Consider the following 55,406-nt stretch of genomic DNA (forward strand, 5'->3'; position numbering starts at 1 on the left):
ATCATTACATGAAATCTTATTCTCCCTACGACAATATAGAAAAGAAGGAGTATCCAAACATGCTGGTAACCACCGGCCTTTACGACTCACAGGTGCAGTATTTCGAACCGGCAAAATGGGTTGCGAGGTTAAGGTCAATGAAAACTGGTAATCAGAAACTGCTGTTCAAAATAAATATGGCTTATGGACATGGAGGCGCTTCAGGCCGTTTCGACTATCTGAAAGAAAGAGCCCTGGAACTGGCTTTTATTTTTGCTTTGGAAGGCATCAGCGAATAAATCTGTTCTTACCACGAATAAATCAATTCCTACCACGAATAAGTCTATTCTTTCCATTGAAAGATGCCATGCAGCATCTTATTTCCGAAGTTGAGAGAGTCCAGTTTGTCAGCCATTCGGGCTGGCAATACCTGGGTCGCGTACTCATTAGAAATAATCTGTAAGTCATATTTTTTCAAAATAGACTTCAGTTCCTTTTCGATGGGCTTTAGATTAGGGTGCCCGACAATACTTACATGTGCCGGATCGGGGAATGCATAAGCAAAAGACTTCTTATCTTTTTTAAATACTGTTTCACAATATGCTACCACCGGCGCGCAGAGACTGATACAAACCAGGATGCCTGACTGATCGGACCCATTATCATTTACAGTTGAAGGATAACATAGAAATTCGAGATAATTTGTAAGATCACCGGCCTGAGTTTGCGTGCATTCGAAGACCTTATTATTGATCATGTCTTTTATCAGTGGTCCAAAGTGGGAAAGAATAGTCTGATCATTTAAGATATTCAGGGGCCAGTCTGTACGATAGGGTCTCCAGGCGAAAACATTTTCTAATTCAGTTTCAGAAAGCATAAATCTATTTACCTCAGTTGCTAATGCGTGATATCCAGTGCTAAAATATACGATCAGTTTCAGAGTTTCAAATTTTCTTATCCCGGCTCCCTGGTTGCAAACTGCTTTCCAGGTAGCATACACTGCCCGGCAAGCCGGATTAACAGAAGCTAAATCAAACTTCAGACCCACATTTTTCAACATCTCCTTGTTGGGATAGGAATAAACTCTGGGAGCAAATCCTCGAAATTCGTACCTTTGCCGGTCAAAATTCAGTAGTAGATGATCGCAGCGAATAATATCACACTTTCTTTTGGAAAAAGAGTGTTGTTTGATGAAGTAAACCTTTCTTTTCACAAAGGCAATTGTTATGGTGTAATCGGCGCAAATGGCGCGGGTAAGTCAACTTTTTTAAAGATCTTATCCGGTGAGATTGAACCGAATAAGGGCACTGTAGATATAACTCCCGGTGAAAGAATGGCGGTTCTTAACCAGAACCAGTTTGCGTTTGATGACTATACAGTTTTGAACACGGTTCTTATGGGTCATAAAAAACTGTGGACTGTGATGCACGAGCGCGATGCCATCTATGCAAAAGCTGATTTTACGGAAGAAGACGGAATGCGTGCCGGAGAACTCGAAGGTGAGTTTGGCGAAATGAATGGATACACCGCGGAAAGCGATGCGGCAAGCCTGTTGAGTGAACTGGGCGTAAAAGAAGAAATCCATTCCCAGCTGATGAAGGATCTGAACGGAGCTATGAAGGTGCGGGTGCTACTGGCGCAGGCGCTTTTTGGTAACCCGGATATCCTGATCCTGGATGAGCCTACCAATAACCTTGATGTAGTTACTATATCCTGGCTGGAAAACTTCCTGGCTGATTATGAGAATATTGTGATCGTGGTTTCTCACGATCGTCACTTTCTTGATTCAGTTTGTACACATGTTGCAGATGTGGATCGTCAAAAAATAAAGATCTATACGGGTAACTATACATTCTGGTACGAAAGCAGCCAGTTGGCCGCAAGACAGGCGACAGATAAGAATAAAAAGACGGAAGAAAAGAAAAAGGATCTTATGGAATTTATCGCCCGTTTCAGTGCGAATGCTTCCAAATCCAAACAGGCAACTTCCCGTAAAAAAGCCCTTGATAAACTCGTTTTTGAAGACATAACTCCTTCCAACAGGAAATACCCGGGAATCATATTTAAGCAATTGAGAGATGTCGGAAATCAGATCCTGAATGTTGAAAAACTTTCCAAGTCTTTTGATGGACGCGTCCTTTTTGACAATATCAGCTTTTCCGTAAACAAGGGCGATAAGATCGCAATTGTTGCCGATGACCAGATGGCTATCACGGCTTTTTTTGAAATAATAAATGGGAATGTTACGCCGGATAAAGGAAAATTTGAATGGGGTACTACCGTTTCAAAAGCCTATTTGCCAAATGACAATACCCAGTATTTCCAGTCGGACCTTAACCTGATGGACTGGCTGCGTCAATACGTGCCACCGCATGTAACAGATGTGGACGAGCCTTTCCTGCGTGGATTTCTGGGAAAGATGTTATTCAGTGGTGACGAGGTTCTGAAAAAAACATCCGTACTGAGCGGGGGTGAAAAAGTGAGATGTATGATCAGCCGCATGATGCTCCAGGATCCTAACCTGGTGATACTTGATGAGCCAACCAATCACCTTGACCTTGAATCTATCCAGGCTTTCAATGAAAGCATGGAAAACTTTAAGGGAATTGTATTGATCAGCTCTCATGACCATACCTTCCTGCAAACCGTCGCAAACCGGATTATCGAACTTACACCTAAGGGGGTTGTTGATAAACTAATGACCTTTGATGAGTTCCTGGAAAACAAAAAGGCCGGAAAGTTACAAATGGCCTAAGCTATAACTTCACATTAATGCCGGTTTGGAAATTCAGTGCATAGGAACCGGCATTAATCTGGACAAAACCAGTTACCCGTTCACGGGTTAAGTGTAGCGTATTAGATATATACATCGGCAGGAGATTAGTTCCATAATAATTGTCAAGCCTCTGTGTTCGGCTTGTGCCAATATAGAAACCGCACTTGTACCCGAAGCTGTTTCCCGATTTCCGAAACTTTTTAATGACATTGGTAGTGAAACCAATGGTATGAAAATACTTATCTCTGGTAATTGCCTGGGCTGATGAATCAGGCAATTTCAGTCTTAATGCTTGATAATCGCCAAATTCCCGCTGAAAATTCGTTTCTATACCTAACACCCTCCATTCACTTCCGGTAGCAAACGGGATCACAATATTAGCTCCGCCAAATGCGCCTAATCCTGCAAAATACCGGTTACCGCGGCTGGTAATCGGGACGTTTGGATTTGTACTGCCCTGGAAGTTATAACTGTAATAGTCCTGTAAAAAGTAATTGCCGATCACGCCGGTTCCCCCATAAAAAACCTGCACATTTTCGAAAGTATGTGCCTGGTGAACTGAGCCCTGAAAAGTAAACACAACATCACTCAGGCTCTGGTTTGCGCTACCGATAGATATCCCGGTCGCTGCGTAAACTGACCTGTGGACCGAGTCGGACACCATCGGTATAGCTTTATAAGGTTGATTATTTGCCTGGAAGGGACTCAAAAAATACCCCTGGTGAACGCAACCTGTGAGTGCTGTTGAGGCAACAATGAAAATAAGTGTCAGGGTCTTCATAAACGGTTGACAGTTTTTATCATGAAACTGCTGCAAACCGTTGAAAATGAATCTTAATACCGCATTCAAAATAATTCTAACTTTAATTACTTACCGATAAGTAAAATAATTACTAAGCGGGTGAAAATCAACAACAATCAAAAAGATTCACCGTTAGTTAGTTTCCAGCTGAATAACCATTGATCGTACATTTAAATAGAACAAAAACTAACCAGTTGATCGGGAAGATCCTGATACTGTGCCTGCTATTTTGCACCGCTCATGCAGCTGTTTTTGCCCAGGAGCCGGCACGCGCTGGTCAAATATCAAATCTCCGGAAGAAATGGGTACCGGTTAAATCTGACACACTGCACCTGGATACGCTCAGTCTCGTTCCCAATACAGTTTCAATTCTGGCCGTCGCTGATTCATTATACAAAACAGATTTCGTAAATAGTTATGTCGTTTTTAAAAATCGTCCCGCCTTTGACTCTGTACTGGTGATTTACCGTGTATTCCCAGGCAAAATGAACGCGATTACCAAAAGCATGACTTATGACAGCGTGATGAATAACTTCATCGGTCAAACCTATGTGCCAAACTATGCAGGTATCGGTCAGGCTGAAAACTTTTTTGATTTTGGCAATATCAATTATAACGGAAGCTTCGGCCGCGGAATCTCTTTTGGCAACAGCCAGGATGCAGTTGTTACTTCTAATCTTAATCTTCAACTCAGCGGATACCTTGCAGACAGTATTGAAATTGTAGCCGCCATCACGGACAACAATATACCCATCCAACCCGATGGTACCACGCAGCAGTTAAATGAATTCGACCGCATCTTCCTTCAGTTTAAAAAAAGAACATGGTCCTTAAGTTTGGGCGATATCGATATAAGACAGAATGAATCTTATTTCCTGACTTTTTATAAGCGACTGCAAGGAATTGCCTTTGAAACCACCACTAAAATCAGCAGCCTGGTTGATAACAAAACGATGGTTAGCGGCTCTATAGCGAAGGGTAAGTTTACCCGGAATATTCTCCCTGCACTCGAAGGCAACCAGGGTCCATATCGTTTACAGGGTGCAAATAATGAGTTCTTCTTTGTGATACTGGCAAATACAGAAAGAGTATTTATTGATGGGGTATTGATGCAGCGTGGGGAAGACCAGGATTATGTTATCAATTATAACACGGCAGAAATTACTTTCACTCCCAGGAACATGATCACAAAGGATAAGCGGATACAAGTGGAGTTTGAATACTCAGACCGCAATTATTTGAATGCGAATCTTTATGCATATAATGAAACCAATTTCAGTAACAAGGTTAAGTTAAAAGTTAGCGCCTTCAGTAACTCCGATGCAAAGAGTTCTCCTATAAATCAAACCATCGATGGTCCCCAGAAAACTTTCCTTAATGTACTTGGTGATAGCATAAACAAGGCCTTTTATCCGAGTGCAGTTTTAGACACTTTCGTTGCAGGAAGCATCATGTATAAAAAAGTCGACACTGTGTTCGCAAACGGCTCTCTTCATGATTCTATCTTCGTATTCTCAGGCAACCCTGACAGTGCCCGCTACCAGCTTTCGTTCATTGATGTAGGGGCAGGCAATGGCGACTATATACCGGATTTTAATGGGGCAAATGGTAAGGTATACCGGTGGATAGAACCAGTCAACGGTGTAAGACAGGGTAATTTTCTTCCGGCTGTTTTTCTTGTAACACCAAAAAAGCAGCAGGTATTTAGTCTTGGCGTTGATTATAATGTTTCGAAAAATACAGTTGTTACCTCTGAGTTTGCAATGAGTATTTATGATGTGAATGGTTTTTCATCAAAAGACAAGGCTAACGACCAGGGGTATGCGACCCGGATAACCTTGCGCAACACCAAACCTTTCAATGGCGCAGCCGGGCTGCGATTACAAACTGATCTCGGATATGAATATGTTGATTCAAGGTTCAAACCGCTGGAACGCCTGAGAAATGTTGAGTTCACCCGGGATTGGGGACTTCCGCTGGTGGTTACTCCTTCTGATGAAACAATTGTAAATGCAGCGACTGCCCTTATGGATGCTAAAGGTAATACAGTAAAATACCAGTTTACAACCTATAACAGGGGAAAGGAATTCACAGGCTTCCGCAACAGTATATATCATACTCAAAATATAAAAGGATGGAAGTTCAACAATGTGTTTAACCTGTCAAACATAAACTCCAGGTTAAACCAGGGGTATTTTCTGCGACCGGTGATTGATGTTTCCAGGCAGTTTCCAAAACTAAGGAATTACGTTGTCGAATTTAATTATGCTATTGAACACAATGAGATCCGGAATAAAAATACCGACACGGTTATTGCACAGAGTTTCTCATTCCAGACTTTTAAGACCGCTATCAAATCATCGCAGGTTAATCCGAACCGATGGGGTATTACTTATTTTACAAGAACTGATGCCTATCCTTACCAGGGAAATCTTTCCCGTTCAGACAAGAGTCACAATGTGAATGTTACCGCGGAGCTGTTAAAAAATGAAAGGCATCAATTCAGATTTACTGGTACTTATCGCAAGCTCACTATCTTAAACAGCAAAATAACTACACAGAAACCCGACAATAGCCTTCTCGGCCGGGCTGAATACCAGGTAAACGAATGGAAGGGATTAGTTACTGGTAACCTGTTATACGAACTTGGGGCAGGGCAGGAGCAGAAAAGGGATTTTGCATATCTCGAAGTACCTGCAGGACAAGGGGAGTTTACCTGGATTGACTATAACCAGGATGGTGTGCAACAACTCAACGAATTTGAGATTGCACTTTTCCAGGACCAGGCAAAATTTATCAGGATATTTACGCCTTCAAACGATTTCATAAAAGCCAGCTATAACACTTTCAATTATAGTGTATCCCTTAATCCCCGTGCGGTAATCAACCAGTCAAAATCAGGTTCATTTGCAAGGTTTATTGCCAGGATCAACTTGCAGTCATCACTTCAGATCAATAAAAAAGAAGTCGCAACTGGTCTCGTTGAATTTAATCCATTTAGAGCTCCGCTCAATGACAGCTCACTGATTACATTGAACTCATCATATATAAACTCATTTTCTTTCAATCGTTTCAGCTCAAAATGGGGGTTTGATATTAACAATGCGGTTACTTCAGCCAAAGCATTGCTTACCTATGGCTATGAGAGCCGTCAACTGAATAACTGGACCATGAAGGGAAGGGTGAATCTTACCCGTAGCTTATTGTTCGATGTAACCGGCCAGCAAGGGCTTAACCAGTTGATAACGACAAACGAGAAGTTTGGCAGCAGGAATTATAAAATTGATCAGTATTCGCTGGAGCCCAGGTTAACTTTTACAAAAGGTGCCAACCTGCGAGTGATTGTCGGTTACAGGTTTAGTGATAAAAGAAACCAGGAGGTAGGTGAAGAGAAGTCTTTTTCAAATGCATTGAACAGCGAGGTAAAATATAATATTCTTCAGAGTACATCTATCCAAACGAAGTTTACATATAACAAGATCCTCTTTAACTCCAAGGACCCGTCCAATGCTACAAACAGCCCGGCAGCATATATTATGCTTGATGGATTGTTACCGGGAAAGAATTTTTTATGGAACCTGGAACTCACTAAAAGGCTCTCAAACAACCTCGAGATAAATATACAATACGAAGGACGGAAGCCGGGCGAATCAAGAACGATACACGTGGGAAGAGCTTCGGTTAGAGCACTGTTATGAGGAGTTATGAGTTATGAGTGATGAGTTATGAGTGAGTTAGGAGTTTAGTAGTTATGAGTGATTATCCATTCACTCATAACTACTCTCATAACTTAATAACTTACTCATAACTCATAACTCATAACTAAGAACTAAGAAAAAGGGCCATCTCTACGAGATGACCCTTTTAAATATAATTTACTAATTAAAGACTATCCAAAAATCCCGCCTTTCTTAAGAGTTCTTATACCTTCGCCGATTTTAAAACCATTGTGGTAGATTTCAATTTTGTAATCACCGGTTTTGAAATCGCTGTTTTGCTTCCAGGCAAATTCAACGTGCTTTTTCTTACCAGCTTCGAAATCTACAGGTACTTTAGTTGTGAAGAGTTTTTCACCTTCTTCACGGGTTGTAAATTTACCTGAACCTAAAGCTTCAACCGCGATTGGCTGACCATCCGGACCAGTGATGCTAACATAAACTTCAGTTGGACCAGTTGCAACGATACGGTTGTCAACATCGAATGCAATTACCAGTTTGTCAACTTTCTTAGCTTTTGCAGTTACTTTTTCTTTACCGCTTTTTCTTTCATCTACCGGAGTAATTGAAATAGCATAAGCGTTCAGTGTAGAAGCAACATCAACTTTACCTTCCAGTTCAGTTTTAACTGCAGTGGTAGTAACTAGCTCCTGGGTTACTGCTTCTTTTTCAGTTGTAAGTGTGGTGTTCTTTTGATTTAACTCACCATTTTCAGCTGTAAGACGTGCAACTTCCTGCTCCATGTTGCTGATCTTTTCGTTCAGCTCATTGATTAAAGACTGGGCTTCTTTCTTTTCTTTTTCAGTAAGCCTTTGCTTTCTCAGGATACCATCAATACGGCCTCTGAGATTTTTAATTTCTGAATTTTTTTCAGTCAGTTTGCCTTCCAGTTCATTGTTGTATCCGGTCAATGAATCAAGACGGCTAACAGCAGCGCCATAACTTTTTTCTATTTCAGTTTTGCTGGAATCAACAGCAACATACTGAGTCTGAAGTTGAGTTATTTGCTGGTCAGACTGATTTTTGTCCCAAAGAAAATAACCCCATGTACCAAGAATACCTACTGCGAGTAAACCTATAATTAAGTTTTTTGAATCACGTTTCGGCGTTTCATTTGGTGGGGTGGCTGATGGATAATTTGTTGTGCTCATAATTGTGTATGTTTATATTTCTAATGTTTAGAATCCGGTTTTGGTTCCCTGAACCGGGTTACGGATATCGATTGGTCCAAAACCATGCCAGTTTTATTTCAGATCTTTGCTGAAATGCTAATTTCGCCTGAAACGCTTTAAGGGCTTGAATTTGCCAAAAACTTTAAAAATTATTTTTTTTGAAATGGTGATTATAATTACCATTTTTTTAATTCAAATTCGCGATGAATACAGACAAAATAATCAATGAATGGAAAAAGAAAAACTTTAAACCGGTCTATTTATTTGAAGGAGAAGAGAGCTATTTTATCGATTTGCTTACAGACTATGCGGAAACAAAAATCCTTACAGAATCTGAAGCTTCCTTTAATCTGACCATATTTTATGGAAAAGATGCAAACTGGGTTGATATCATTAATGCCTCAAGGCGCTATCCTATGTTTGCCGACCGCCAGGTTGTGATATTAAAAGAGGCCCAGCAGATGCGTGATCTTGATAAGTTATCACAATATGTTGATAAACCACTTTCATCCACTGTATTTATCATATCTCACAAAGAAAAAAAACTCGACGGCAGGACTGCGCTTGCAAAGATGATCAAAGACAAGGGTGAGATTGTGAGTACAAAGAAAATGTACGAAAACCAGCTGCCTGAATGGACCAGTGAGCTTGTCCGGACTAAAGGGTATTCGATCGCCCCCAAAGCACTTGCCCTTTTAATTGATCATATTGGCAATGATTTGAGCCGGATTGAAAACGAGATCAATAAAATGCTGGTTAACCTTGGCGATCGGCGGGCCATATCAGAAGATGATATAGAAACCTATGTTGGTATCAGCAAAGAATATAATTCTTTTGAATTGCAGGCCGCTCTTGCCAAAAAGAATCTTTCGAAAGCTATTCAAATCATCAGTTATTTTGAGGCAAATCCCAAAGCTGCACCCATTCAGCTGATCTTACCAACCTTGTATAATTTATTCAGTAAAACATATATGATTTTCGGCCAGCAATCCAATGACGAAAAGCAGGTGGCAGCAAACATCGGAGTCAATGCATTTTTTGTCAAAGACTATATGCTTACTGCAAAAAATTATGGATTCAATGGAACAGAAAATGCTCTCATTTTGTTACATCATTATAATCTCCGCAGTGTTGGCGTAAATGATACAGGAACCAGCGATGCTTCATTGCTCAAAGAAATGGTGGTGAAGATGATGAATTAGTGGTGACGATGATGAGTTAGTTTTGTCCTGGCTAGGCGCGCTGTGTAGCATCCAGGGCATCCTGCTTATCTTTGGCAAGTTGTTGTTTAAGAGCATCAAGTCCGGGGAACTTTAATTCATGCCTTAGAAATTTCTTAACGTAAACTGTAAGGATCCGGCCATATATGTCCTCATTGAAATTGAAAAGATTGATCTCTATGGTTCGCCTGGCCGATTGATCAATAGTAGGTCTCACACCAATATTCATCATGCCGTGATGCATTTTATCGATAAAACCGGCAGGCAGTTCAAATGACTTACCGGCAATAGTACCTACATGATCTTCCAACCGGGCGTTAACAGCATAAACGCCATTCCCCGGGATCAGTTTTTCGGGGTTTTCTACATCCAGGTTTGCTGTGGGATAACCCAGGGTGCGGCCCAGTTTGTTGCCTTCTATCACTTTGCCCTGGAAAAAGTAATCATAGCCGAGCAACTCGGAGGCCGTACCTGCATCGCCGGCAAGAAGAGCATTTCTTATATGTGTAGAACTTACAGTGCTCTCTTTAATAATATGAGCCGGGATCTCTTTTAATCTGAAACCATGCTTGTCGCTGAAATCTTCAAGTAATTTGTAATCACCCTTCCGGCCCTGGCCAAATCGGTGATCATAACCGATAACTATCGTATGCGGCCTGAATTTCCTGAGCAGAAATTCGGTAATATATTCTTCAGCAGTGAGTTGGGAAAATCGTTCTGTAAAAGGGCAGATCACAAGATGATCAATACCTGCTTCGGCCAGCAATGCTGTCTTTTCCTCAATCGTATTGAGTAATTGAACCGATTTTGAAGCATCGCCCACCACCCTGCGGGGATGTGGATGAAAGGTAATAATTACCGTTTCACCCTTAATCTCTTTCGCTTCCTCTTTTAACTGGGCTATTATCTGCCGGTGGCCAGTGTGCACCCCATCAAAGGTGCCTATTGTAACAACTCCATTTCTGAAATCCGGTAATTTCCCGGTATCTCTGTAAACCTGCATATTTTCGAATGGTTCCTTTAAATAATCCGCAAAAGTAAACATGATTTGCGTTATTAATACTACAACACATCATTATTAGCCCTTTCAGAACTCAGAATAAACAAAATCATGGTTACTTTTGCGCGAATTAAAAATCAACAATGAGTCTTTATCACCAGCGCGGCGTCTCTGCGCAGAAGGAGGAAGTTCATAAAGCGACCGAGAAACTCGACAAAGGCTTGTATCCAAACGCGTTTTGCAAAATTTACCCAGACTACCTGGACGGTGAAGACAATTGGGTTAACCTTATGCATGCTGACGGGGCGGGTACAAAAAGCATTCTTGCCTACCTGTATTGGAAAGAAACCGGGGATATATCTGTATGGAAGGGCATAGCACAGGACGCCATTGTCATGAATCTGGATGACCTGCTTTGTGTTGGTATTCATAACAATTTCCTGTTTTCTTCCACGATTGACAGGAATAAAAAGACGATTCCCGGCGAGGTCCTGGAAGCTGTGATAAATGGAACCCAGGAGTTTTTTGATGAATTAAAGAAGTTTGACATCAACATTCGTTTCCTCGGTGGTGAAACTGCGGATGTCGGCGACCTGGTCCGTACAATAGCAGTGAATGGAACCATGATGGCCAGATGGCCAAAAAATAAATTGATTACCAATGATCTGATTGCTGCAGGTGACGTGATAGTTGGTTTTTCCAGTTCGGGTCAAACTGTATATGAAAGCCAATATAACAGCGGTCTGGGCAGCAACGGCCTGACCAGTGCCAGGCACGATGTTCTTTCAAAATTTTATGCAGAAAATTACCCGGAATCTTATGAAAACAGCCTTTCTACAGCTGTAACTTATATAGGACCTCACAAAATGTCGGATCCGGTACCCGGTTCGGCATCACCCGGTTCGGCATCAATTACGGGGGATCTTAATATAGGCCAACTGCTACTTTCGCCCACAAGGACCTATGCACCACTGCTCAAAATTTTGCTGGATCAGCAGTTTAGTGCCATCCATGGCATTATTCATTGCAGTGGAGGGGGACAGACTAAATGCCTTAAATATCTCCCGGGACCAATGAGACTGATAAAGGACAATTTATTTGATCCACCTTTGATATTTGACATTATTCAGAAGGCTTCCGGTTCAGATCAACGTGAGATGTTCCAGGTATTTAATATGGGCCACAGGCTGGAGATTTTTACAAGCGAACCCGATGCGAAAAAAATGATCGAAACTGCCAGGGAATTGGGCATTGAGGCCACAATTGTAGGTCGCGTAGAAAATTCAACTCAAAAGGAACTCCTGATCAGGCATGATGGGGAAGAAATCTTGTTTACATAAATAACTGTATTATTTGTTTACCTAACTAACAATTTTAACGACTGTACATCATTATCCGTAAGATTTCTGTGGTTATGCGCTATAATGCAATACGGGCTTGCATTTCAAAATCGGCACCTTTTTATTGCCCTTTTATTACCCGGTGGGACTCATGCAGTTAACTATAAGTATTTACCCTAAATCCGTTTCTTTTTTTTAGAAACACTATGAATTCTAAAAGTCAGACATTACATTTGTTCCGGTTCAGAGCGGAAAAAAAGTTTTAACTTACCCTTTTTACAACGTCCAACGAACTTATTGTGTCTAATAATTGTTGATCCCGTACCCCCTAAATCCGGATTAGTCAATTTATTTATTTTAAGATATGAGACAGCTCAAAATAGCTACACAGATAACAAATCGCGATTCGCAGGCAGTAGAAAAGTACCTCCAGGAGATATCAAAGATCCCGATGATCACTCCAGAAGAGGAAACTGTACTTGCCCAGCGCATCAAGATGGGAGACCAGAAAGCATTGGATAAATTAGTACAGGCGAACTTACGTTTTGTGGTTTCTGTGGCTAAACAATACCAACACCAGGGGCTTTCCCTTAGTGACCTTATTAACGAAGGTAATCTCGGTCTGATCAAAGCAGCTCAGCGTTTTGATGAAACCAAAGGTTTTAAATTTATCTCTTATGCTGTGTGGTGGATCCGTCAGTCTATACTTCAGGCTTTGGCCGAACAAGGCAGATTGGTTCGTCTTCCCCAGAACAAGATAGGTACATATAATAAGGCCAATAAGGCTTATATGGCTTTCGAACAGGAACATGAAAGAGAGCCAAGCACCGAGGAACTCGCTGAATTGCTTGAAATGAGCGAAACGGAAATCAACAATATTTTCCAAAGCAACACACGTCATACCTCACTTGATGCTCCGGTACACGAAGCAGAAGATGTAGCGATGGGCGATTTGCTGGAAGGTGGAGATGATACTGATGATGATGTTATGAAGGATTCTCTTCGTAACGAAATCCGCCGGGTGCTTAAATCACTTAGTCCAAGAGAAGCCGAGATTGTAAATGCATATTTTGGTCTTGATGGCGAAAATGGTGTAACAATCGAGCAAATTGGTCAAAAATATGATCTCACAAAGGAGCGTATCCGCCAGATCAAGGAAAGAGCGATCAAACGCCTACAAAAGGCCCGTTATAGCAACGCTTTAAAAGCTTATTTAGGTTAGTATAGTATCTGTATAGTATTAGATTCGAATGTTAGCCCCGCACTTGCGGGGTTTTTTTTTGAACTATCTGTTTTGAACTATCTGTGCTATTTTTGGTTTAACGACTTGTTTCCTAAATTTTGCCGATTGACAAACTCCATTCTAAAAAGGCTATTAACTTCCCGCGTTTTTGCCGTCGTGATCGCGCTGTTTTTTATTTCCTGCGAGAAACCAATTGATTTCGTTCCAAATGAATCGACACCGGAACTGGTGGTGGAAGCAACTATTGAAGCTGGTGAATATCCGAGGGTATTGCTTTCAAACAGCTTCAGCTTTTTCAGCGAAATCTCCATTGACATGCTTGTTAATTCTTTTGTAAGGGGTGCCGAAATCACCATTTCAAATGGCGCTAAAACCCATCGGCTAAAGGAATATGAGGTGCCGTTGTCAGGCACCTATAAGCTCTATTACTATTCAGTTGATTCTTCCGATATCGCCACTTTGTTTAAAGGAGAACAGGGTAAAAGCTACACCATGAAAGTAAAAGTCAGCGGCAAGGAGTACAATGCCAGGACAACAATACCTTTTCTTACGAAGAAAATCGAGTCTCTAAGCTGGGAAACAGTAAAGAAGAAGGATGATACATCAAAAGTTATTCTTTATGGGCAAACTACCGACCCACCTGGTTTAGGTAATTATATAAGGTATTTTACTTCGACCAATGGCGGGCCTTTCTTTCCAGGGCTCAACTCTGTTTTCGATGATAAGATAGTTGATGGCGAAAGCTATAAAGTGCAGATTGAAAAAGGAGTCAACCGGAATGAAAAGATAGATTTTGAAGAGTACTCTTTTTTTGAACGAGGCGATGCTATTGTGGTGAAGATGACCAACATAGATCGGGCGACTTATGATTTCTGGCGAACGATTGAATATAGTTATTCGAGCATCGGCAATCCATTTTCCTCTCCTACAAAGGTGTTAACCAATGTGGATGGTGGAGCCCTTGGATATTTTGGTGGGTATTCTGTTCAATATGCCTCAATCAAGATACCGAAGTAAACAACTTATTCCCACTCACTACCATCATGCGCTGAACTAAACTGCAATCATTAAATTGTGTATCATTCATTCACCCTGGTTCACACCGGTGGAAATGCGTAACTTTGCAAACTTTTATTAGCATTCATAAATTTCAGTTAGGATATGAAAACTTCGGATATAGAGAAAGTAGATTGTCTGATCATTGGATCCGGGCCTGCTGGGTATACAGCGGCAATTTATGCAGCAAGGGCTAACATGAAACCGGTTCTGTATCAAGGGATTCAACCGGGTGGCCAGTTAACTATTACTACCGAGGTAGAAAACTATCCCGGGTATAAAGATGGTGTACAGGGACCTGAGATGATGATTGATTTCGAGAAGCAGGCACAGAGAATGGGAGCAGATATACGTTTTGGTTTAGCTACCAGGGTTGATTTCTCAAAATCTCCGTTCAAAGTCTGGATAGATGATGAAAAAGAACTTGAAGCAGAAGCGGTAATCATAGCAACAGGTGCATCTGCCAAATGGCTGGGACTTGAAAGTGAAGAAAGGTTGAATGGTTTCGGAGTAAGTGCCTGCGCAGTCTGTGATGGATTTTTCTTCCGTGGAAAGGAAGTGGCTATTGTTGGTGCGGGTGATACTGCTGCCGAAGAAGCATTATACCTCTCCAAACTTTGCAGTACTGTTCATATGGTAGTTCGCCGTGGTGAAATGCGCGCCTCGAAAGTCATGCAGGAGCGGGTTCTGAAGACGCCAAACATCAAAATATACTGGAACTCAGAAACAGAGGAGGTGATCGGCGAAACCAAAGTAGAGAAGGTTAAACTGAAGAATATAAAAACGGGCGAATCCCAGGTTATCCCGGTGAGTGGCTTTTTTGTCGCAATCGGTCACCAGCCTAATTCGGAAATTTTCAAGGAATGGCTTGATATGGATGAAGCCGGTTATATTAAAACGATACCCGGAACAACAAAAACAAATATCGAAGGGGTGTTCGCATCAGGTGATGTGCAGGACAAGATTTACCGGCAGGCTGTAACAGCCGCTGGTAGCGGTTGTATGGCAGCGTTAGATGCGGAAAGATACCTGTCTGCAAAAGGGCATGATGTCAGTGCCGATTCATATTGATCCTCAAAAACCTTTATTATTAATGGTAATTATAAAACTTGACCAGGTAAAGCTGCACGCATTTCACGGGGTGTATAGTGGCGAGCCGATGGTTGGAGGCGAATTCGAAGTGAACCTGGAGGTTGAATACGATGATGGAGGAACAAACTTCGACACATTGGAAGATACCATTAGTTATGTAGAATTAGTTGATTTGGTAATGGCAAGAATGAGAGTGCCAACACCCTTACTGGAAAAAGTTGGCAAACTGGTTCTGGACGATATCTTTCATAAATTCCCGTTTATAAAAAGTTCCAGCATATCCATATTTAAACTTCAGCCTCCAATACCTCAATTTCAGGGTCGCGTTGGCATAAGTCTGAACCGGGTGTATTAATTCCGGATAATCTTGGTAAAATTGCATCCTGATATGATTAGACCATCGTTTGATATTACTGCCTTAAACATTAATCCGGCTGAATGGGAACAAAGTATTCTGCTGCTTGAAGTGTCTGGAAACTTTCTTGGATGCGTTTGGTATAACCAACCCAAACAGAAATTACTTGGAGTAAGGCATTACAATTTTGAAGATACCGTTGATAAAAGTTCAAGGGATCTCATGGAAGAATTGTTGAAAGAAGATTTGATGCTGAACAGCCATGTTTCAAAAGTGGTAATGGTTTACCATTATCCTGAAAGTACGCTGGTCCCTGAAACCTATTTTCAATCTGAACTTAACCGGCCTGTACTGGACCTCATGTTTGGAGATGCAGAAAAGGGGCTGGTGATGAGCGAAAAAATTGATATACTTCCGGTTTACAACGTTTATCGCATCCCGCCTGATATACATAAATTGTTTCAGCAAAAATTTACTTCATCCAGTTACTGGCATTATTATACTCTCCAGCTTTCATTTTTCCAGATTGAAAAAGATTCCCCGGCTGATCTTGTCAGGATCCGGGTAATGTTTTATGCAGACAAATTTATTGTCGGGGCATTCAGGGACGGCGAATTGCTCATTCTTCAGAGTTTTACTTACCAGACGCCTGAAGATGTAAGCTATTACCTGCTTACCGTGTTAAATGCACATGATGTTAATCAGGAAAATGTAGTGTTGAAGATTTCAGGACTTATTGACGAAGACTCTATCCTATACACCGAACTGAATAAATATTTTCAATATTTAACCTGGGATCCATTGCCGGCAGGCATTGATCCGGCTGGAATATTAAAACAATTTCCATCACATTATTTTTCACCACTTGTACGGATGGCTTTATGCGTATAATAGGAGGAGATATCGGAGGAAGAAGAATCAGTCCACCGGCGAATATGCCGCATACCCGGCCAACCACAGATGTAGCCAAAGAAGGGTTATTTAATGTGATTGAAAACAACCTTGATATTTCTTCGCTCAAAGTTCTTGATATCTTCGGGGGCACAGGAAGCATCAGCTACGAAATGGCATCCAGGGGTTGCATGGACATAACCACCGTCGAAAAAGACCAGGCCATGTTTGAATTTATCAGGAAAACGGCTACACAGCTTTCTCTTTCACAGATAAAGGTCACCAGGATGGATGTCTTTAAATTTTTGGAACTGTGCACAGAAAAGTTCGACTTTATATTCGCCGGTCCTCCATATGCTCTTGCAACTATCGACAATCTGCCGCTAATTGTTTTTGATAAACAATTATTAAAACCTGGCGGTTGGTTTGTTCTCGAACATACACCCAGGAATGAATATGAAAAGTCGCCTCATTTCTCTACGAGCAGAAAATACGGCACAACAATCTTCACTATTTTTGTAAACAGGCAAGGCTGATTTAATCCGCTTCATATAATCTGCAGCGCATTGCATCGTTTAAGCATCAATCATTATGGCAATCTTTTTTATAACCGGCATTGGCACAGGTATAGGAAAAACACTTGTTTCAGCTATCATAGCGGAAGCATTAGCTGCAGATTACTGGAAGCCGGTTCAGGCGGGGCTTGAGGGCGAAACAGATAGTGAATGGGTGAAAAATCACATTCATAACGGTCATGCACGGGTGCACCCGGAACTTTATAGATTGCATAAACCTGCGTCACCTCATATCGCTGCAAGAGAAGAAGGAAAAACGATATCAATTGAAAAAATTTGTAACTCTGTTCCGGAAATAAAACGTAACTTAATAGTTGAAGGCGCGGGAGGTTTAATGGTTCCCTTAAACGACACAGAGTTTATAGCCGACCTGGTTCAACCCCTGGGTGCTAAGGTTATACTGGTGAGCAGAAACTACTTAGGAAGTATTAATCATTCACTACTTACTGCATACTTAGCAAAAGAAAAAAAACTGCCTGTCCTCGGATGGGTTTTTAATGATCAATATCTCAGCTACGAAAACGAAATTGCCAGGTGGACCAACACTCCACGTTTAGGATCTGTGCCGTTTACCGCAAATGTCAACCCTGAGTTCGTGTCAACCCAGGCAAAAGTTCTCAAAGAGCAACTTGAAAATATTTTATGGTAAAATCTGCAGTCCGCCGTGAGTATCTACAAAAGAGACTGGATCTAGAACCTGGTCAGATTGAAACATTTACAAGTCAGATCAAGTCGGGTTTTGAAGTATTCAATCTCTCAAACATCAGATTTTTTTTATCATATTATCCTTTAATCAACCGCAAGGAATTTAATGTTGCTGTCTGTGAACAAGTGGTCTTCAAAAAACATCCTCTTGCAAAAATCGCCTGGCCAAAAGCAGATGCTGATATAATCAGTATGGAGGCGCATCTATTGGAGGAACATGGGCTTTTCGCCAAGAACAAATATGATATTCTTGAACCTATCGGCAACAATATTGTACCTCCGAATTTGCTTGACCTTGTTTTTGTTCCTTTAATTGCATTTGATCTCAAAGGCTTCAGGGTAGGATACGGTAAAGGTTATTACGACAGGTATCTCATGCGATGCCGCAGAGACATAATAAGGATAGGATTTAGCTTTTTTGAGGCTATCGAAGCAATAAAGGACATCAATGAATTTGACGTACCTTTAGACTATTGTATCACTCCGAGTCGCCTGTATGAATTTTAATGCGCCACTGTTTAAACCGCTTCGGATCTTATTATTTCCCTTTTCCCTGATTTATGGATTAATTATCTGGCTTCGAAACAGGATGTATGACAAAAACATTTTGCGGTCAACCGGTTTCAATAAACCGTTGATCTGCGTTGGCAATCTTTCTGCTGGTGGAACCGGTAAATCACCAATGGTTGAGTACCTGGTGAGGTTACTCATAACGAAGGTTCCACCTGCGATTCTTAGCCGCGGGTATAAGAGGAGAACAAAAGGGTATGCAATGGCAGGTACAGGTTCAACTGCCCTTGAAATTGGCGATGAACCCATGCAGTTCTATCTTAAATTCCCTGAGATTGTAGTAGCAGTCGGAGAAGAGAGATTAGTTGCTGTTCCGCAAATCCTGCATGACCGCCCTGATACCGGCGTGATTATTCTTGATGATGCTTTTCAGCACAGGGCTGTAAAAGCGGGATTAAACATCCTCCTGACAGATTTCAGTCATCTTTTCACAAGGGACTGGTTTTTACCCACCGGCAACCTGCGCGATGAACCAAATAGTTATAAGCGTGCCGATATCATCGTTGTAACAAAATGCCGGCCGGATCTGACCCGGCATGAACAAACGAAAATTGTCGATGAGATCAACCCTCAGACCGAACAGCAGATTTTTTTCACGGAAATTGCATATGGCAACCCTTATCATATTCTGACCAGGGATCCAATTACAATGAATGAGTCAATGGAAGTACTACTTGTTTCGGGCATAGCCAACCCGGCTCCTTTGAAAAAATACCTGGGGGAAAATGCAGGCACATATTATGAACTACTATTTAGCGATCATCATATATTCAGCACTGATGACTGGAAGGAAATTGTGCAACGTTTTCATAAAATTGCGGCAGGGCACAAAATTATTGTAACAACTGAAAAAGATGCTGTCAGGTTAACGAAATATAAAGAACACTTAAGGGAATTGCCTTTTTATGTAATCCCCATTCAAAGCCGCTTCCTTTTTGAAGATGGCCCCCGATTTAACAATATTATCACTACTTTCATTGAAGGTTTTGATACCAAAAACAACAAAAATTAATGAACAGAAAGCAATCAAAAAATAAGAATAAAAAATCATCACATCCTGACACGCTGAAAGGTGTACTTGACATTACAAGGTCTGGGATGGGATTTGTTGTAGTTGAAAATAATCCGGAAGATATTCTGGTTCGTCCCACCGATTTCAATACAGCAATGCATGGTGATATTGTGAGAGTAAAAGTAAGAGGCGACCATTCCCGTTCAGGCCGCAAACAGGGCGAGATAACGGAAGTGGTTAAACGAAAACAATTGGAGTTCATGGGTCGTGTGGAGCTTAGCAAAAACTTCGCTTTTTTTATCGTGAATTCAGACAAGCCTGTACCGGATATTTATATTCCACTCAATAAACTCAACAATGCCGCCAATGGTGACCAGGCCATAGTACGTATCGTTGAATGGGAAAAAAGCAAGAAGCCTGTAGGCGAAGTGATCCAGGTGATGGATGCTTCAGATGTCAATGATCAGGCGATGAAGGAAATATTGATGGAAAATGGATTTCCATTAATGTTCCCGGATAGTGTGATTGAAGAAAGCGAAAGGATCCCGGATCTCTTACCTGCATCTGAAATTAAGAAAAGAAAGGATTTCAGGGAAGTTCTGACTTTTACTATTGACCCGGTTGATGCAAAGGATTTTGATGATGCAATTTCGTTCCAGGTTTTAAAAAATGGCAATTATGAAATAGGTGTACATATAGCCGACGTCAGCTTTTATGTAGAACCTGATACCGAACTTGACAGGGAAGCTTATGATCGTGCAACTTCTGTTTATCTTCCTGATCGTGTTTCACCTATGCTTCCCGAGCGTATATCCAACGAGCTATGTTCACTTCGCCCCCGGGAAGATAAATTCACTTTCTCTGCTGTATTCGAGATAACAGAAGAAGGTGAAATAAAATCGCAATGGTTTGGACGTACTGTGATACATTCCAATCATCGTTTTACATATGAAGAAGCACAGGAGATAATTGAACAGGAAGATGGCCCTTATAAAGATCAGATCCTTTTACTAAATGGTCTGGCACAGAAATACCGGAAAAGACGCTTTAAAAAAGGAGCCATTAATTTTTCATCACAGGAGGTTCGTTTCAAACTTGATGAAAAAGGCAAACCCATCGGTATAGTGATAAAGGAAAGTAAGGAAGCGCATCAGCTGATCGAAGAATTTATGCTGCTTGCCAATCGTGCCGTTGCCGAAGTAGCAGGCAAAGTAAAAATTGACAAACAGGACCTGCCTTTCCCATACCGGATTCATGATACACCCGACGAGGTGAAGCTGACTCCGTTTATCACCTTCGCAAAAAAATACGGTCATACTTTTGATATAACTTCACCTGAGGGTATTTCGAAATCATTTAACCAGATGCTGGAAGATGTGAAAGGCAAACCGGAACAACATGTTTTGGAACAACTCGGTATCCGCACAATGGCCAAGGCAATCTATACTACAGAGAATATAGGTCATTACGGACTTGGGTTTGAACACTACTGTCATTTTACATCCCCGATAAGAAGGTATCCTGATGTTCTTGTTCACCGCATTTTACAGGATGTGCTTGACAAGAAGGCGCAACCGGATAAGAAGCTTGAACAGAAATGCAAACATTGCAGCGATAAGGAAAGGTCAGCAATGGAAGCAGAGCGTGCGGCCAATAAATACAAACAGGTTGAATACATGCAGGACTACCTGGGTGAAGAATTCGAAGGTGTAATCAGTGGTGTTTCCTCTTTTGGATTTTGGGTAGAGACCGTGCAGCATAAGTGTGAAGGTCTTGTGAGTATTTCTAGTTTGCAGGACTATGATGATTTTCGGCAAATTGAAGGTGAGTACTGCCTGGTTGGTTTAAGATCGGGTCGTAAGTTCAGGATGGGGGATAAGGTGACAATCAAAATTGTCGCTGCAAATCTTACAAAGAGACAGCTTGATTATGAGTGGGTACTTGCCCAGAGTGGATCTTCCGGGGTGAAGAAAGAGCCGGTTCATCCGGATGCCTTAGAAGTTCCTGCAGGTGAGGACCCACTTGAAAGCAGGCACAAAATTGAGAGATTATCAGATACTGAAAAATATGCAGGTAAGAGGGCTGATGGAAAAAAACGCGGAGCTGTTAAACAGTGGGAAAAGGATAAATCTGGAAGAAACCAACAGAAGGAACATGTTACGAAACATAGTCATCCCGCCCCGTTACCCAGGCCATCAGACAGGGCGGAAGAAGTGAAAGGTGAAATCGAAGTATGGATACCCGAAAACCGCTCATCTGTTCCTGATGAGAACAAAGGACAGAGGATGGAGAACCTGGTGCCGGAAAACCGCAAGACTGATCATGTAAAGTCAGCCGGTCACAAAGAAACTTCTAACAAAGAAGGTGGTCACAAAGAAGGTGGTCACAAAGACAGTAACTTAAATACGAGTTCTTATAAGGAAAGTGGTCAGAAAGAAGGCGGCCAGGAAGAAATTGGTGGAAAGCAAGCCAAAGGCCATTTTGAATCCGGACAAAGTAAATCCGGACAAAGTAAATCCGGTCAAAGTAAATCTGGTCAAAGAGGAGACAAACCTTTTAAAGGCAAATCAAACAAAAATAAATCAGGCAAACCCAAGGCTGACAAAGATGCGGGGAAACCAAAAGCTGCTAAACATAAAACAAAGGGAACAACTCCAAAGTCTAAAAAGCCAAAATTATAATTCTCAATAATATCAAGGTCTAAACTGCTAAAATTATACTTCGATAACCCGAATTATGCATTGATCTTTTGACCTGTCAGGGTTGACCTGTATTTTTGCGTATGCATTCATTTCAAGAGTTGTCGGAGATTTTTTCGCAGAAGTTCAATGTCAGGCATTTTCCTACCTCGCCAGCATCCTTATATGAACCCAATGAATATTTTCTTAGTGTCAGTGGCAAACGCATAAGGCCGGCAATGTGCCTGATGGGTAATGAATTATTTGGCGAAATCATACCCGATGCCTACGAAGTGGCAACGGCTATTGAACTCTTTCACAATTTCTCGCTTGTACATGACGATATTATGGACAAAGCGCCACTTCGCCGGGGTATGCCGACCCTGCATGAAAAATATAATTTTTCAACAGCTTTACTGGCCGGAGATGTTATGCTGGTTGTTGCATATGATTATATCAATAAAATACAGACACGTTATCTTAATCGCATCCTCAGATTGTTTAACCAGACTGCCCGTGAGGTTTGCGAAGGTCAACAGCTTGATATGGAATATGAAACCATAGAGAGTGTTGACCTGGCTACTTATATTAATATGATTGCTCTGAAAACATCTGTATTAATTGCCGGTGGATTGCAAATGGGAGCTATACTTGGAGGAGCGGGAGAAGCAAATCAGCAACATCTTTATGAGTTTGGAAAAAATCTTGGAATTGCCTTTCAGATACAGGATGATTACCTGGATGCTTTTGGGGACCCTGAAAAATTCGGCAAACAGGTTGGGGGTGATATCCTCGCAAATAAAAAAACCTTTTTACTGATTAAAGCGCTGGAAATTGCAGGAAAGGATGAAAAAAAAGAATTGCAATACCTGATGAAATCAGATGTTCCTGATAAAGTGGCCCGGGTACAACAGATTTTCAGGAATGCAGGAGTAGATACCTGGGCATCCAGTCTGAAAGACCAGTATATCAAATCCGCATATAAACATCTTGAGGATATTGCTGTATTATCGTCACGTAAAGAGCCGCTAAAAGCACTTGCGCAGTTTCTTATCAAACGTGATTATTGAGTGACTATTTTGCATAAATTAAACTTTAAACAAACCAGCTGCAATGTCTAGATCCTTATTCCGGAAGAAATCAATAGATAAAATCGTTAAAGAAGCAGCTGAGGGAATAAGTGACGGACATGCGGGCAGTACCGGCCTTAAAAAGATATTGAACGTCCGCGATCTCACATTCATGGGAATCGCTGCGGTTGTGGGTGCGGGTGTGTTTTCAACCATCGGCTCAGCAGCTTTCAATGGAGGGCCCGGTATATCGTTGCTGTTCGTAATCACAGCAGTAACCTGCGGGTTTGCTGCCTTATGTTATGCGGAATTTGCCAGCCGGGTACCAATAGCCGGTAGCGCCTACACATACGCGTATGTATCCTTTGGCGAATTGATTGCCTGGATCATTGGATGGGCACTGATACTTGAATATGCAATAGGTAATATTGTTGTAGCAATTTCCTGGAGTGGATATTTCAATAACCTGCTGGAAGGTGCCACCAGGTGGTTCCAGGCAAACGGATTTCCAAATTTCGATATCACGCTTCCTGCCTGGTTAACTGTAGATCCGACTACTGCCCGGTCAGCATACAACCTTTCCCAGGCTGCGCTTGACAAAGGAGAAACACTCACTCCTTCATTGCAGTTCGCACGGAACGCATGGGAGCAGGCCCCATTGATTAACGGAAGCAGGGTCTTCATAAATTTTCCTGCATTTCTGATTGTTTGCCTGATCACCTGCATTACTTATGTGGGAATAAGGGAAAGCAAAAAAAGCACAAATGCAATGGTGGTGTTTAAAATCGCCGTAATCATTTTCGTGATTATCCTGGGAGCATTTTCGGTAAACCCGCACAACTGGAGTCCATTTATGCCTAATGGCATCGAAGGAGTTTTGAAAGGTGTATCAGCCGTGTTCTATGCTTATATTGGTTTTGACGCCATTTCAACCACGGCAGAAGAGTGTAAAAATCCGCAGCGTGATTTGCCAAGGGGGATGATTTACTCGCTGTTGATCTGCACGGTACTTTATATCCTTATTGCCCTTGTACTTACCGGAATGGTAAACTTCTCTGAATTGAATGTTACAGATCCGCTGGCATTTGTGTTTGAGCGGGTTGGAAAACAATGGATCAGCTATCTTGTTTCTATCAGTGCGGTTGTTGCTACTACCAGTGTGCTTCTTGTTTTTCAATTGGGACAGCCGAGGATCTGGATGAGTATGAGCCGTGATGGTTTGTTGCCAAAGGCTTTTTCCCGGGTGCATAAAAAATATCACACCCCTTATTTTTCTACCATCGTGACCGGAATTATTGTGGCAGTCCCTTCTTTGTTTATGCAGAGTAGCCTCATGTCTGATCTCACAAGTATAGGCACTTTGTTTGCTTTTGTACTGGTATCAGCCGGTGTCCTGATGCTGCCGAGGCTCGGTAGCAGCGATCAGAGATCATTCAAACTTCCTTATGTTAACGGGAAATTTATCATACCCGTGTTGTGTGCCATATTCCTCATCCTGTCACGCGAAAGGATCCAGCATGCTTTTGAAAAATTAGGGAATGACAGCCTGCAGGAAATTCTTTTCCTCATTTATGTATTACTGGCGATAGTGATGTCTGTACTTGCATTTATAAAAAACTTCTCACTCATCCCGGTGCTTGGCGTACTTTCCTGTGCATATCTGTTGATAGAAATACCAGCAACATCCTGGGTTTACTTTTTTATCTGGATGGCTCTTGGGCTTACTATTTATTTCCTGTACGGTTACCGGAAAAGTAAATTGGCCGGCCACCTCTATTAACAGCTGCTGAGTAATCCTGTCGTATCTTTGCCATTGAATGCCGGCCGGGTAAGGTCGTGAAATTGAAGATAAAAAAAACATAGCAGTGAAATTTCAAATAGGTGACAAGGTAACAGTGCTTCACAGTAATGAAGAAGGAGAAGTGACCGGTATAATCAACGACAAGATGGTGATGGTTGATGTACGGGGTGTAAGGTTCCCTGCACATACCGATCAGTTGGACTTCCCATATTTCAGGAGATTTATGGAACAGAAAGTGGTTCCTGAAAAAAAAGAGAAAAAATTCATAGACCAGGTTCCAATAGAAAAGAAGAAGATTACTGAAAAGGTCGTGGATGGTGTCTGGATAACTTTTATACCCGTGCTTAGTTCAGATGATTTCGGAGATGATGTCGTTGACGAGCTGAAGGTTCACCTGGTAAACCGGACTCATGGAGTTTATAAGTTTTCGTATGGGATAAATTATTTTGGCAAACCTGATTTTGAACTTAAAAACCTGATTCACGCCTTTGAAGATTTTTATCTGCACGATGTACCTTTTGATAATCTGAATGATAGTCCGACATTTCATTTTGATTTCGAACTAACCCCTGAAGACAAAAACAAAGCAGAACATTTTGAAGCCTCACTGAGATTGAAGCCGAAACAATTGTTTATGCGTATCGAAGAATTGAAACAAAAAGGCGAAGCTACCTTCAGCTATAAGTTGTTTGACGAATATCCGGGAAGATTGTATACTGAAACGCTGGATCTCGACAAGCTAAAGGGTTCCGGGTATAAAGTTTATGATGCCGGGAAAGCAAAGCAACACCTGGAGCCTGCGAAGTATGAAGTAGATCTTCATATCGAAAAGCTGCATCCTGACTCCGATACCATGAACAATTTTGAGATGCTGACACTCCAGCTAAGTCAATTTGAAAAGTATCTAGATCTGGCGATTATACATCATCAGCGGGAAATGATAGCCATCCATGGAGTTGGAAGTGGTAAACTGCGGGATGAAATCCATGAAATCCTGCGATTGAAAAAAGAAGTCAAATTTTTTACCAACCGTTATCATCCCAAATATGGATATGGGGCAACGGAGATAACTTTTCAATACTAATATAAAACAGTATCAATTTAAAACTACAAACCGAGCTATCGCTCCCTGTAAAAAGGGGGAGGAAAGTCCGGACAGCATAGGGCAATGTACCGGTTAAGAGCCGGGTTCCGGTTAAACGGAAACAGCCAGTACCACAGAAAATAACCGCCATGAAAATGGTAAGGGTGAAAATGTGAGGTAAGAGCTCACGATGCCGGTTGGTAACAACCGGTATGGGTAAACCTTGCACGCTGAAATGCCATGTATACCAGCCTTCGAGTGCGGCTCGCACGATCCCGTACGTACGGGAGGGTTGGGTGGGTAGGCAGAAAGATCCTTTCAGTAATGACAGGGCCAGATAAATGATAGTTTAGAAACAAAATCCGGCTTACGAGTTTGTAGTTTTTTATGTAATTAGCTTCCGGTACGCCGGAAGCTAATTCCTAATATGACAGAAATTAGGTTTATAATCTTCGGAAGATCTGGCATGTTCATTGGATGTACAGAAAATTGTACGTAATTTTGTACTTAAAACAATTTCTAATGAAAGTGATAAACTTTTCGGATTTCCGCAACCGTTTGGCGGAAAACCTCAACGCAGTCAATGACGACCGTGAAATTGTGGTGGTGTCTCGTAGCAAGGGAAAGAATGTTGTGGTCATGGACCTGGAAGAATACAACTCGATCCAGGAAACCTTGCACCTCACCACTACGACAGCAAATCGCGAACGTTTAACAGAGGCTGTTAGAGAAATGGACAATGGTGGCGGGAGAAAGAGAAAACTGATTGAAAAATAGCCATGGATCTGGTTTTTCAAACCCATGCCTGGGAAGACTATCTTTATTGGCAACAGCAGGATAAAAAAATACTTGTGCGCATCAACGATCTCATTAAAGATTGTCTTCGTTCTCCATTTAAAGGGATCGGCAAACCCGAACCCCTAAAAGGGGATCTTTCGGGATACTGGAGCCGTCGTATCACCGATGAACATCGTCTTGTATATGCTGTGCGGGAAAATCGTCTTCACATTCTTCAATGTCGGTTTCATTATAAGTAGAGTGTTTGCATCTGGGCATCATCTGCCTATTTTTTGATTGGTGGCCTCCACACATTTTCAGTGAATTAACTTAAGCTTGAAATCATTCATTCAAAAACGCATTAAAAACCCAATGACTTCCATCATCCAACCTAATCCTAGATGAAGGAAGAGACCACCCAAAACAGAACCGGTACGATAAGAAATAGCTCCCAGCATGATCGCGCCAAAAAAAGAACTGATACATTCGATGAGAGGTTTGCCGAAATGTATGGCACAGTAAAAACTGGCCATCGGGAGAATAGCGGCCGGGCCGGCATAACGTATAAATGCCAGCACCAGAAATCCCCGAAAAAAAACTTCTGCGATCAAAAAATCAAAGGCATAGGAGATTTCGAAGATTAAAGCGGTTATCCATGGCTGTGAGATATGATCAGCCACAAAATTCACTTTTGTGGCTTTGGGATATGCCATTCTGAAATCCGGCTGAATCCCGGCGATAATGACAACCGGGATAAAACAAATCAACATGATCAGAAAAGGACGGATTAAGATGTTTTTTCTTTGGAGCCCTGTTATTGATTCCCCATAAACACCTCTTTTTTTTAATAAGAAAATGATAAAAAGAATGATCAGGCATTTCACAGGTGGATTCAGAATCAGCGCCCAGTATTTATCCCAGGGTGCTGATAAAAACCAGGTTAGCTGGGATGTGATTAATTTGGAAGACATTCGCCACGCATAGATGGCTGGTGCAAGGATTATGAGAACCAGGAAAAAGGGAGTGGCGGATAATGGCTGCCTTATCTGGACCAGTACAAGGTAGCTGCCTCCAAACATGAGCAGATACAAGACCAGGAATCCCAAAAAGCGAATAACAGGATTGTGCAATCGCAATAAGGATACTTCAATATGGTATTGATAATTAAGATAAATAAAAAATGCGGTAAGCACCGAGATCAGAAATAAGCCTGTTGTATTTAATTCCCGGGTATACTGCAGGATATAGCCAGCCAGTTTTTTCATACCTTAAATGTAATCCAGGCTGATAGAAATGTAATCTAGGCTGAAAGAAAACTCTCCTTCATTTTCCCGGTGAGATCTATTTCAATCATTTTTTGGGCAAGCTTGATCATATTGTTGAATGCCTTGTTATGAGAGATGCCGTGCCCGATAATCACCGGTTTGGCGACACCCAGCACAGGGGTACCACCATAATTTTCGAAGTTAAACCGGTCGAGGAATTCGTGATCTATATTTTTCTGCTTGGTAATATCATATATGGATTCGGCCAGTTTCAATATCACATTTCCGGTAAAACCTTCACAAACCATCACATCTGCTTTGTCAAGAAATACATCTCTGCCTTCGATATTACCGGTGAAATTGATTTTTCTATTTGCTTTGAGAAGGGGATAGGTGGCCTGTGCAAGGATATTTCCTTTGCCTTCTTCTTCACCGACGTTAAGAAGTGCTACCCGCGGGTTATCGGTACCAAGAATATACTGTGAATAGAGGGAGCCGAGGATGGCAAACTGATTCAGTTGCTCAGGTTTACAATCAGCGTTCAGTCCAACATCAACAAGGATTCCAGCACCGCCGTTATCCTTTGGGATCATTGATGAGATAGTGGGACGAAGTACCCCCGGAATGGTTTTAATACTATACAGCGCACCAACAAGCATAGCGCCGGTATTACCTGCGCTGATAAATGCATCCGTTGAACCCTTAGCCAACAAATGAAAGCCGATAGCTATCGATGACTGCTGTTTTTCCTTAAGAGCCTTTGTAGGATGTTCATGCATTCCGATCACCTGGGGGGCATGTATAACACGAACCTTGGCAGAATTGATATTGTACTCGCTCAGCAGAGGCGCTATCTGCGCCTCATCACCAATCAAAAATAAATTTGCCGGAGAAGCGGTTTCAGATAAATATAGTTGAACACTTTTCACCGCTTCAAGGGGTGCAAAGTCTCCGCCCATCATATCTAGCCCGATATTCATCTCCGGCAAGCTACTATTTAAATTGTAAGAATGGTTAGTTGATAGGAGATTTCTCCGCAACCACCTTTCCTCTGTAATACAATTTACCTTCGCTTACATGTGCACGGTGACGAACATGGATTTCTCCTGTTGTACTGTCCTTGCTTAACGTTACTTTCTCAGCTTTGTAGTGAGTTCTTCTCTTGGCACTTCTTTGTTGGGAGTGCCGTCTTTTGGGATTAGGCATAATTCAAAAATTTATGTCTATATTATTTAATCTGTTTACTCAAGACCCTTGAACTGTTCAAGCCCTTTCCACAATGGGTTTTCGGGTTTGTTATTTTCGGCGTCCAGTTTCTTTAACATGGCCAGAACTTCTTTATTACAATGCGGTCCTCCCATCTCTTCCGGTAAACACATGCGTTGCATGGGAATAGCCAGGTTTATAAATTCATAGATCAGATCTCCGATGCGCAGGTGACTCTCATTTTTTGAGATATAATACACATCAGGATCCTCTTCTTGTTCATTCATTACATCAGGATCGTCAACTATCTTTACTACAATGTTGAACTCATCCCAAAGTTCTAAAGGCAAATCATTGCCACATCGGTCACAGGTCACTTCCAGTTTTCCACCTACTTCAAATTTCAGAAGCATGAACCCGTTTTTCTTATCCAGGGATAATTTAACCTGGGCTATACAGTTTCTGAACTCCTGTTCCTGGTAGTCTGCAAAGAACTTATCACTAATCCCGTATTCAAACTCATGAATACCCGGTTTCAATCCCACAAATGCTATATCATAGTTCCGGCGGTTGCTCATGAGCTTCCTTTTAAAGAGTTTGCAAAGGTACGGAAATCCTGCTGAAAATAAAGAGGCCAATCTAAAATTCTTGTAAATTGGCTACTATCCTGCGGGAACACTATTAAGTTAATAATTTACAACCAATTATGGCACAAACTTATTGCTTTAAAATCGTGGTATAAACACATTGGACTAATATCTTTGCATCATGAAGAAGCGATTACTCAGCCTTTTGATTTGTTTTTTTATTCTTTTAGGGGCTTCAGCACAGACGGGAGATGCGGTTTCGGGTAAGGTCACCAACCAGGATGAACAACCCATCGCCAGGGCAGTTTTAACAGTTCTAAATACAAATATTGAGGTGGTCACAGACTCTGCCGGGAATTTTCGTTTCTCAGGACTGGGCCCTGGACAATATGTGCTCAGAATAAACGCCAATGGATACGCGCTGGTAAATAAAGATTTCCAGGTTGGAATAGGTAATGAAGTTAAGTTGTCGATCCGCCTGGCAGAGGCCTCGGATCAACTTGACCAGGTAGTGGTTACGGCCGAAAAAAAGGAAGCTTCGCTGCAGGAAATTCCCGTAAGTATCAGCGCTATTTCAGCACGCCAGGTAAATCAATACCGGCTATGGAATCTCCGGGATATTACCGCTATTGTTCCAAATCTTTATTCTACCAATTCGGGCGATGATAGAAATGTTACAACCATCAGGGGTATAGGGACGACCTCTTATGACCCGGCAGTAACAACTTATATTGATGGAGTTAACCAGTTTGGACTTGACACCTACATCGCCCAGCTGTTGGATGTGGAGCGAATCGAAGTGCTGAGAGGTCCGCAAGGCACTTTATATGGAAGAAACGCCATGGGTGGAGTGATTAACATTATCACTAAACAACCAACCAACACTTCCAGTGGATTTGCAACTGCAAATTTTGGAAACTATGGGTTAATGCGTTATGAACTGGGTTACAAGACCCCTATAATAAAAGATAAACTCTATATCGGGGTAGCCGGCATGTATTCCCAGAGAAATGGATATTACCGGAACGATTATAACAATACGACTTTTGATGACCAGAAAAACCTGGCAGGAAATTATTATCTGAAATATATTGCTTCCCCACGATGGTCGGCAACCTTAAATTTTAAACATCAGAACAACCGCAATAATGGTGCATTCCCGATGGTAGGGAGCGGGGAAGAGGCGTTTAATAATCCATATCATCTGAGTCAGAATGCGGTCGCTGAAATGCGTGATAATACGCTAAACACGTCTCTCTCCCTGGTTCATACCGGTACCGGATTTAATTTCAGCAGCCAGACAGCATACCAATCAAACCGCCGGATTTATGACAACCCGCTGGATGGTGATTTTTCTCCCGCTGATATGTATACCATTATCAATGATTTTGGTGGCCAGTGGAACAAGGTCAAAGTATTTACACAGGAGTTCAAATTCACCAGTCCGACAGCTTCATCTTCGCGCCTGAAGTGGACCGCAGGAGCCTATTTCTTTTACCAGGACAATCCGGTGAAGCAGGCGACACATATCGGAAAGGACACAGCATTTTTAGGTGTTCCCGATGCTGATTTTTCTACGATTAACACCTCGACGGGTAAAAATACGGGGGTTGCGTTATATGGCCAGGGCACCTATTCCATCACTTCTAAACTGGATTTAATTGCCGGTATCCGGTTCGACCAGGAATGGAAAAGTCTTGAAGTTTTGGGTGAATATGCAAAGGATCCTGATCCCAACCCGATTTTCGAAACACGCCCCGATACAAGCGCCAAAGCAAATTTCAACGCATTTTCGCCCAAGGTTGGACTTTCATTCCGGGCAAACAACAACACAAAATTTTTCCTGACTTATAGCCGCGGTTTCAGAACAGGTGGTTTAACACCACTGGCACAGGGGGGCGATCCTTCACAACCGCCACTTTACCCCTTCGATCCGGAATACAGTGATAATCTTGAATTCGGATTCAAAAATACTTTTCTCGGCAACCGTTTACGTTTGAACCTGGCCGTTTTCACGAGCCAGGTCACAGATGCACAGGTTCCTACACTGGTTTTGCCTGATGCGGTAACCATTACCCGGAATGCCGGCAAACTCACCAGCAAAGGTGCCGAGTTGGAGATAGCTGCGAATGTGATAAAAGGTCTCGAGATTGACTATAGCTTCGGCGTCACTGAGGCAATATATAAGGATCTTAAGGTTTCGCAGGACGGCGGTGAAGTGGATCTTGGCGGTAACCGGCAGATCTTTACACCGAGATCCTCCTCAATGCTCGCAGCACAGTATAGTTTGCCGATAAAAGTTCGTTATCCGTTTAATGTTGTAGTGAGAGGAGAGTGGACAAGACTGGGCAGACAATATTTTGATCTTGCAAATAAAATTATTCAGCCATCATATAACCTCGTGAATGCAAGAGCTGGATTCACTTCCAGGAATCTTGAACTCATGTTTTGGTGGCGTAACATAGGCGGAAAGAAATATATCGCATATGCTTATGATTTCGGTGCTGTGCATCTCGGAAATCCAGAAACACTGGGAATTACTATATCGACCAGGTTTTAACCGGCCACTTTTAAATGCCAGACACAGATTACGATGCAGTGGTTATTGGCGGAGGTCCGAACGGGCTCGCAGCTGCTATTACCATGAAACAGCAGGGTTTGGCTGTGCTTTTGATGGAAGCTGCACCAACGGTGGGTGGAGGTACCCGTTCGTCAGAGCTTTCTTTGCCAGGTTATGTGCATGACATTTGTTCCGCCATTCATCCCCTCGCAGCCGGGTCTCCTTTTTTCCAGCTTCTTCCTTTAAGCGATTTTGGGCTTGAGTATATTTATCCCGCAATCCAGGCAGCTCACCCATTAGACAACGGTGATGCGCCAGCTTTATTTACCGATATAGCTAAAACTGCAGATCAGCTTGGGGTTGATAAGAACCGTTATATTGAAATCTTTACACCGCTTGCGGATCAGTGGCAACAATTATCCAGTCAACTTCTCGGGCCGTTCAGGTGGCCATCGCACCCTTTACAGCTTGCCTCTTTTGGACTCAAGGGGCTTCAACCGGCACTATCATTTGCAAAAAAATTTAAAACCACCGGGGCCAGGGCTCTTTTCGGAGGAATGGCCGCTCATGCAATACAGCCATTAAGTAATTATGCAACAGCTGCCTTCGGTTTGGTTCTGACTATCGCAGGCCATGCGCGGGGATGGCCGGTGGCCAAAGGAGGTTCCCAATCGATAGCCAATGCACTTTCTGCCTATTTTTTATCTATTGGCGGCGAGATCCGGACGGGGAAAGCGGTACAATCACTCAAAGAACTACCATCCACAAAGACCATTTTTTTCGACACTTCTCCTGACCAGGTTTTGAAACTCGCAGGCGAACGTTTATCTCCGATCTATAAATGGCAGTTAAGAAAATACCGGTACGGGATGGGGACTTTCAAGATAGACTGGGCCCTTGACGGCCCCATCCCTTTTACGGCTGCACATTGCCGTGAGGCAGGTACAGTGCATCTGGGTAATACGTTGGAGGAGTTTAGCGCATCTGAGCAAGAGACCTGGGATGGTAAACATCCTGCCAGGCCCTTTGTATTGCTTGCCCAACAGTCCATTATTGATGAAACCCGTGCGCCGGCAGGCAAACATACTGCCTGGGCCTATTGTCATGTTCCGAACGGTTCAGAAAAAGATATGACAACTGAGATAGAGAACCAGGTTGAAAGATTTGCTCCAGGTTTCCGGGATCTTATCCTCGGAAAACATACCATGAACACCAGCCAGTTGTATCAATACAACCGCAACTATATTGGAGGGGATATAAATGGTGGCGTCATTGATCTCTCACAGCTGTTTACGCGTCCTGCCCTCAGGTTTTCTCCGTATTGCACATCTGCAAAAGGGCTTTATATTTGCTCCGCTTCAACACCGCCTGGTGGTGGTGTTCATGGTATGTGTGGTTATTATGCAGCGCGCCGGGCTTTGAAAGACATTTTTCATATCGATCTTAAATCACTCTGATGGTTGCAGTACAAAAACGTTCATGGTTACACGAAGATTGGGTTGTGGTTATATTGGGATTTCTTGTAATTGTGCTGGCGATTGCCGGCGTTAAACCTGCAGTTCCTGCCTACAGCTGGAGCAGTGGTGCTGACTTAACAAGCAAGATTCTTACAGCAAAAAATCTTGGGTTGATTGGATTGCAGTTTCTCTTCGTTTTTGTAATTGCTTTATTAGGTGCTTTCCTTACAGCTAAGCCACTCAGGCATATGGCTATCGTTTTTCCTTTAATTTATGTGGTAACCATGATTGCTGTGATCGTTGCCGGAAATAAAAGTGTGAAAAATTTAAACCTTGAAGCAGTTATCTTCAGCCTTGCGTTCGGACTGTTTATAGGTAATCTTTTCAAATTACCCGAATGGTTCCGGTCAGCTTTATCTGCGGAATTTTTTGTAAAGATTGGTCTCGTAATACTTGGCACCAGTGTAATATTTGCCGACATACTTAAAGCTGGCGGTTATGGTTTGTTACAGTCCCTTATAGTGGTGTTATCAGTGTGGTATTTTGCTTTCTGGCTTTCCAAAAAAATGAAAATAGATGAAGAACTCACTATGATGATCTCGAGTGCTGTTTCCATTTGTGGGGTTTCAGCTGCCATTGCTACCGCCGGGGCTATCAAGGGTGATACCAAAAAACTTTCCTATGTAATCTCACTTGTATTAATTACAGCAATACCGATGATGATTTTTATGCCTTACCTGGCGAGTTACTTCGGCCTCAGCCAGGAGGTAACAGGCGCATGGCTCGGGGGAAGTATTGATACAACAGGTGCTGTTGTTGCGGCAGGTTCTCTTGTGGGGGAGACTGCCCTTAAAATAAGCACGATTGTGAAATTTTCGCAGAACGTTTTGCTTGGTGTGGCAGCTTTCGCTATATCTATTTACTGGACCTATACAAATCATGCAAATGCAGCTTTGCCGGATGGCAAACCGACACTTGGAATCATCTGGGACCGCTTTCCAAAATTTGTGCTCGGCTTTGTAGCAGCTTCCCTGATCTTTTCATTTTTGTTGAGCCCTTCAATAGTTACTGACGTAAAAGACAGTTTAAAAAATATCCAGTCTCTCTGGTTTGTTCTTGCGTTCACCAGTATTGGACTGGAGACTAATTTTTCAGATCTGTTTAAACACGATAACCGCAAACCACTTTATGCATTCCTTATCGCCCAATTGTTCAACATCATAATCACATTGGCGGTTGCTATGATACTTTTCGGATAAAAAGTACTTATTGGAGAAGCCGTGTTTACTAATTCTTATAAAACATGTTCCAGTATCGCCACAAAGCTTCGATAAAATAATAATCGGCATAGGTTAAGGGAACATCTACTTCTGACCCCTGTGGAAAATGGCCAACACTGTGCATCAGCAGGTATCCACCGTTTTTGCCGGCAGCAGCTTTATAGCCAGGTGATCCAAGCGTTTTCAGAACAGCTGTAGCCACGCTGATATATTGATCTTTCTCTTTATTCTCAACAAACTTTGATAATTCCAACAGGGCTGAACTCATGATGGCCGCAGCTGAAGCATCTCTCAACGCATTAGGTATACCAGGCGCATTATAATCCCAATAAGGAATCTTATCCTTTGGCATGTTCGGATGATTTAACATAAACGCTGCAATCTTCCTTGCCTGTTCCAGGTAAGCTTTTATACCGGTTTCACGGTACATCATGGTATAACCATAAAGACCCCAGGCCTGGCCTCTTGCCCAGGCTGATGAATCAGATGCACCTTGTGCGGTCTGCCGGTTCAATACTTTACCCGTCAACGTATCATAATCCACCACATGGTAGGAACTATAATCAGGTCGGTAATGATTTTTCATGGTGGTGTTTGCATGGTTCACAGCCACCTTGTAATAAGATGAATCACCTGTAACCTTTGTTGCCCAGGTCAGCAACTCAAGATTCATCATATTGTCGATGATTACGGGATAAGCCCATTTACCATGATCCCATGACTTTATCGTTTGTGTTTTGGCGTTATACCTTGTCATCAACGATTTCGCTGAAGTTATAAGAATGGGTACATAAGATGAGTCCTTCAATACCCTTAAGCCATTGCCGAAGCTGCAGTACATCATAAACCCCAGATCATGGGTTCCTTTATTATCTTTTTCTTTTTCCAGCAAATTCAATTTTCTTAAAGCTTCCTGTTTTAAGGAATCATGGCGTGTAAATTCAAACAATAAAAAAAGTGAGCCCGGATAAAATCCACTGCACCACCAATCACTTTTGCTCGTCACTTCGCGATCAAGATCTGTTGCATAACTTCTTGGGAAGAGGTTGTCAGGCGTCTTTGTTCTTAAAAGACGGTATTGGTCTGCACCTGATCTGAATTGGTATTCAATAAACTGCCTCGGAAGACCAGGCTTGCGCTGAGCTTCTGCATTTAATATCAAAACAAAACTGAGTAAGGAAAATAAAAGCAATCGTTTCATCCGTTCAATATTATTTTTATGGTTAATGGCGCATGCCACCTGCCACCCGGAAAATATGAAAAATATATGGGAACAAGGCGTTCATACTTTCTTCTACTCCTTTTGGGGAGCCTGGTAAGGTGATCACCAGTGTGTTATTGATAAAACCGGCAACGCCACGGGATAACATTGAATAGGGCGTTCTTTCCTGGCCATAATTCCTGGCAGCTTCCATGATGCCTGGTATTGAAACATTTAACAAAGGCAGAACAGCGTCAGGAGTATTATCACGGGGAGATAAACCGGTTCCGCCACTGAAAATCACGAGGTTGTAGTTCTCTTGAGAAAGAGATTTCACCATTGCCTGGATGCCATCAAAATCATCGCTGATTATAGTATATCCCGATACTTCAACATCAAATGTTTTAAGCTTTTCGATAATCTTTTTGCCGCTCTCATCTTCGCCATTTCCGGCAGCCAGGGTATCTGAACACACAATTACAGCGCATCGAAGATCCCGGGCTAAATCTGCCGGGAAAGAAGTTTTACCTCCATGTTTTGAAACCAGTTTTATTGTGCCTACTTCAACTGACTTATCTATCGGTTTAAGCATGTCATACATAGTTAGTGCAGTGATAGCTGCACCATGCATTGCTTCCACTTCAACACCGGTTTTATAAATAGTATGAACTTCCACTTCGACCTCAATTTCAAGTCCCTTGATGGTATGCCTGATGGCTGTATACTCCACGGGCAAAGGATGGCAATCCGGTATTACATCACTGGTTTTTTTTACAGCCAGTAAACCCGCAGCCCTGGAAAATTCAAACAGATCACCTTTCGGAATTGTTTTTTGGACTATGCGATCAATGGTGGCCTGCGTCGAAACTTTCACGACTGCCATTGCTATTGCCTTCCTTAAACTTGAAACCTTGTGCGTGATATCAACCATTCTTAATTATTTATTTTCCATTGATGCGTTTCGTCATCAAATATCTCTTTTCCCCAGACAGGTAATCCGCCCTTTATGAGCTCCACTGTTTCTGAACAAGCTTCAGTGGCAGCCTTCCGGTGTTTTGACGAAGTAAACACAAATAAACAGACTTCCCCGGCTTTAACGGTCCCCAGGCTATGATAAACATGCATACAGGTTAAAGAATATTTCGCAAAGATCAATTCGCGGATCTCATGCATTTTGGAAAGGGCAATTTCTTCATAGGTCGTATAATCGATTGCTACAACTTTATTTCCACCGATTACATCTGCTCTCACCTGGCCAAGGAAAATGCTATGTGCGCCAATATTCGTTTTAGACTGGTGTTTCGAAATGGAATCTGCTATGAAATCCGCGGTGATTTTCCCCTTAATAAAAATGTTTTTCATTTGTTCAGACATGTCTGCATTTTATACATTCATCTATTAAAATATCAATGATACCGTCGGATCGTGAAACCTCTGAATTCCAGGTGTTCACCCTCCGGAAAATGGCGGCAACAATGCTATGATGCTCCCGGGCTTCAGCCTGGTATCTTCCTCAATTATGACAGTGTCGACGGCAATATTAAAAACAATATCCGCCAGCCGGGGGAAACGGGACAGAAGCAACTCTTTCAGTTCTTTTGTACCGGATATTTGCCTTGTATCGATGATCTGATTAGTAACGGTTTTTTGTTTTGCAGATGTTAATACATTTGTTTCCTGTTTTTCATTTGTATCTGTCAAGTCCTCAATTCCGGCAGTTTCGCAGATTAGTAGCTCTCCGGAGCCGGTTATTTCCACCAATTGTCCAAAAAATAAAACTGTTATAGCCATTTTTAAAGATGTATCTGCAAATGTAAATTGTTTAGGGTGGTTTTATTTATATTCACCGGAACCCGTATATTTGCAACATTGTAACAAAAGATGCCTGTTAAGGACAATACATATAGATTAAGGGCGCTGCTGATCCTTTTTGTTTTCGGCCTGAGCCTGCTGCCCCGCCAGGTATTGCACAATTTTGTTACCAATCACAAACATATTAAATGGGCCAGCCACCCGGGAAAGACACAGTTATCTGCTGAAACGTTCAATTGTAGTGTAGATAATCTTTTCCTGCAGCAGGCTTATGATACTACAGAACATTTATTCTCTCCCGAATGTCCCCTTTTCAATAGTGTCAGAAACAAAACCCAGGTTTGTATCCGCGAAACTGATGACCTGGATCTTAGTTCTCTTCGTGGTCCGCCTGCAATTTCCTGATTGAAATCTTTATTCTGATTTAATCTCTGCCTGCCCGCGGAGGTTTGTTTCTAATCATTCATTTTATTGGTGTGAGATACTTATTAATAGTTTTTCTGCTTTGCAGCGGCTGGTTAAATACCAGTGCGCAGGATTGTAATCTAACCCTGAAGGGGCATGTCGAAGATTCCGATACGAAGGATCAGCTTTCAGGTGCTACTGTAATTATCAGGTCAATAAATCGTGAAGTGACCACTGACGATAACGGGGATTTCACTTTTATGAAACTCTGCCCCGGGACCTATGAACTCGAGGTTACCCATGTTGGGTGTGAACCAATATCACAAACAGTAGCGATCGAAAAAAATACTCATATCGACCTGTTGCTACCTCATTTGAAGAATAACCTGCAGGAAGTAATTGTGTCTGGTACAAAACAGCTGACTAATACAGGATTCAAACAGGAACTCTCCGGTACCCGTCTTGAACAGGCGAGCGGTTTATCCCTTGCTGAAGCACTTGCGAAATTGAATGGTGTTACCATGCTTCAGACCGGTTCAACTATCGCTAAACCCGTTATACACGGTTTACACAGTAACCGGATACTAACCATCAACAACGGTGTAAGGCAGGAAGGACAACAATGGGGCAATGAACATGCACCGGAGATTGATCCTTTTATTGCTGATAAGCTCATAGTAATAAAAGGGGTGGATGAATTGAAATATGGCTCAGATGCCATAGGCGGTGTAATACTTGTGGATCCCAAACCGCTCCGTTATCTTCCAGGCAACCATGGAGAGATTAATACCGTTTATTTCACAAACAATAACGAGTACGTGGTTTCCGGGGTCTATGAACAACAGTTGAAAAAAATGCCCGCATTCAGTTACAGGCTGCAGGGTACTTTTAAACGTGGAGCAAATGTGCGTACCCCGGATTACAGGTTGAACAACACAGCACTACAGGAAGAAAATTTTTCTGTAACGGTAGGTTGGAAAAAAGAACATTATAACCTGGAGGCTTTTTATAGCCAGTTCCATACAAAAGCCGGGATCTTTACAGGTTCACATATCGGCAATCTGACAGATTTGAAAGAGGCGATTGCCGCTCCAAAACCCGATGATATTTTCCTGAACGAAAAAGGCTATGAGATCAGCCGGCCAAACCAGGAAGTATCGCATCGTTTGTTCAAACTCCGATCAAATCTTTACAAAGGAGCCAACAAGTTTCAGCTTACAATGGCTGCACAATACAATGAAAGAAAAGAATATGATATTGTCAGGAGCAGCACAAACCTTAAACCTCAGCTTAATTTGTCAATTCTTACACTTACGGAAGATTTGTCCTGGGAACATCCATCGGTGTTCAACCTGAAGGGAACAGCCGGGATCTCATTTATGCAGCAGGACAATTCATACACTGGTCGTTATTTTATCCCACATTATATATCGGCTACCTATGGGGGCTACTGGCTTGAAAAATGGAAAAAAGAGAAATGGGATATACAGGCAGGAATAAGATATGATTATAAAGCTTTTTCCACACAGCGACTTCGAAACGCTGTATTAACGTCGCATGATTTTGATTTTTCAACACTTGGAGCATCCCTGAATACAGCTTACACAATCAGGCCGGACATGCATGTCAATGTAAACTTATCTCATGCAAGCCGGGCTCCCCATGTGAATGAATTGCTAAGTGACGGTATTCACCATGGCACGGCAACTTATGAAGTAGGGGATATCAACCTCTCGCCTGAAAAGTCTTACAATTTATCGGTGGGATTTGATTATGCAAATGCCCGGAAAACGTTCACTGCAGAGCTGACACTCTATAATAATTATATCAGGGATTTTATTTATCAGCAGCCGAAACCGGATGAACCGGTACTTACCATTGCCGGTGCGTTTCCAAAGATAGTGTATGAGCAAACGAATGCTTTATTAAGAGGATTCGATGCGGCTTTCAGTTATCATTTTCTTAAACAGCTGGCGCTTAGTTCCAAAGCTTCCGTGCTGAGAGCATATAACAGGAACATTGATGATTGGCTGATATCAATGCCTGCAGACAGGATTTCAAATGAACTGGTTTACACATTTAAAGGAAATGAACATGTCAGCGAACCTTATGTTGGTTTGGAGTTAGCGAATGTTTTTAAGCAAAGCAGGGTGCCGGGAGATAAGTTTGGCAAACAGGATTATAAGGAACCACCTCCTGCATATAACCTCGTAAACCTGAATGCGGCAGTGACGCTGCGTTTCGGTAAACATCCTTTTACCCTTGGTGCGGGGGTTCACAATCTTTTAAATACAAGTTATCGCGAGTACCTTAACAGCTTCCGTTACTATGTTGATGAAGCAGGAAGAAATGTACAACTCAGGCTGAAATTTAGTTTTTAATGATCAAAAAATATGAATTACGATTCGAATTTTAAAACTCAATACATGAAAAAATATTTTGGAAATTTCACGATAGCAATTGCTTTGATGTTGTTTTTAAACGCATGCAGCAAAGAGGTTGCAGAAGAAGACAATGATAACGAGGTGGTAACTACGCTTGAACTTCATATTATGGAGCGTGTAACCTTTAACCATTTCATTTATAAATTCGATGATCCCGATGGTTTTGGAGCAGGTTCTGCTGCACCGGTCATTGATGTAATAAGACTATCGCCGAATAAAGTCTATGACGTAGAGCTAAAATTGTTTAACAAAACTGCCAACCCTGTTGAGGATGTGACAGCCGAGGTAGAAGAGGAGGGAGCCGACCACCGGTTTTATTATTTACCTTCTACCAGCTCAAATATTACAGTGAATAATTTCAGTAATGATGGAAATGGGGTCCCTGTTGGAATCATGAGTACCTGGACCACCGGTGCTAAAGGAGCTGGCAAAATCCGGATTGTGCTCAGACATTATCCGAATGGTTCAAAAGCCACGGATGACCCGGTAGACAGTCCAAAGTCAAGTACGGATGTGGATACAGAATTTACCACTTCGGTTGAATAATTAAAAATAGAAAACGGTCACCGCTTAAGCAGGTGGCCGTTTTCTATTTTGATTATCCTGATAATATTCAGAAATATTTCAATGATTTATTTGACCCAATAGTCTACCACGGTTACCTTGTCAATATGCGGCCCGGCAATTTTAGTGAATTCTACATGTTTTGGATGTACCAGATAAGCATCGCGGTCCTTTTCACTTGCAAAAGTAGCTAGAAAACAATGTGTGAGACCCTGGTTCAAATTTTCAGGACTGTTGTTTGTACCCCACTCAAATGACTTGATCAACGAAATGGTTTTTGAAAGGCCGGCAAAAGCTTTCTCTATTTTCGTAACATCTTCTGCTGATGAAGTTTCTTTAAATTTAAAAAGTACTACATGACGTAAACTTTTACCAGAACCTGATGAAGGAGTTGTTTGTGCATTAACCTTATCTGCATTTGTAATTGCCATAAAAATTATTACGATTAGAACTGAACATGTTTTTTTCATTTGATGATACTTTTGATAAATATAGGAAATATATGTTCCGCTTTAGTTTCTCCTGTTTTGAAGCAAAGCATATTGTTCTGGAGTGTCTATATCAACTTCACCTCCCGGTAATGCGAGCTTTGCAACCTGATGATCATGACTACGAATAATGTCCCTTGCTCCTTTATCAGTTTCAAGATTTAGCAGGTCCTTAAAAAAAGTTTGATCAAAGAGTGCCGGAATTCCGGCAGCATCCTGGTACGAAGAAGCCACAATTGGTTTACCAGATTGCTCGTGCAGACTGACCAATGCTTTTAAATGTTCGCTTGTCACAAAGAGTTGGTCCACCGTCATGAAAATAGCAGACTTTATCACGGGATAAAGATTTAAAGCAGTCTTCAATCCCAGGGCAATAGAAGTGCCCATTCCATCTTTCCATTTATCATTTATAATACTCAGACGCGCGGCCTGTGGCACCTTCTTAAGTATAGTAGTTGCATTAGCTCCGAGTACAACACAAACTTTGTCGCCGGCTAAGGCTGAAGCTAATTGTATTGAACGTTCCAGGAACGTGATACCTTCATAAATTAACAGTTGTTTAGGTTCGCCCAGTCTGCTGGATTCACCCGCAGCAAGGATCACAATTACAAATTCCTGCATGTTGTTAAGTTTTATGAATGTTGTTAAGTTTTATCTGAGTGAATTGGAAGAAGCATGTATTGGATCAGTTTTGGTCCTGAGTTTTGTTCCAAACTTCTCGTTGATTACAGCATTGATCTCTGCACAGATAGACAGGGCAATTTCTTCTGCATTTTCAGCACCGGTATCAAGACCTGTTGGTCCGTAGATTTTATCGAGTTGCTCACTGGTCAGTTTCTTACTTTCATCCTGTATCTCACCCAGCATTTTAATAGTCTTTTTTCTTGGTCCGAGTATGCCAATATATATTGTTGGTGTTGCCAACAATTGTTTCAACAAAGTAAGATCGTAATTATAATTGTGCGTCATTAATAAAAAGACAGTCCTGTCATCCGCCACAATCTCATCAAGAACCTTTGATGGTTTAGTAACCAGCACCCTGGTGGCAGTAGGAAAGCGCGCAACGGTCGCATAATTTGGTCGTCCATCGGCTACTGTCGTTTCCCAGCCCATGGTATAGGTTATAGAAGCAAGCGGTATCACATCATTGCCTGCACCGATGATAACTATTGACAATGATGGTAATGCAAGGAAAAACAGCGAATCGAATTTTGATTCGATTAGTTTAGCGACAATAGAAGACTCTCCTTTACTGAAAACTGATCCGGCCTGTGTTCGTAGCAATTCAAGTTGATTATTATCTGTGACTGATGATAATTCGGGGCCATTTTTCTGCAACAAATATCTTGTTCCTGCAGATTTGGATTTACGATCTTCAAGCGAAAAGAGCGTGGCAAGTACAGCCGGTTCTCTTTTGCTGAACAGCTGTTCGATCAGTTTTATCGGATTCAATGGTTCCGTTTCAATTACTGGTTCAATCAGAATCTGGATGATTCCGTTACAACCCAGGCCAATTCCGATCTTTGAATCATCTTCATCACTGGTGTCGTAGGTTACGACTACCGGGTTCGCGTTGGCAATCACCAGCAAAGCCTTGCGCAAAGCATCGCCTTCCAGGCAACCACCGCTGATTGCGCCAGTCAGCATACCATCTTCCGTAATCAACATCCGGGCACCCGGCTGGCGGTAAGAAGAACCTTCGATATGAACAACCGTCGCGAGGGCGGTACGTTTATTTTCATTAACCGCTTGTTTGTGTGCCTTCACTATTTCTCTCAACTCTTTCATGATATCATTTTTGTATTGCAGTCAATAAACGCAGTTAGTCGGTTCCCTGTTTAATCTTAGATTTTGAAATCTATCTTGTTCTTAATCTTTCATCAGGTGTTTATCAAAGCCGGATGATATCAGTAGCTCACAAGCAGCCCATACATCATCCGGTATTTCCTGGTAAATCTGAAAACCCTTTGCGGGGTAGAACTTGATCCGCTGCAAATCACCGACCATGATGTTTATAACTTTTTCAATTGGGATTTCATTGTTTGGATAGTCTTCAAAGCTAACCTGGGGAGAGGTAACAATTAACTGTTTCTCCGGCCAGTTTTGTTTAAAGGTGGCATAACTTCTTCTCTCCATATAAGGCTTTTGAACAAGTAAAAAGGTATCCGGATCCAGTTCATGTTTTTGAAGAAGTTTTTGTGTGAACTGGATATTTTCGCCGGTATTAGTGGATTTGTTTTCCCGCAGGATAACATGATCCGGAACTCCCATTTCAATGGCTCTTTCTGCAAAAAGATCAGCTTCAGAACTGGTCCAGGTTTCCTTCGTAAAGTTTCCCAGCCCTCCTGAAAATACCAGTAGTGGTGCATAACCCTGGAGATACAGTTCCGCCCCGCGTTCGGCGACCCGAAGATCGTGGCTACCAAGTACCAATATGCAATCAGACTGCCGTGGCTGATGATTCATATGATGATAATCCCAAAGCAGCTGAGCTTTTTCCAGGATATTCAATGTCAATGTTGATGTTAGCATTTAATTTTTCCGTGTTTATTTAATTTTTTTTAATTCAGCTAAAAGAATTTTTCAATTCAGCTAAAAGATTTTTTTAGCCGAAGCTAATCAGAAGATGATGAAAAATTGTTTCTGCCGAAAATTGTTTCTGCCGATTGGTCAGCAAATATTTCTTCATTCGGTTTTAAGATATTTGTAAACTGATTTCTTGTAAGAAGAAAGGTCAGGTAAAGTGGTAAAATGCTCGAATGGATCTAATTTTCCCATTTTGTTTTTCCTTGCAAGATGAACAGTTGCACCATTTACAATTGCACTTTTAGCTTTTTGAAAAATGATTTCAAGCTCCTGGATATCGTTGATCATCTGTAGTTCTTCCACGCGACCTACATCAATTGTAAAATCCTCCATTGTTGCAATTTAAACAAAAAAAGATCCGCTTTTTGGGCGGATCTTTAAAATTCATATTCCTGTGAAGAAGGCTTTTATTTATACAGGATTCTTATAGTTTTTGCAATTTAACTACCTGACTGATATGGGTACCACTTACCTTGAGGTAATACATACCGGCCTGTAACATACTCATATTGATATTAATTGAATTGTTCCCTTTGCTCACTGTTGCTCTTATTTGTTTAATGACTTTGCCTGTATTGTCGGTTAAATCTAATTTCACTGACTCAGCTGCTATAGCATTTATATCAATTGTTGCCAGGTTATAAACCGGGTTTGGACGGGCGGTAACAGTTCCTTTCTTGTTATTTAATCCAATAGAAACTATATCGGAATAGCTATACCCACCATTAACATCATTGACTTTTAGCCTGTAGAAAACTTTTGAACCTGGCATTGATGTAACCGCAGGATCCGTCGCCTGGTAATTATGTTTAAATGAACCTCCTTGTGCTTTGACAGTAGCTATTGAATCAAAATCGAGCCCGTTCAGTGATCGTTGTACAATATAATTTACAGTATTTTCTTCTTCCTGGGTTATCCATTTCAATTGCGTAACACCATTTACAAGATTTCCGTTGAATTTAATGAGACCCAATGGTAATAATGCCGTGGAATTGGCAATATAAAAAGTTGAAAAACTGCTGATAGTTACATGAAGTACATACCCATTACTATTTCTTGTTAATTGGTAGTTATTTATTACCGGTGCTATTGCACCAGTGATACTTGCCGCACATGGATCGCTGTTCTTAAAAATGCCAAGATTTGAAACGCCCGTTATTCCACTTGGCTGGTTCAGCGAGTTAGTTGCATCTTTCAAGTCGAGAAACTCTTGTTCGGTCAGATAAATTCTAAGATTTACATCGGAATTCGGTTGTGTTTGAGGGGTTATAGTCAGGCTCCTGTTGAGATAAAGTAATTTGTTTAAGCCGTATTCACGCAAACTGCCGGTTTTAACATAGAGTGAAGTAGAAACATTTCCGAGATTATTTCCGTTTGCTTTTATTTCTGCCACAATGTTGCTGTTGTTATCAGTTATCGGAACCCAGTAGTTATTATTGGCGGTATTAATGTTAATTGTATTCGCAGCCTGACAACTATTGGGTGTACCAGCCGCGATATCTACGATGTCGGGCAGGGAGCTTGTATTTCCAATGTTCTCATACCCAAGAAAAGTATATTTTTGAACGCAACCTGCACAAGCGCTGATGATAGGGTTGTCCGTTGTGGGGCCAGATGTAGAGGAACTTCTGTCGATCACGGCAAACATTGATTTTCCATCCGGTGAAAATGCAATGTCCCTGAACCTGTTTGGACTTCTTAATATACCAATGGTATCATAAGGTGCGGTTTTCTTTACGGAAAGTCCGTCCGGATTCAACTGCAATCTTAAAATTTTTCCACCTTTCAAGGTGCCGGTTAAAATTGAATTTTTCCATCCCGGGATCATGCTGTTTGTGTAGATGTCCATGCCGGAAACACCTTCTGATGCCCAATAGCCATTTTCATTTTGTGGTTTATTTCCGGCTTTAGGGTGACCGACAGGAAGGTTGGCGTTTGTATAAATGTGCTGAATCGTCCACAGTGTTGTAGAGGTGCCTTTAGGAGCGGCATAGAAAGAATATAAAGGTTCCCCATAGTTGGCTGCACCAATAGTGTTGGTGATGTATGTGTTTTCATTGGTTATTGCGGGAAGATTACTTGCCAATGGTCCGGCTTTGGCACCATCATAATTACCGTCATTATAACCAATTACATTCGGGTGGCCATAATTTATTGCCTTGTCAATCAGGTTAAGTTCGTCATCACTGAAAGGTCCATGACTACTTCCATATAAACGTCCGACACCATTAACGACACCATAAGCAAAGCCCTGGTTGTTTCGGATGCCAATTGCATATACAGCATTCTTTTTTCCATAGGCAGTGTAGGGATTGTCATTTGGGATCCATTTATCAGAAAGGTCTGTGTCAAGGTCTTGTTCCAGATTGAATCGAAGAATTTTCCCTTCATAAGAGTTTGTGAACTGGGCTTTATTTGTCCTGGCCTGATTGTCAAACTGACCGGCTCCCATATCTCCAACTGCATAAAACAGGTAATTTTTTCCATCAGGTTCTGGCTTAATAATAAGCCTGCCGGAATTATGATCATTACTACCGGTAATCGTATCGCATATTGCTATAGGGCTTACCAGGGAGGTACCATTGAATGTAAACCGAACCAGCCAGGTTCTGAATAAATGCCCGGATACATATTCTGTTTTATAGGTTTGATTTTGCCCGACATAATCATGGACATAAGCTATATATACATATTTTTTTGGAGTGACAGGATCCATAAAGTCGGGGTGAAGTGCTAATCCCATCAATCCACCCTGAGGGGCGGGGGATGTCCAGGTTTTTCGCCATGAATTTGGTGAAATAGTGGCCAGGTCCAACACCGTAGTGCCCGTGCCGGTGGAGGGATCTAATCTTTGAATTTTATAACCCTTTGATTCCGTAATCCAAAGTTTCCCATCAGATCCATAAGTAATTTCCCATGGATCGTTAAGACCAGGTGTTGCATCTACTAAATCTGTTCTTTGAAAAACTTCGCCCATCCGGCTGCCGGGCCCGGTTAGTTGTGAGTGTAATTGATTTGAAATAATAACAAACGTTACCAGGAGTAATAAATAATTTTTCATTGGTTTGGATTTGGATCGGTTTAGATCCACTAACGGCATTGGGTAAATAAAATTTTGTATTTATTTAGTTATTTATCAAATTATTATTAGGAGGATCTAATTAATAATTAGATCTGCATAATAATAAACACTTAGCTCCGTTTCACTACCTGATTGAAAATATTCAGAGGTAAAATTGATGCAAAACCCGTCTCAAAGCGAGAATTAGTATTTATACGTTGCATTTAGCGGAATCCCGCAATACCTTTGATTAGAATAATCCCTAATATATTAACCCGAATACCCGTGAAACCTAAAATTAATCGTGCCTGGCTATTGCACAGCGTTTTTCTCGTATTGGTTTTTATTTGCCTGGCCCAATTCAAGGCTTTTGCACAGCCAGCAAATAATTTATGTGCAAATGCTACTCCACTTACATCTAAGGCAACTTGTATTGAGGATCCCGGGAATGTTTACCAGGCGACATATACCGCAGCATCTGGTGCATCAACCTGCGTAGCGGGTACTGACAGATACGATGTCTGGTTCACTTTCGTCGCCCAGTCAGTCAATCCTACGATTACCATATCAGACTATAACAATACTTATTTTGCAAATCCAAAAGTTCAGGTTCTTTCAGGAAGTTGTGGAAGTTTTGTAAGTATAGGCTGTGGTAACGATTCTTATACAACACCAAACTTAAACACCGGTCAGACTTATTATATAAGAGTTTTTTCGACGACTAACACTTTTCCAAATACCCTGGCCCGCGGAGCATTTAGTATATGCATTGATGACCCTGCGCGACCTGCTAATGACCTCTGTACAGGGGCAACTGGTTTAACTGTAGGCACTGGTACTAACTGTGGTACTACCACAAACGGAACGCTGTTTAATGCGCTTCCAACTACTGGCATTACACAGAACTGCGGTGATCCAAATTCGCCGGATGTCTGGTATTCTTTTACTGCTACTGCAACTACAAGATATCCCGAAATCAGGATTGATAATCCTGGCACGCAATTCAGGGCTGCCGGACTACGTCTCCAGTTGTTTGCCGGTACATGTGCGGGCCTGGTACCAATAAATTGTACAAATACAAATAATGATGCGTTGTCTGTGGGACCGGCCGGAGCTCCGCTGGCGGTTGGCACCTATTATGTCAGGGTTTATAGTAATGCCAGTACACAAAATGCAAATTCCTGGAATTTCAGGATTTGTATCCGCAATTCATCTGACCCATCGGTACATAACGGGAAGACATACGTGAATATCACTAAAGGATCCAACGGTGGTACTATAGAACCTGATGATGAACTAGAGATAAGATCGGTTATCAATGTTAAGACAAATGCTACTTTCAATACAGTTTTTACTGACAATGTACCCGCAAATACCACTTACATTCCAGGTTCTTTACGCATACTTACAAACGAAGGAAAAACCTTCAGGCAATGGACAGATATAGCTGACACCGATGCAGGACGCATTGTTGCCGGAACCGTTACTATCAATCTTGGAAACGGAGCTACTTCAACAACCGGGGGTAGTATCCGCAATACCGACAGACCCAGCCTATTTGGTGGTGAATGTATTCTGATCGCTTCATACAGGGTGAAAGTAAACTCAATCCCTTATGGTACCGTGCTTCAAATGGGCGGTGGTTCTATTTCTTATAGGCGGCCCAACAATACGACTACAACAATAGCTTTTTCGCCTATCCCGGCTGTAGTTTACGCGAACTATGGAATTTGCACAAATACAATAGGCTCAAACGGAATTATTTCGGAATCAGGCGGAACCTTTGGCTCTGGTCCTACCAAGGACCGGATTGCCTCAACAAAGGTCCCCTTAAACTATGCATATGTACCTTTTGGTGTGGATGCGCCCGGCGATTATTTTTATGGTATTTCAAATAACACAAGTGCTAATGCTACAACCGACTATTCCATAAATCGCCTGGAAACAGATGCAAGCAAACGTGTTTTTGATGTGTGGGATATTATTGGCGATCATACCGGGGCTTCGGACCCATTGGAAGGCAACGATCCGACACATGTAAATGGAGGGCAGAGTGGCGGGTACATGGTTGTGATTAATGCAGCATACCGGGCAGATACAGCATTTCAGGATACCGTTAAAAATCTTTGTCCGAATACTTCCTATGAGTATTCTGCCTGGTTCCGCAATATCTGCCGAAAGTGTGGCGGAGATTCAACCGGTGTAGGAGCCACAGCTTCCACTTACATTCCCACGGGACCTGGTGATTCTTCAGGGGTTCATCCAAACCTTACATTCAACATTAATGGATTTGATTATTATACAACAGGGGATGTGTTATATACCGGTAAGTGGATTAAAAAAGGGTTTACTTATCGAACGGGTCCTGCGGAAACGCAGATGGTAATCAACATCCGTAATAATGCTCCCGGAGGTGGAGGAAATGACTGGGCAATTGACGATATCGGTGTAGCCACCTGTTCGCCTTCACTCGTAATGAATCCGGCCGCACCTGTTGTAAATGTATGTTATGGTGATGGACAAAGTATGTCGGCTAACGTTGTCAGTTACTATGATAATTTTACGCACTGGATCTGGGAAAGAAGTGTTGATAGCGGTACAACCTGGGTGAGTACAGGATATGGTGGTAATACCACGCCTGTATACAATGGAACAGAGCATGAATATACTGCGACAGGTCCTTCTGTGATCGGGGATTCATCTACACATAAAAATCTGTTTAGATTAAGAGTGGCAAGTACAACAGCAAACCTTGCTGATATAGATTGTTCATTCCGCGCAATCAGAACCATCCAGGTTATGGTTCAGAACTGTATGTGGGTGCTTAAGACGAACCTCACAAATGTTTCAGGAGTTCTTAAAAATTCATACGGCATAATCGATTGGACAAGTTCAAATGAAGAAACCGGAATTCAATACAACATCGAAAAAAGTAGCAATGGAACTAATTTCGAAGTAATAGGTTCAGTAAATGGGAAAGCACCTAAAGGTTTTGGTGAAAATTATTCATTCACAGACCCCGTTCAACTTAAAGTGGTTACTTATTATCGCATAGCGATAAAAGAAAACGGACAGATAAAATACAGCAGGACCATCTTGTTAAGCCCCGCTGCAATTGAGTTCGAAGTCAAAAATGTTGTTAACCCTTTTGACAGCCAGCTTAGTTTTGATTTGATCGCCCCTGCAGACGGGACGGTAAAAATATCCATACTGGATAATTATGGCCGGACTATAAAATCAATAAATCATAATGTTTATAAAGGAGTGACGCCGGTAAAACTAAATGACCATGGAGCAATCAGTAATGGAATCTATAGTCTGAAGGTTGAATATGGAACAGTTTCAGTGTTCAAACGAATGATAAAAGTTAATAAATAAGTTCAGCAGCAATTCTTAATTTCAGGGGCGCAATTTTTAAAAATTGCGCCTTTTTTAATTTCAGGACGCCTTTGCGATGCAGCAGAAAATTCAATAGCAACGGTAAAGGATCTGCAAATTTTCACTAAAACAAACAATATGATAAATCAAATCGGAATTGAAGAAACAAAATCAAAAGAACTGGCCAATAAATTAAATCTGCTTTTGTCTGACCTGCAATTGTTTTATATCAATGCAAGAGGCTTTCACTGGAATATCAAAGGGAACAAATTTTTTGAACTCCATCTAAAGTTTGAAGAATTATATACAGATGCCCTGACAAAGGTTGACGAGGTGGCTGAACGTATTCTCACGCTTGGCAATAAACCCCTTCATTCTTTTTCAGATTATCTGAAAAATGCTACGATAAAGGAAATCACTGATATTTTCGACGGAAATAAGGCAATTGAAGCCGTGCTCGATGGTTTTCGGATCCTGCTTGATGGAGAGCGGGAATTACTTCACCTTTCCTCCGAAGCAAATGATGAAGGCACCAATGCACTCATGAGCGATTATATCCGGGAGCAGGAAAAATCTGTCTGGATGTATTCAGCTTATCTCAAATAGAAAGAGCAATTCAATTCTTGGATTGATTGATAATCAAAACTGATTCATGGTAAAAACTGATTCATCGCAAAATTGATTCATCGCAAAAACTGATTCATTGCAAAAATTGATTCATCGCAAAAATTGATTCATCGCAAAACTGGTTCATCGCAAAAACTGATTCATCGCAAAATTGATTTATCATCAATTGCTGATTTATCTTAAATAATTGATTTATCATCAATAAAACCTCGTGATAAAAATGTCTGCAATTCAAACCCGGGTCTGGAAAGGAATTCAATTCAACACTTCGGAATACCTGAAGCTGACATCTTCCGCAACAGATCAGGAGGTCAGAAGTTTTATAACAGGAGAAGTAGAAGGAATCCCTGTTCATATCGAATACCAGTTAAAGATAGATTCTACATGGAAAGTGAGTTTTATTTTCATAAAGTTGATAAGTGACACTGAACAGGAAATCAGATTGTCAAGTTCAACAGCAGGCGGCTGGCAGGCAGATGGAGTTAATATGCCTGGTCTTGATGCCTGCACGGTTCCCGATATTTCATTCACGCCGTTTACAAATACCCTTGCCATAAAAAGACTAGATTTACAAATTGGTGAACAGTCAGAAATAACAGTGTTGTATTTTGATCTCCCGGAACTAATGCCAAAGCCTATGCGACAGCGGTATACAAGATTGGACGACCGGGTTTATATGTATGAAAATGTTGATTCAGATTTTAAAGCTGTTTTGAACATCGATGAACAAGCATTTGTAGTTGATTATCCTGGTTTATGGAAAAGGGTAGTTCTATCTGAATTTTCGTCTGGAAGCTTATGACTCTTATGACCAGTAATAAATTAAATTTTATCAACTCCATGGTTGTTTTTATATTTTTGTTTTGATAAGAGTTTTAAAAGCAAATGATGACTACCATTGATGTATTGAAGAAGCTTTCAGTTGACCCCTTTTCGTCCGTACCGAAATATCTGCAACTTGCTGATTCAATCGTTTCCTGTGTGAGGGAGGGCAGTTTCAAAAAGGGTTTGTTGATGCCTTCTATAAACGATTTAAGTGACGAACTGGAAGTTTCCCGGCCCACCGCTCAAAAGGCTTATAAGCATCTTCAGAAAATAAAAGTGATGGATTCAGTACCCGGAAAATGTTATTTTATTACCGGTAATACTTCTAAGTCTTCATTACTAATAGCGATTTTCTTTAACAAGCTTAGCGCTCATAAAAAAATTATTTACGATGCTTTTGTTAAAGAAATGGGTGAAGGTGTCACAGTCGATCTCTTTATCTACAATAATGATTTCACTTTTTTTAAAAACCTCATAGAACAAAAAAGCAGGGATTATACACATTATGTGATCATACCTCATTTTCTGAATAACAGGAAGGAAGCCGGCAAGATCATAAACAGGATCCCAAAACATAAACTGTTATTGCTCGATAAAAAAGTGGATACCGTCGCCGGCGAGTATGCTGCTGTTTACGAACATTTCGAACAGGACATTTATAAAGCGTTGGAAGAAGCGCGTGCATCCATCAACAAATACAGGACGATAAAAATTGTATTCCCTGCCGACAGCTATTTTCCGGATGAAATTCTACAGGGTTTCAGGCTTTTTTGCAAAAAGCATCAATTCAAATATGTAATCGTAACTGATCTTTTGAAAGATGTTACCATGAAAGGTGATCTCTACATAACGTTGATTGAAACGGACCTTGTGACTCTTGTTGAAAGGATAGTGGTTCAAAAAATTGATCTGGGTACGGATGTTGGCATCATCTCATATAATGAAACACCTATAAAAAAAATCATCCGTGATGGTATTACAACTATCTCTACTGATTTTCAGAAGATGGGACAGTTGGCAGCCAGGCTGATTCTCACAAATTCCCGGGCACAGGTGCAGGTGCCGTTTTCGCTGATCAAACGGCCATCGATTTAGTGTCTTCATTTTACACGTTCATGGCGTTCACTCGGTTATTCACTTCGCCGGATGGGCCTTTCGGTTGGTTTGATTTGCCGCTGTGATTCCTGGTTAATACCATTGTTCATACTGCTGGTGGTTCTTGTCTCCGATCAGCTTTTTGTTCCCTGATCGGCTTTGTTAACCATTCTTTCAGCGGTAGTTGCTGCCCCGCCCTGATCGGCTTCAGTAACTCCGAACAGGAATCGAAGGTGGCAAATCAAACCAACCTCAGGCCCATCCTGCACGTTCCAACCCCGATCACTTAAGCGGATATGCGACCAGCACAACAAAATTCAACATTCACTTATCGCAGTTATCAGGATTGCAGTCTCTGCATTCCATTATTAGCACTTCAGTTGTCAGCATTCCGTTGCAGCATGCAGTTTTCGCTATGCAATAGTCTCAATTGCAATTATCCTGATAAGCTTCTCTTTGCTTCGCTGAACTACGCTTGTCGAATTATACTTCAACTTCAACAATTCAGATGTAGATAATTCAGATTTAGATATTCAGCTGTCGACATTTCTATTTTATCTCCCTCTATTTCTGTGTTTGAAACCACCCACTTCAATTCGCCAGCAACGTGAACCTGGCCTTTACCAATGATACATACCAAAATAAGAATAGCTGAACATTGCATTGCAACGTAAAAACGTTACCGCGTTACTTAGTTGCAAGCCTTACAGGTTGCAGTTCTACTTCTTTAGTCCAATGTGATCCTTCCAGTCAATTGCAGATCCCCAGCTGAAGCCCTTGATATATTAGTTAAAGCGATTAGCACTATGAATGCTTTGATGATACCGGCAATGAATTTAACTATGCGACCTGCAATGGAGGAATAGTAAGAAGTGTTATGACTGGTCGCATAGTCCCCCAAATGGATGAGTGAGTTGGGAGTGGGATGGTGCTTTTGTTTGGCCTTCGTACCGTGGTTGGAGTTACTGCAGCCGATCAGGGCAAAAAAGATGATCGGAGACAACAGCAACCACCGAAATCAGGAAACAAACTAACCACGGGACACAGCCAAACAAAAGCACCATCCCGCTCCCAACGGTGCGAAGGAATGAAACAAACTGTTGCATCATAGTGCTGGTCCCATGCAAGAGTACAAAGACTATAATGATGAATCAACGAGCATCACGCATGAGCTATATAAACAAGAGCAAAATCCTGCGGCCCCTGCGGTACATTCGCTGCAATCACTTCGAACTTCCAGTTACCAGCCACAGGTTTGTTTATTAGCAACGATTCAACATTGTTGTTTGCATCAAAAGTCGTTACGCCATCCACACCTGTATTGCCTGTATATTTTTTTCCATTTGGAGCTGTGACAACCAGGTTTAAATTATTTACAAGTGCGCTGCCAGGATAGTCGGAGTACGCCAATACAATTTTCAGCGCCACTTTATTTGAAAGGATCTTAACAGTCAACGCAAGTGATTGACCCGTGTTCAGCGATTTTTTGGATTCGATAAACCAGGCTTTGGCGGGGCTGGTTGGTGCTACGATATTGTCTACGCTGATACAACCAAATCCCTGGTGGTTATCTGCAGGTGCTGCCGCAGCGCTGATTCCCGGTAATTTATTTGCTCCGGCAATAACAGCTGCCTTCAATAAAGCAGCGGTA

General features: G+C 41.7%; 49 protein-coding genes and 1 other RNA gene. 31 read left to right on the forward strand and 19 right to left on the reverse strand.

Annotated features, from left to right (window positions below):
* On the forward strand, window positions 1-278 hold a 278-nt coding region (locus tag VK664_RS11175), incomplete at its 5' end, for a prolyl oligopeptidase family serine peptidase (protein WP_461398740.1).
* Window positions 279-322: 44 nt separating this feature from the next.
* Here the strand turns inward: VK664_RS11175 and VK664_RS11180 are convergent.
* The gene (locus VK664_RS11180) at window positions 323-1,039 is read right to left on the reverse strand and encodes a hypothetical protein (RefSeq protein WP_461398741.1); all 717 of its coding nucleotides are present in this window, start codon (window positions 1,037-1,039) and stop codon (window positions 323-325) included.
* 78 nt (window positions 1,040-1,117) lie between these two features.
* Here VK664_RS11180 and VK664_RS11185 point away from each other — a divergent pair, with 78 nt between their 5' ends.
* Window positions 1,118-2,734, forward strand: coding sequence for an ABC-F family ATP-binding cassette domain-containing protein (locus VK664_RS11185; protein ID WP_461398742.1), 1,617 nt, complete (start codon window positions 1,118-1,120; stop codon window positions 2,732-2,734).
* Window position 2,735: 1 nt separating this feature from the next.
* On the opposite strand, the gene VK664_RS11190 is transcribed toward VK664_RS11185, so the two are convergent.
* On the reverse strand, window positions 2,736-3,536 hold the full coding sequence (locus VK664_RS11190; protein ID WP_461398743.1) for a hypothetical protein: 801 nt from the start codon (window positions 3,534-3,536) through the stop codon (window positions 2,736-2,738).
* A 215-nt stretch (window positions 3,537-3,751) separates the two neighbouring features.
* Here VK664_RS11190 and VK664_RS11195 point away from each other — a divergent pair, with 215 nt between their 5' ends.
* Entirely contained in the window at window positions 3,752-7,255 is a 3,504-nt protein-coding gene (locus VK664_RS11195; protein WP_461398744.1) for a hypothetical protein, read from the forward strand.
* 191 nt (window positions 7,256-7,446) lie between these two features.
* On the opposite strand, the gene VK664_RS11200 is transcribed toward VK664_RS11195, so the two are convergent.
* Complete coding sequence (locus tag VK664_RS11200) at window positions 7,447-8,424, reverse strand: hypothetical protein (protein WP_461398745.1); 978 nt, start codon at window positions 8,422-8,424, stop codon at window positions 7,447-7,449.
* Between the two features lie 224 nt (window positions 8,425-8,648).
* Here VK664_RS11200 and holA point away from each other — a divergent pair, with 224 nt between their 5' ends.
* The gene (gene holA, locus VK664_RS11205; RefSeq protein WP_461398747.1) at window positions 8,649-9,647 is read left to right on the forward strand and encodes a DNA polymerase III subunit delta; all 999 of its coding nucleotides are present in this window, start codon (window positions 8,649-8,651) and stop codon (window positions 9,645-9,647) included.
* A 31-nt stretch (window positions 9,648-9,678) separates the two neighbouring features.
* On the opposite strand, the gene VK664_RS11210 is transcribed toward holA, so the two are convergent.
* Window positions 9,679-10,710 carry a bifunctional riboflavin kinase/FAD synthetase gene (locus tag VK664_RS11210; protein ID WP_461398748.1) on the reverse strand — a complete coding sequence of 344 codons (1,032 nt, stop codon included), beginning with the start codon at window positions 10,708-10,710 and terminating at the stop codon, window positions 9,679-9,681.
* 98 nt (window positions 10,711-10,808) lie between these two features.
* On the opposite strand from VK664_RS11210, the gene VK664_RS11215 reads away from it, so the two are divergent.
* The 17 genes from VK664_RS11215 (at window position 10,809) to VK664_RS11295 (ending at window position 27,174) form a co-directional block, all read left to right on the forward strand.
* Window positions 10,809-12,005 carry an AIR synthase related protein gene (locus VK664_RS11215; RefSeq protein ID WP_461398749.1) on the forward strand — a complete coding sequence of 399 codons (1,197 nt, stop codon included), beginning with the start codon at window positions 10,809-10,811 and terminating at the stop codon, window positions 12,003-12,005.
* 364 nt (window positions 12,006-12,369) lie between these two features.
* Window positions 12,370-13,227, forward strand: a complete 858-nt coding sequence (locus VK664_RS11220) for a sigma-70 family RNA polymerase sigma factor (RefSeq protein ID WP_014217201.1) — start codon at window positions 12,370-12,372, stop codon at window positions 13,225-13,227.
* Window positions 13,228-13,353: 126 nt separating this feature from the next.
* On the forward strand, window positions 13,354-14,265 hold the full coding sequence (locus tag VK664_RS11225; protein ID WP_461398750.1) for a DUF4249 domain-containing protein: 912 nt from the start codon (window positions 13,354-13,356) through the stop codon (window positions 14,263-14,265).
* A gap of 144 nt (window positions 14,266-14,409) precedes the next feature.
* Window positions 14,410-15,375: a thioredoxin-disulfide reductase gene (trxB, locus tag VK664_RS11230; protein WP_461398751.1), complete on the forward strand. Its 966-nt coding sequence runs from the start codon at window positions 14,410-14,412 to the stop codon at window positions 15,373-15,375.
* Between the two features lie 22 nt (window positions 15,376-15,397).
* Window positions 15,398-15,751, forward strand: a complete 354-nt coding sequence (locus VK664_RS11235; RefSeq protein WP_461398752.1) for a dihydroneopterin aldolase — start codon at window positions 15,398-15,400, stop codon at window positions 15,749-15,751.
* A 33-nt stretch (window positions 15,752-15,784) separates the two neighbouring features.
* The gene (locus tag VK664_RS11240; protein WP_461398753.1) at window positions 15,785-16,642 is read left to right on the forward strand and encodes a DUF3822 family protein; all 858 of its coding nucleotides are present in this window, start codon (window positions 15,785-15,787) and stop codon (window positions 16,640-16,642) included.
* A complete protein-coding gene (locus VK664_RS11245; protein WP_461398754.1) occupies window positions 16,633-17,178 on the forward strand; it encodes an RsmD family RNA methyltransferase in 546 nt (181 codons plus the stop codon). Before VK664_RS11240 ends, VK664_RS11245 begins: the two co-directional genes overlap by 10 nt.
* A 55-nt stretch (window positions 17,179-17,233) precedes the next feature.
* Window positions 17,234-17,866, forward strand: a complete 633-nt coding sequence (gene bioD, locus VK664_RS11250; RefSeq protein ID WP_461398755.1) for a dethiobiotin synthase — start codon at window positions 17,234-17,236, stop codon at window positions 17,864-17,866.
* Window positions 17,860-18,429 carry a 5-formyltetrahydrofolate cyclo-ligase gene (locus VK664_RS11255; protein ID WP_461398756.1) on the forward strand — a complete coding sequence of 190 codons (570 nt, stop codon included), beginning with the start codon at window positions 17,860-17,862 and terminating at the stop codon, window positions 18,427-18,429. Before bioD ends, VK664_RS11255 begins: the two co-directional genes overlap by 7 nt.
* A complete protein-coding gene (gene lpxK / locus VK664_RS11260; protein WP_461398757.1) occupies window positions 18,419-19,504 on the forward strand; it encodes a tetraacyldisaccharide 4'-kinase in 1,086 nt (361 codons plus the stop codon). The genes VK664_RS11255 and lpxK overlap by 11 nt, the downstream gene beginning before the upstream one ends.
* The gene (gene rnr / locus VK664_RS11265) at window positions 19,504-22,185 is read left to right on the forward strand and encodes a ribonuclease R (protein ID WP_461398758.1); all 2,682 of its coding nucleotides are present in this window, start codon (window positions 19,504-19,506) and stop codon (window positions 22,183-22,185) included. Before lpxK ends, rnr begins: the two co-directional genes overlap by 1 nt.
* A gap of 101 nt (window positions 22,186-22,286) precedes the next feature.
* Window positions 22,287-23,252, forward strand: a complete 966-nt coding sequence (locus VK664_RS11270) for a polyprenyl synthetase family protein (RefSeq protein WP_461398759.1) — start codon at window positions 22,287-22,289, stop codon at window positions 23,250-23,252.
* A 43-nt stretch (window positions 23,253-23,295) separates the two neighbouring features.
* On the forward strand, window positions 23,296-25,032 hold the full coding sequence (locus VK664_RS11275) for an amino acid permease (RefSeq protein WP_461398760.1): 1,737 nt from the start codon (window positions 23,296-23,298) through the stop codon (window positions 25,030-25,032).
* 85 nt (window positions 25,033-25,117) lie between these two features.
* The gene (locus VK664_RS11280; RefSeq protein WP_461398761.1) at window positions 25,118-26,137 is read left to right on the forward strand and encodes a Smr/MutS family protein; all 1,020 of its coding nucleotides are present in this window, start codon (window positions 25,118-25,120) and stop codon (window positions 26,135-26,137) included.
* Between the two features lie 22 nt (window positions 26,138-26,159).
* An RNA gene (rnpB, locus tag VK664_RS11285) (RNase P RNA component class A) lies at window positions 26,160-26,523 on the forward strand.
* Window positions 26,524-26,659: 136 nt separating this feature from the next.
* Window positions 26,660-26,914, forward strand: a complete 255-nt coding sequence (locus VK664_RS11290) for a type II toxin-antitoxin system Phd/YefM family antitoxin (RefSeq protein ID WP_461398762.1) — start codon at window positions 26,660-26,662, stop codon at window positions 26,912-26,914.
* Between the two features lie 2 nt (window positions 26,915-26,916).
* Window positions 26,917-27,174, forward strand: coding sequence for a Txe/YoeB family addiction module toxin (locus VK664_RS11295; protein WP_461398763.1), 258 nt, complete (start codon window positions 26,917-26,919; stop codon window positions 27,172-27,174).
* A 90-nt stretch (window positions 27,175-27,264) separates the two neighbouring features.
* Here VK664_RS11295 and VK664_RS11300 read toward each other — a convergent pair whose 3' ends face one another.
* Genes VK664_RS11300 through VK664_RS11315 form a run of 4 tightly spaced genes read right to left on the reverse strand, consistent with a single transcriptional unit; the run spans window position 27,265 to window position 29,963 of the window.
* Window positions 27,265-28,179: a CPBP family glutamic-type intramembrane protease gene (locus VK664_RS11300; RefSeq protein WP_461398764.1), complete on the reverse strand. Its 915-nt coding sequence runs from the start codon at window positions 28,177-28,179 to the stop codon at window positions 27,265-27,267.
* 35 nt (window positions 28,180-28,214) lie between these two features.
* The gene (plsX, locus tag VK664_RS11305) at window positions 28,215-29,159 is read right to left on the reverse strand and encodes a phosphate acyltransferase PlsX (RefSeq protein ID WP_461398765.1); all 945 of its coding nucleotides are present in this window, start codon (window positions 29,157-29,159) and stop codon (window positions 28,215-28,217) included.
* A 34-nt stretch (window positions 29,160-29,193) separates the two neighbouring features.
* Window positions 29,194-29,385 carry a 50S ribosomal protein L32 gene (gene rpmF / locus VK664_RS11310; RefSeq protein ID WP_461398766.1) on the reverse strand — a complete coding sequence of 64 codons (192 nt, stop codon included), beginning with the start codon at window positions 29,383-29,385 and terminating at the stop codon, window positions 29,194-29,196.
* 35 nt (window positions 29,386-29,420) lie between these two features.
* Entirely contained in the window at window positions 29,421-29,963 is a 543-nt protein-coding gene (locus VK664_RS11315; protein ID WP_461398767.1) for a YceD family protein, read from the reverse strand.
* A 190-nt stretch (window positions 29,964-30,153) separates the two neighbouring features.
* Here VK664_RS11315 and VK664_RS11320 point away from each other — a divergent pair, with 190 nt between their 5' ends.
* The 3 genes from VK664_RS11320 to VK664_RS11330 are packed head-to-tail and all read left to right on the forward strand — an operon-like array spanning window position 30,154 to window position 35,248.
* Window positions 30,154-32,532 (forward strand): TonB-dependent receptor, encoded by a 2,379-nt coding sequence (locus tag VK664_RS11320; protein ID WP_461398768.1) that lies wholly within the window; start codon window positions 30,154-30,156, stop codon window positions 32,530-32,532.
* Between the two features lie 14 nt (window positions 32,533-32,546).
* The gene (locus tag VK664_RS11325) at window positions 32,547-33,989 is read left to right on the forward strand and encodes a phytoene desaturase family protein (protein WP_461398769.1); all 1,443 of its coding nucleotides are present in this window, start codon (window positions 32,547-32,549) and stop codon (window positions 33,987-33,989) included.
* Window positions 33,989-35,248, forward strand: a complete 1,260-nt coding sequence (locus VK664_RS11330; protein WP_461398770.1) for a YeiH family protein — start codon at window positions 33,989-33,991, stop codon at window positions 35,246-35,248. Before VK664_RS11325 ends, VK664_RS11330 begins: the two co-directional genes overlap by 1 nt.
* Before the next feature lie 28 nt (window positions 35,249-35,276).
* Here the strand turns inward: VK664_RS11330 and VK664_RS11335 are convergent, their stop codons facing one another.
* The 4 genes from VK664_RS11335 to VK664_RS11350 all read right to left on the reverse strand — a co-directional run bounded on the left by VK664_RS11335 (window position 35,277) and on the right by VK664_RS11350 (window position 38,261).
* Window positions 35,277-36,470, reverse strand: a complete 1,194-nt coding sequence (locus VK664_RS11335; RefSeq protein ID WP_461398771.1) for a glucuronyl hydrolase — start codon at window positions 36,468-36,470, stop codon at window positions 35,277-35,279.
* A 22-nt stretch (window positions 36,471-36,492) separates the two neighbouring features.
* Window positions 36,493-37,401, reverse strand: coding sequence for a bifunctional molybdenum cofactor biosynthesis protein MoaC/MoaB (gene moaCB, locus VK664_RS11340; RefSeq protein ID WP_461398772.1), 909 nt, complete (start codon window positions 37,399-37,401; stop codon window positions 36,493-36,495).
* 2 nt (window positions 37,402-37,403) lie between these two features.
* Window positions 37,404-37,844, reverse strand: coding sequence for a molybdenum cofactor biosynthesis protein MoaE (locus tag VK664_RS11345; RefSeq protein WP_461398773.1), 441 nt, complete (start codon window positions 37,842-37,844; stop codon window positions 37,404-37,406).
* A 75-nt stretch (window positions 37,845-37,919) separates the two neighbouring features.
* Window positions 37,920-38,261, reverse strand: a complete 342-nt coding sequence (locus VK664_RS11350; protein ID WP_461398774.1) for a MoaD/ThiS family protein — start codon at window positions 38,259-38,261, stop codon at window positions 37,920-37,922.
* A 90-nt stretch (window positions 38,262-38,351) separates the two neighbouring features.
* Between VK664_RS11350 and VK664_RS11355 the strand changes: the two genes are divergently transcribed.
* The 3 genes from VK664_RS11355 (at window position 38,352) to VK664_RS11365 (ending at window position 41,677) form a co-directional block, all read left to right on the forward strand.
* Entirely contained in the window at window positions 38,352-38,687 is a 336-nt protein-coding gene (locus VK664_RS11355; RefSeq protein ID WP_461398775.1) for a hypothetical protein, read from the forward strand.
* Between the two features lie 71 nt (window positions 38,688-38,758).
* Entirely contained in the window at window positions 38,759-41,068 is a 2,310-nt protein-coding gene (locus VK664_RS11360) for a TonB-dependent receptor (protein ID WP_461398776.1), read from the forward strand.
* A 45-nt stretch (window positions 41,069-41,113) separates the two neighbouring features.
* Window positions 41,114-41,677, forward strand: coding sequence for a hypothetical protein (locus VK664_RS11365; protein WP_461398777.1), 564 nt, complete (start codon window positions 41,114-41,116; stop codon window positions 41,675-41,677).
* A gap of 86 nt (window positions 41,678-41,763) precedes the next feature.
* Here VK664_RS11365 and VK664_RS11370 read toward each other — a convergent pair whose 3' ends face one another.
* From VK664_RS11370 to VK664_RS11395, 6 genes are all read right to left on the reverse strand, one after another.
* Entirely contained in the window at window positions 41,764-42,126 is a 363-nt protein-coding gene (locus VK664_RS11370) for a Dabb family protein (protein WP_461398778.1), read from the reverse strand.
* A gap of 81 nt (window positions 42,127-42,207) precedes the next feature.
* Complete coding sequence (locus VK664_RS11375) at window positions 42,208-42,804, reverse strand: nucleotidyltransferase family protein (RefSeq protein ID WP_461398779.1); 597 nt, start codon at window positions 42,802-42,804, stop codon at window positions 42,208-42,210.
* A gap of 30 nt (window positions 42,805-42,834) precedes the next feature.
* Complete coding sequence (locus VK664_RS11380) at window positions 42,835-43,971, reverse strand: XdhC family protein (protein ID WP_461398780.1); 1,137 nt, start codon at window positions 43,969-43,971, stop codon at window positions 42,835-42,837.
* A gap of 81 nt (window positions 43,972-44,052) precedes the next feature.
* Entirely contained in the window at window positions 44,053-44,715 is a 663-nt protein-coding gene (locus tag VK664_RS11385) for a YdcF family protein (protein WP_461398781.1), read from the reverse strand.
* Window positions 44,716-44,868: 153 nt separating this feature from the next.
* The gene (locus tag VK664_RS11390) at window positions 44,869-45,102 is read right to left on the reverse strand and encodes a hypothetical protein (protein ID WP_461398782.1); all 234 of its coding nucleotides are present in this window, start codon (window positions 45,100-45,102) and stop codon (window positions 44,869-44,871) included.
* 91 nt (window positions 45,103-45,193) lie between these two features.
* Window positions 45,194-47,830, reverse strand: a complete 2,637-nt coding sequence (locus VK664_RS11395) for a PQQ-dependent sugar dehydrogenase (protein WP_461398783.1) — start codon at window positions 47,828-47,830, stop codon at window positions 45,194-45,196.
* 285 nt (window positions 47,831-48,115) lie between these two features.
* Between VK664_RS11395 and VK664_RS11400 the strand changes: the two genes are divergently transcribed.
* From VK664_RS11400 to VK664_RS11415, 4 genes are all read left to right on the forward strand, one after another.
* A complete protein-coding gene (locus VK664_RS11400) occupies window positions 48,116-51,208 on the forward strand; it encodes a hypothetical protein (protein WP_461398784.1) in 3,093 nt (1,030 codons plus the stop codon).
* A 138-nt stretch (window positions 51,209-51,346) separates the two neighbouring features.
* Window positions 51,347-51,814 (forward strand): Dps family protein, encoded by a 468-nt coding sequence (locus tag VK664_RS11405; protein WP_461398785.1) that lies wholly within the window; start codon window positions 51,347-51,349, stop codon window positions 51,812-51,814.
* Between the two features lie 241 nt (window positions 51,815-52,055).
* Window positions 52,056-52,637: a putative glycolipid-binding domain-containing protein gene (locus VK664_RS11410; protein WP_461398786.1), complete on the forward strand. Its 582-nt coding sequence runs from the start codon at window positions 52,056-52,058 to the stop codon at window positions 52,635-52,637.
* 83 nt (window positions 52,638-52,720) lie between these two features.
* Window positions 52,721-53,755: a GntR family transcriptional regulator gene (locus VK664_RS11415; protein ID WP_461398787.1), complete on the forward strand. Its 1,035-nt coding sequence runs from the start codon at window positions 52,721-52,723 to the stop codon at window positions 53,753-53,755.
* A 1,161-nt stretch (window positions 53,756-54,916) separates the two neighbouring features.
* On the opposite strand, the gene VK664_RS11420 is transcribed toward VK664_RS11415, so the two are convergent.
* Window positions 54,917-55,406 (reverse strand): hypothetical protein (locus tag VK664_RS11420; protein ID WP_461398788.1); only part of this gene is annotated, 490 nt, incomplete at its 5' end.

It is taken from the genome of Flavitalea sp. (genome assembly GCF_035489435.1).
Classification (GTDB): Bacteria; Bacteroidota; Bacteroidia; order Chitinophagales; family Chitinophagaceae; genus DATHKG01.

Excerpts from the sequence above, each read along its gene's own strand:
- VK664_RS11180 (WP_461398741.1), bottom strand. The coding sequence starts at position 1,039 with ATGTTGAAAAATGTGGGTCTGAAGTTTGATTTAGCTTCTGTTAATCCG.
- VK664_RS11185 (WP_461398742.1), top strand. The coding sequence starts at position 1,118 with ATGATCGCAGCGAATAATATCACACTTTCTTTTGGAAAAAGAGTGTTG.
- VK664_RS11190 (WP_461398743.1), bottom strand. The coding sequence starts at position 3,536 with ATGAAGACCCTGACACTTATTTTCATTGTTGCCTCAACAGCACTCACA.
- VK664_RS11200 (WP_461398745.1), bottom strand. The coding sequence starts at position 8,424 with ATGAGCACAACAAATTATCCATCAGCCACCCCACCAAATGAAACGCCG.
- holA (WP_461398747.1), top strand. The coding sequence starts at position 8,649 with ATGAATACAGACAAAATAATCAATGAATGGAAAAAGAAAAACTTTAAA.
- VK664_RS11210 (WP_461398748.1), bottom strand. The coding sequence starts at position 10,710 with ATGTTTACTTTTGCGGATTATTTAAAGGAACCATTCGAAAATATGCAG.
- VK664_RS11215 (WP_461398749.1), top strand. The coding sequence starts at position 10,809 with ATGAGTCTTTATCACCAGCGCGGCGTCTCTGCGCAGAAGGAGGAAGTT.
- VK664_RS11220 (WP_014217201.1), top strand. The coding sequence starts at position 12,370 with ATGAGACAGCTCAAAATAGCTACACAGATAACAAATCGCGATTCGCAG.
- trxB (WP_461398751.1), top strand. The coding sequence starts at position 14,410 with ATGAAAACTTCGGATATAGAGAAAGTAGATTGTCTGATCATTGGATCC.
- VK664_RS11235 (WP_461398752.1), top strand. The coding sequence starts at position 15,398 with ATGGTAATTATAAAACTTGACCAGGTAAAGCTGCACGCATTTCACGGG.
- VK664_RS11240 (WP_461398753.1), top strand. The coding sequence starts at position 15,785 with ATGATTAGACCATCGTTTGATATTACTGCCTTAAACATTAATCCGGCT.
- VK664_RS11245 (WP_461398754.1), top strand. The coding sequence starts at position 16,633 with ATGCGTATAATAGGAGGAGATATCGGAGGAAGAAGAATCAGTCCACCG.
- bioD (WP_461398755.1), top strand. The coding sequence starts at position 17,234 with ATGGCAATCTTTTTTATAACCGGCATTGGCACAGGTATAGGAAAAACA.
- VK664_RS11255 (WP_461398756.1), top strand. The coding sequence starts at position 17,860 with ATGGTAAAATCTGCAGTCCGCCGTGAGTATCTACAAAAGAGACTGGAT.
- lpxK (WP_461398757.1), top strand. The coding sequence starts at position 18,419 with ATGAATTTTAATGCGCCACTGTTTAAACCGCTTCGGATCTTATTATTT.
- rnr (WP_461398758.1), top strand. The coding sequence starts at position 19,504 with ATGAACAGAAAGCAATCAAAAAATAAGAATAAAAAATCATCACATCCT.
- VK664_RS11270 (WP_461398759.1), top strand. The coding sequence starts at position 22,287 with ATGCATTCATTTCAAGAGTTGTCGGAGATTTTTTCGCAGAAGTTCAAT.
- VK664_RS11275 (WP_461398760.1), top strand. The coding sequence starts at position 23,296 with ATGTCTAGATCCTTATTCCGGAAGAAATCAATAGATAAAATCGTTAAA.
- VK664_RS11290 (WP_461398762.1), top strand. The coding sequence starts at position 26,660 with ATGAAAGTGATAAACTTTTCGGATTTCCGCAACCGTTTGGCGGAAAAC.
- VK664_RS11295 (WP_461398763.1), top strand. The coding sequence starts at position 26,917 with ATGGATCTGGTTTTTCAAACCCATGCCTGGGAAGACTATCTTTATTGG.
- VK664_RS11300 (WP_461398764.1), bottom strand. The coding sequence starts at position 28,179 with ATGAAAAAACTGGCTGGCTATATCCTGCAGTATACCCGGGAATTAAAT.
- plsX (WP_461398765.1), bottom strand. The coding sequence starts at position 29,159 with ATGAATATCGGGCTAGATATGATGGGCGGAGACTTTGCACCCCTTGAA.
- rpmF (WP_461398766.1), bottom strand. The coding sequence starts at position 29,385 with ATGCCTAATCCCAAAAGACGGCACTCCCAACAAAGAAGTGCCAAGAGA.
- VK664_RS11315 (WP_461398767.1), bottom strand. The coding sequence starts at position 29,963 with ATGAGCAACCGCCGGAACTATGATATAGCATTTGTGGGATTGAAACCG.
- VK664_RS11320 (WP_461398768.1), top strand. The coding sequence starts at position 30,154 with ATGAAGAAGCGATTACTCAGCCTTTTGATTTGTTTTTTTATTCTTTTA.
- VK664_RS11325 (WP_461398769.1), top strand. The coding sequence starts at position 32,547 with ATGCCAGACACAGATTACGATGCAGTGGTTATTGGCGGAGGTCCGAAC.
- VK664_RS11330 (WP_461398770.1), top strand. The coding sequence starts at position 33,989 with ATGGTTGCAGTACAAAAACGTTCATGGTTACACGAAGATTGGGTTGTG.
- VK664_RS11335 (WP_461398771.1), bottom strand. The coding sequence starts at position 36,470 with ATGAAACGATTGCTTTTATTTTCCTTACTCAGTTTTGTTTTGATATTA.
- moaCB (WP_461398772.1), bottom strand. The coding sequence starts at position 37,401 with ATGGTTGATATCACGCACAAGGTTTCAAGTTTAAGGAAGGCAATAGCA.
- VK664_RS11345 (WP_461398773.1), bottom strand. The coding sequence starts at position 37,844 with ATGTCTGAACAAATGAAAAACATTTTTATTAAGGGGAAAATCACCGCG.
- VK664_RS11350 (WP_461398774.1), bottom strand. The coding sequence starts at position 38,261 with ATGGCTATAACAGTTTTATTTTTTGGACAATTGGTGGAAATAACCGGC.
- VK664_RS11355 (WP_461398775.1), top strand. The coding sequence starts at position 38,352 with ATGCCTGTTAAGGACAATACATATAGATTAAGGGCGCTGCTGATCCTT.
- VK664_RS11365 (WP_461398777.1), top strand. The coding sequence starts at position 41,114 with ATGAAAAAATATTTTGGAAATTTCACGATAGCAATTGCTTTGATGTTG.
- VK664_RS11370 (WP_461398778.1), bottom strand. The coding sequence starts at position 42,126 with ATGGCAATTACAAATGCAGATAAGGTTAATGCACAAACAACTCCTTCA.
- VK664_RS11375 (WP_461398779.1), bottom strand. The coding sequence starts at position 42,804 with ATGCAGGAATTTGTAATTGTGATCCTTGCTGCGGGTGAATCCAGCAGA.
- VK664_RS11380 (WP_461398780.1), bottom strand. The coding sequence starts at position 43,971 with ATGAAAGAGTTGAGAGAAATAGTGAAGGCACACAAACAAGCGGTTAAT.
- VK664_RS11385 (WP_461398781.1), bottom strand. The coding sequence starts at position 44,715 with ATGCTAACATCAACATTGACATTGAATATCCTGGAAAAAGCTCAGCTG.
- VK664_RS11390 (WP_461398782.1), bottom strand. The coding sequence starts at position 45,102 with ATGGAGGATTTTACAATTGATGTAGGTCGCGTGGAAGAACTACAGATG.
- VK664_RS11395 (WP_461398783.1), bottom strand. The coding sequence starts at position 47,830 with ATGAAAAATTATTTATTACTCCTGGTAACGTTTGTTATTATTTCAAAT.
- VK664_RS11405 (WP_461398785.1), top strand. The coding sequence starts at position 51,347 with ATGATAAATCAAATCGGAATTGAAGAAACAAAATCAAAAGAACTGGCC.
- VK664_RS11410 (WP_461398786.1), top strand. The coding sequence starts at position 52,056 with ATGTCTGCAATTCAAACCCGGGTCTGGAAAGGAATTCAATTCAACACT.
- VK664_RS11415 (WP_461398787.1), top strand. The coding sequence starts at position 52,721 with ATGATGACTACCATTGATGTATTGAAGAAGCTTTCAGTTGACCCCTTT.